The sequence below is a fragment of the Streptomyces sp. R-74717 genome, from assembly GCF_047305335.1.
Classification (GTDB): Bacteria; Actinomycetota; Actinomycetes; order Streptomycetales; family Streptomycetaceae; genus Streptomyces; species Streptomyces atratus.
The window spans coordinates 2,867,501-2,925,171 of sequence record NZ_CP102361.1 but is presented as its reverse complement, the minus strand read 5'-3'; the positions used below and the strand labels follow the sequence as shown (position 1 = coordinate 2,925,171).

The following is a 57,671-nucleotide window of genomic DNA, read 5'->3' as shown; positions in this document are numbered from 1 at the left end:
CCGACAAGATCCGCGACACCATCGGCCCCGCCACGATCACGGTCCAGCGCGACGGCCAGGAGCAGACCCTCCACGCGGTGCTGAAGAAGAACGCGGTGGCGAAGAAGGACTCCAAGGGAGAGGTGGTCCCCGGTCAGTACGTGACGGCCGGCTACCTCGGTTTCGCCGCCCAGACCGAGATCGTTCCGCTCTCCTTCGGCGACTCGGTCGTCCGCATGGGAGACATGATCGAGAACGGCGTCGACTCGATCATCGCCCTGCCCTCCAAGATCCCGGACCTGTGGAACGCAGCCTTCGGCGGCGGTGAGCGAGCAGCGGACTCCCCGGTCGGCGTGGTCGGTGCGGCCAGGATCGGCGGCGAGGTGATGACGCTCGACGTCCCGGCCACGAACCAGATCGCGATGATGCTGTTCCTGCTGGCCGGCTTCAATCTCTCGCTGTTCCTCTTCAACATGCTGCCCCTGCTGCCGCTCGACGGCGGGCACATCGCCGGAGCGCTCTGGGAGGCCCTGCGCCGCAATGTGGCACGGGTCTTCAGGCGCCCCGACCCGGGCCCCTTCGACGTGGCCAAACTGATGCCGGTCGCCTATGTCGTCGCGGGTGTGTTCATCTGCTTCACACTGCTGGTGCTGGTGGCCGACATCGTCAATCCGGTCAAGATCTCCTGATCTCCCGACCGGCCCGGTGAACCATGGGTGACGGCCCGGCACGCAGCGTGTGTACGGGCCCGTCCCATTGCGCGGCACTCACGGACGCGGTGTGCTCGTGGGTGTCGCCGGTGCCGTAACCTCGAAACCCGGAGCCCGCCGATCTCGGGACCTTGATCCACACCTTGGGGATGCTCAGCGCATGACTGCGATTTCTCTCGGAATGCCGTCCGTTCCGACCAAGCTCGCCGACCGGAGGGTCAGCCGCCAGATCCAGGTCGGGTCGGTTGCGGTGGGCGGGGATGCGCCGGTGTCGGTGCAGTCGATGACCACGACGCGTACGTCGGACATCGGTGCGACGTTGCAGCAGATCGCGGAGCTGACGGCGTCGGGCTGTCAGATCGTGCGGGTGGCGTGTCCGACGCAGGACGATGCGGACGCGTTGGCGACGATCGCGAGGAAGTCGCAGATCCCGGTGATCGCGGACATTCATTTCCAGCCGAAGTATGTGTTCGCGGCGATTGATGCGGGCTGTGCGGCGGTGCGGGTGAATCCGGGGAACATCAAGCAGTTCGACGACAAGGTGAAGGAGATCGCGCGGGCCGCGAAGGATGCGGGTACGCCGATCCGGATCGGTGTGAATGCCGGTTCGCTGGATGCGCGGCTGCTGAAGAAGTACGGGAAGGCGACTCCGGAGGCGTTGGTGGAGTCGGCGTTGTGGGAGGCGTCGCTCTTCGAGGAGCACGGTTTCCGGGACATCAAGATCTCGGTGAAGCACAACGATCCGGTGGTGATGGTCAATGCGTACCGTCAGCTGGCGGCGCAGTGCGACTATCCGCTGCATCTGGGTGTGACGGAGGCGGGGCCGGCGTTCCAGGGGACGATCAAGTCGGCGGTGGCGTTCGGTGCGCTGTTGAGCGAGGGGATCGGGGACACGATCCGGGTGTCGCTGTCGGCGCCGCCGGCCGAGGAGGTCAAGGTCGGGCTGCAGATCCTGGAGTCGCTGAATCTGAAGCAGCGGCGGCTGGAGATCGTGTCGTGTCCGTCGTGCGGTCGGGCGCAGGTGGATGTGTACAAGCTGGCGGATCAGGTCAGTGCGGGTCTCGAGGGCATGGAGGTGCCGTTGCGGGTGGCCGTGATGGGCTGCGTCGTCAACGGTCCGGGTGAGGCCCGTGAGGCGGACCTGGGTGTCGCTTCAGGGAACGGCAAGGGGCAGATCTTCGTGAGGGGCGAGGTCATCAAGACCGTGCCCGAGTCGAAGATCGTCGAGACGCTGATCGAAGAAGCCCTGAAGATCGCCGAGCAGATGGAGAAGGACGGCATCGCCTCGGGCGAGCCCCAGGTCTCCATCAGCTGAACCAGGACTCGCACCACCGCGCCCCGCCGGACGAACACCGCCCGGCGGGGCGCGGTCGTGAGCGACCTCACGGGGCCCTGCGGACGCTGTTCCCGGGCACGGGCGGCGCCGATGAGCCTCTTTGGGTACAGTGCGGAAATCAGCAGACCGCATGGTGAGGCCCCCTCGTGTTGACGCAGACCACCACCCGGGTCCTCGAACCCAGCGACCTCGGCGCCGCTCTCGCCATCCTGGAGAGCGAACCCGTCGCCAATGCCTTCGTGACGTCCCGGGTCCAGATCGCAGGTCTCGATCCCTGGCGCCTCGGCGGCGAGATGTGGGGCTGGTACGCCGATGGACGGCTGCGCTCGCTGTGCTACTCGGGCGCCAACCTCGTACCGATCTGCGCCACCCCCGAGGCCGTCAGGGCCTTCGCCGACCGGGCCCGCCGGGTCGGTCGCCGCTGCTCCTCGATCGTCGGCCCAGCAGAGCCCACCACCCAGCTGTGGCGGCTCCTCGAACCCGGCTGGGGCCCCGCCCGCGAGGTCCGGGCCCAACAGCCGCTCATGGTCGCCGAGAGCCCGTCCGCCGAGGTCGCCCCCGACCCGCTGGTCCGCCGGATCCGCAAGGACGAGATCGACGTCCTGATGCCGGCCTGCGTGGCGATGTTCACCGAGGAGGTCGGCATTTCCCCGCTCGCGGGCGACGGCGGACTCCTCTACCAGGCACGCGTCGCCGAACTCATCGGCGCCGGCCGCTCGTTCGCCCGGATCGAGGACGGTCGGGTCGTCTTCAAGGCGGAGATCGGCGCGGCCACCCCGCAGGCCTGCCAGATCCAGGGTGTCTGGGTCGCCCCCGAACACCGCGGCCGAGGACTCTCCGAGACCGGCATGGCGGCGGTCCTGCGCTACGCCCTGGCCGATGTCGCACCCGTCGTCAGCCTGTACGTGAACGACTACAACACCCCTGCGCGCAAGGCCTACGCCAGGGTCGGCTTCCGCGAGGTCGGCGCGTTCATGAGCGTGCTGTTCTGACCGGTCGGCGGCCGGTGCCACCGACCCGTACCACCCACCCCACCCGGGCCAGTAGGGTCGGCGCATGGCAGCAGTTTCCGGGGGCGGCCCCCACACTCCCAGCGTCCGGATCGGACCGATCGATCTCGCCGCGCGCGTGGACGAGGCGCTCGCGGTGCAGGCTGTCGCCTTCGGCCTGGGACCTGAAGAGATCGAGGTACGGCGCCACATCGTCCTCAGACACCTCGACCACCCCTGCGCCCGCGCGCTGGGCGCCACCACCCCGGGCGGCCGGCTCGTCGGCTTCGTCTACGGCATGCCGAACGAACGCGGCCAGTGGTGGTCCACCGTCGTCGAGCCCTACCTCCGCGCCACCGGCTCCGCGCACTGGCTCGACGACTCGTTCGTCATCACCGAGCTGCACGTCCTGCCGAAGTTCCAGAACCGCGGCATCGGCCGCGCGCTGATCACCGCCATCACGGACGCCGTCGACCAGCCCCGGTCCATCCTCTCCGCGATCGACACGGAGAGCCCGGCACGTGGTCTCTATCGCAGTCTCGGCTACCAGGACCTGGCCCGGCAGGTGCTCTTTCCCAGCGCTCCCAAGCCGTACGCGGTGATGGGAGCCATGCTTCCGCTGCGTCGCAAGGGCTAGGACGGAAGCCAATCGATTTCCGCCCACCCGTACCACCCGGCTAACCTCCTGCACATCACCCTTCCGAGCAGGAGTTCATCATGGCCCAGGTCCAGCGCATGTCCCGATTGATGATCAAGACACTGCGCGACGACCCGGCGGACGCCGAGACGCTCAACCACAAGCTGCTCGTCCGGGCCGGATACGTACGTCGCACGGCGGCCGGCATCTGGACCTGGCTGCCGCTCGGCAAGAAGGTCCTGGAGAACATCACCCGCGTCGTGCGCGAGGAGATGGACGCCATCGGCGGCCAGGAAGTGCTGCTGCCCGCGCTGCTCCCCAAGGAGTCGTACGACGCCAGCGGCCGCTACCACGAGTACGGCGACCTGCTCTTCAAGCTCAAGGACCGCAAGGGCGCCGAGTACCTCCTCGGCCCCACGCACGAAGAGATCTTCACCCAGGTCGTCAAGGATCAGATCACGTCCTACAAGGACCTGCCCGTGATCCTCTACCAGATCCAGACCAAGTACCGGGACGAGGCCCGCCCCCGCGCCGGTGTGCTGCGCGGCCGCGAGTTCCAGATGAAGGACTCGTACTCCTTCGACACCACGGACGAGGGGCTCGTCGAGGCGTACCAGCTGCACCGCGCCGCCTACATCCGGATCTTCGAGCGGCTCGGCCTCGACCACCGCATCGTCTCCGCCGTCTCCGGTGCGATGGGCGGCTCGGCCTCCGAGGAGTTCCTGGCCCCCGCCCCGGCCGGTGAGGACACCTTCGCCGACTGCCCCGCCTGCGACTACGCCGCCAACACCGAGGCCGTGACCTTCAAGGCCACCCCCGTGGACGGCTCGGCGCACGGCCCTGTCGAGGAGCTGGACACCCCCGACACCCCGACCATCGAGACGCTCGCCGCGCACCTGGGCGTCCCGGCCTCCGCGACCCTGAAGAACCTGCTGGTCAAGGTCGACGGCGAGATCGTCGCCGTGGGCGTGCCCGGCGACCGCGAGGTCGACCTCGGCAAGCTCGGCGAGCACCTCGCCCCCGCCGTCGTCGAACTGGTCACCGCGGAGGACTTCGAGGGCCGCGCCGACCTGGTACGCGGCTACGTCGGCCCGCAGGGTCTGGAGAAGGTCCGCTACATCGCCGACCCGCGCATCGCCGCCGGCACCGCCTGGATCACCGGCGCGAACAAGCCCGGCACCCACGCGAAGAACGTCGTCGCCGGCCGTGACTTCGAGGTCGACGACTACCTCGACGTCGTCGTCGTCGAGGCGGGCGACCCGTGCCCCAAGTGCGGCACCGGCCTCAAGCTGGACCGCGCCATCGAGATCGGCCACATCTTCCAGTTGGGCCGCAAGTTCGCGGACGCCTTCCAGCTCGATGTGCTCGGCCAGAACGGCAAGCCGGTCCGGGTCACCATGGGCTCCTACGGCATCGGCGTCTCCCGCGCCGTCGCCGCGCTCGCCGAACAGACCGCCGACGAGCAGGGGCTGTGCTGGCCCCGCGAGATCGCCCCGGCCGATGTCCATGTCGTCGCGGCGGGCAAGGCGCTCCAGACGGAGCTGGCCCTCGACGTCGCCGAGAAGCTCGCCGCCGCCGGTGTGCGGGTCATGGTCGACGACCGTGCCGGCGTCTCGCCCGGTGTGAAGTTCACCGACGCCGAGCTGATCGGCATCCCGAAGATCCTGGTCGCCGGCCGCCGCTCGGCAGAGGGCGTCCTGGAGCTCAAGGACCGCCGTACGGGCGAGCGCGAGGAGCTCACGGCCGACGAGGCGATCGCTCGCCTGACCGTTCAGGGCTGACACCGCAACGCAAAGCCGTAGGCCCCCGCGAACCGCGGGGGCCTACGGCTTTGCGAGGCATTTACAGCCAGCCCGCGAACTCCAGCGTCAGCTCGCCCTCCTGGCGACGGCCGACCGCCAGCGCCCGGGTTCCCGACTCCACCGCGCGGAACAGTGTCCAGCCATGCAGCCGCTCCCGGTCCACGTCCAGTGAATCGGCGAGCTTCTTGATCCGCCGACGGGCCGTCACCGGGCCGCCGGGGGAGGCGATCAGATCCTCGACGCGGTCGCGTACCAGGCGCGCCAGATCGTAGGCCCGCTCACCGACCAGCGGCTCCGGCCCGACCGTCAGCCAGGGCGCCCGCTCGCCCGCGAGCACCTTGCTCTGGCGGAAATTGCCGTGCAGCAGCAGGAGTTCGGGGGAGTGGGCGACAAGCTCCTCACGCGCCGCGAGCGCCGCGGAGACCAGCGGCTCCATGCTCGGGTCGGAGGCGGCGTAGGCGCGCATCGGCTCCGTACGGCGCCCGGTCCGCTCGGCTACCGTCTCGAATCCATGGCCGGCCGGCGGCTCGACCCAGAGCCGGCGCACCGTCCCCGCCGCCTCCAGCAGCGCCTTCGCCTCCGGCAGTGAGCGCAGCGACACCTCGGGATGCAGCCGTTCGAGCAGCAGTGCGCCGGGGCCGCCGTTGAGGAGCTGCACCGCGCCCCAGCCGTTCCAGTGAGCGAGCGCCGCTTGCTCCAGCTCCGGTGCGGCCCCGGGCGGAGCGATCTTCAGCGCGGCCGGGGTGCCGTCGGAGCAGATCACCAGCAGGACCAGACTGCTGCGCCCCCCGGGGGCGGCGACCCGTTCCACGGTCACCTTCTGCCCGGTCGAGGACAGCGCTTCCTCGGTCAGTGCGGGAAGCTGCGCGAGCCAGTCGGCGGCGGCATCCCCGTACGATTCGCCGAGCGCTCGCACCAGACGCTGCGGCGGTTCGAAACCCATACGTGCTTTGTTCCCTTTCAGAGCTTCTTCAGTGCGTCGCGCCGGTCCCGTTCGTCACATCGGTCCCGTGGATCGCGTCAGACCCGGCGCTCGCATCGGTCCCTGCCGTCGCGCCGGTCCCGGCGGCGGTCCGCTCGGCGAGCCCGGGAAAGGGTACGCCGCTGCCCCGCCAGCGGACCGCACGCACCGCGGCCTCCCGCAGCGCATCCGCGGCCTCCCGCCTGAGCGGACCCGCCGCGGCCCGTACGAGATCGGAGTACACGTCCGCGACCCGGTCCTCCAGCAGGGCGGCCAGTCGCACCGCCGCAGCCGGGTCCGGCACCGCGAACGGCAGAGCGTACGCGGCCTGAGCCGCCACAGGTTCACCGCCCAGGTCACGCACGGTCCGTGCGAGCGCATCACGCCGGGCCCGGTGCGCGTGGTAGGCCGCAGTGGCCTCGGCCCGTCGGCCGTCGGCGACCCGGCCGCCGACCACCCCGTACCCGTACACCGCCGCGTGTTCGGCGGCCAGCGCTGCCTGAGCCGCCTTCTGTGTTCCGGCGCTCATGACGAGGTCTCCTTGGCCAGTTCGGTCAGCAGATAGGCATGGGCCGCGCCCGCCGCCGCGATCGACGCCAGCAGCCGGGCCAGCTCCGGCGGGGCGTTCAGCAGCGTCGCCGTGTGGGCGTCCGCGGTGCGGCGCTCCGCCGCGGCCAGCTCCTTGAGAGCGCCCGCGGCGTCGGTCGCGCGTGTCCGCGAGAACGCGAGCGTCTCGCCGCCATCAGGCGCCAGCGCCTTGGCATGGGCCCGCACGGCGTCCCGCAGCGGCGAGAGCCCGGCGGTGGTCTCCGGATAGGCCCTGACCACCTGTTCGTACCGGCCGAGCAGTTCCCTGCTGGTACCCGCGGCACCGGCCCGGAGCGTCTTCTCCGCCCGTGCGGCGGCGGCCTGCTCGGCCGCGGTCGCCGTGTCGGCCCGAGCGGAGCTCTCCCGGGGCCCGGTCCCGTCACCGCAGCCGGCCAGCACCGCCCCCATGGCGATCGCCCCCGTCGCGGTGAACGCACCTCTGCGCGTCGTCCCCGTGCGCCGCACTTGTTCTCCTTCGGGCTTGGACCTGTCTTGACTGGATCTGTCCTGAAGTGATCACCGCAGGCGAGCGTACCCGCGGCAGCGGAGCAGGCGGACGGCAACACCCCTCGGGACCGGATACCCTTTGACCTGACACGCGAGATCCCCACAACAGCACACGCGGCCGAGGAGTCACCCGGATGAGCACCACCCAGAGCGAGAGGCTGCGCGGACTGCTCGAACCGCTCGTCAGCGCCGAGCAGCTGGACCTCGAAGAGATCGAGGTGTCCCGGGCGGGCCGCCGCCGGGTGCTGCGGATCACTGTGGACTCCGAAGAAGGCGTGGAGCTGGACGCCTGCGCCGAGCTGAGCCGCGCGATCTCCGAGAAGCTCGACGAGACCGACGCGATGGGCGAGGGCGAGTACGTCCTCGAAGTCAGTTCCCCCGGTGCCGACCGTCCGCTGACGGAGCACCGCCACTACGTACGTGCCACGGGCCGCCTGGTCAAGCTGCACCTGCGCGAGGGAGGCGAGCTGGTGGCTCGCATCCTCGCCGTGGACGAAGAAGGACTCGACCTCGAAGTGCCGGGCGTCAAGGGCCGCAAGCCCACGTCCCGCCGGGTCGCCTTCGACGAGATCACCAAGGCGCGCGTGGAGATCGAATTCAGCCGCAAGGACAAGAAGGAAGAGGAGGCGTAGCCGTGGACATCGATGTGAAGCTCTTGAAGGGCTTGGCACAGGACAAGGAGATCCCCTTCGACGTGCTCGTCGAGGCGATCGAGTCGGCCCTCCTCATCGCCTACCACCGTACGGAGGGCAGCCACCGCCGCGCGCGCGTGAAGCTCGACGAGCGCGGCCACGTGACGGTGTGGGCGAAGGAGGACCCGGCCGACCTCGAACCGGGCCAGGAGGCCAAGGAGTTCGACGACACCCCGTCCGGCTTCGGCCGGATCGCCGCGACCACCGCCAAGCAGGTCATCCTGCAGCGGCTGCGCGACGCCGAGGACGACAGGACGTTCGGCGAGTACGCGGGCCATGAGGGCGATGTCGTCACCGGCGTCGTCCAGCAGGGCAAGGACCCGAAGAACGTCCTGGTCGACATCGGCAAGCTGGAAGCGATCCTGCCGGTGCAGGAGCAGGTGCCGGGCGAGGAGTACACCCACGGCCTGCGTCTGCGTACGTATGTCGTACGGGTCGCCAAGGGCGTGCGCGGTCCGTCCGTGACGCTGTCTCGGACCCACCCCAACCTGGTGAAGAAGCTCTTCGCGCTGGAGGTCCCGGAGATCGCGGACGGTTCCGTCGAGATCTGCGCGATCGCCCGCGAGGCCGGGCACCGCACCAAGATCGCGGTTCGTTCGACCCGTTCCGGGCTGAACGCCAAGGGCGCCTGCATCGGCCCGATGGGCGGCCGGGTGCGCAATGTCATGGCCGAGCTGCACGGCGAGAAGATCGACATCGTGGACTGGTCGGACGACCCGGCCGAGATGGTCGCCAACGCCCTGTCGCCCGCGCGGGTGAGCCAGGTCGAGGTCGTGGACCTCGGCGCACGGTCCGCCCGGGTCACCGTTCCGGACTACCAGCTGTCGCTCGCGATCGGCAAGGAGGGGCAGAATGCCCGCCTCGCCGCCCGCCTCACCGGCTGGCGCATCGACATCCGTCCGGACACCGAGACCGACGCCGAGCGCGATGTCGCCGACCGGGAGCGGGCCGAGCGGGCCCGCGAGCGTTCGGAGCGCCGCTGACCAACCCGGCCCGCGCCGGACTCCCTGGCGCCGCCCCGGAAGGGGCGCCAGGGGCTCGGTCGTGCGGGCCGCAGGGAATACATCTCAGCGGCATGCCGCTGAGAACACGACAACATCCGTTCGATTTTTGCCCCAAAGGGGTGAGGTCGGTGCGGGGAGGTAGACTTAGACGTGTCTGGCCGGACGCACGCTCTCGCTTGCCCCGAGCGAACCTGTGTGGGATGCCGGGAGCGGGCGGCCAAGAGCGAGCTGCTGCGCATCGTGGCGGAGGGGGACGCGTGCGTCCCCGATCCGCGCGGTACGCTGCCCGGCCGGGGTGCATATCTACACCCTGTCTCTGTCTGTCTGGACCTGGCGGTTCGCCGCCGGGCATTCCCCCGGGCCTTCAAGGCCAAGGGGCCGTTCGACCCCGCCGCAGTGCAGCGGTTCGTCGAGCGGGCGACACCGTAAGAAATGAACGGCACGGGACCCCGTGCGGTCAGGTACCTCGCGAGTTGGAAGTAGGTCGAGATTGCGATGAGCACTCGATGAGTACGCGATGAGTACGCCCATGAAGTAGCGACGGTCCGGCGGTAACCCGGACCTAAAAGGAGCGAAGTGGCTAAGGTCCGGGTATACGAACTCGCCAAGGAGTTCGGCGTCGAGAGCAAGGTCGTCATGGCCAAGCTCCAAGAACTCGGTGAATTCGTCCGTTCGGCGTCCTCGACGATCGAGGCGCCGGTTGTACGCAAGTTGACTGACGCACTGCAGGGGCCCGGCGGCAACGCCGGCAAGTCCGCTGCAAAGCCTGGCGCGCCCCGCAAGGCGACGCCTGCAAAGCCCGCAGCGCCCTCCCCGGCCGCTGCGGCACGTCCCGCTGCCCCGAAGCCCGGCGCCCCGGCCCCCAAGCCGGCCGCAGCCGAGGCCCCCAGCAGCACCCCTTCCGCTGCCGCGCCTTCCGCGCCGTCGGCGGGCCCGCGTCCGGGTCCGAAGCCCGCGCCGAAGCCCGCTCCGGTCACCCCGGTGCCCGCAGCAGAGTTCTCCGCTCCGGCCCCGGCCCAGCCGGCCGCGCCGCAGCAGGCCCCGCGTCCCGCGGGTGCCACCCCCGGGCCCCGTCCTGCCCGTCCGGCTCCGGCCGGCGGTCAGCGTGACGGCGGCCGTGGTGGCGAGCGCGACGGTGGCCGTGGCGGCGACCGTCCGGCCCGTCCCGCAGGCCAGGGCGCCCCGCGCCCCGGCGGCGCCCGTCCGGCGGGTCCCCGTCCGGGCAACAACCCCTTCACCTCCGGTGGCTCGACGGGCATGGCCCGTCCGCAGACGCCCCGTCCCGGCGGCGCACCGCGTCCCGGTGGCGGTCAGGACCGTCCGGGCGCCCCGCGTCCCCAGGGCGGCCCCGGCGGTGCCCCGCGTCCCCAGGGCCAGGGCGGTGCCCGTCCGACCCCGGGCGGCATGCCCCGTCCGCAGGCTCCCCGTCCGGGCGGTGCCCCCGGTGGTAACCGTCCGAACCCGGGCATGATGCCGCAGCGTCCCGCTGCGGGCCCGCGTCCCGGTGGTGGCCCCGGCGGTGGCCGTGGTCCCGGCGGTGGCGGTCGTCCCGGCGGTGGCGGCGCAGGTCGTCCCGGTGGCGGCGGCTTCGCAGGCCGTCCGGCCGGTCCCGGTGGTGGTGGCGGCGGTTTCGCCGGTCGTCCCGGTGGCGGTGGCGGCGGTGGCGGCGCAGGTCGTCCCGGTGGTGGTGGCGGCGGCTTCGGCGGTCGTCCCGGCTTCGGTGGACGTCCCGGCGGCCCCGGTGGCCGTGGTGGCACACAGGGTGCGTTCGGCCGTCCCGGCGGTCCCGCGCGTCGTGGTCGCAAGTCGAAGCGGCAGAGGCGCCAGGAGTACGAGGCCATGCAGGCCCCGTCGGTGGGCGGCGTCATGCTGCCTCGCGGCAACGGACAGTCCGTCCGTCTGTCGCGCGGTGCCTCCCTCACCGACTTCGCGGAGAAGATCAACGCCAACCCGGCGTCGCTCGTCGCCGTGATGATGAACCTCGGCGAGATGGTCACTGCCACGCAGTCCGTCTCCGACGAGACTCTGAAGCTGCTCGCCGAAGAGATGAACTACGTCCTCGAGATCGTCAGCCCGGAGGAGGAGGACCGCGAGCTGCTCGAGTCCTTCGACATCGAGTTCGGCGAGGACGAGGGTGGCGAAGAGGCTCTGGTCTCCCGTCCGCCGGTCGTGACCGTCATGGGTCACGTCGACCACGGTAAGACCCGACTTCTGGACGCGATCCGCAAGACGAACGTCGTTGCGGGCGAGGCCGGCGGTATCACGCAGCACATCGGTGCGTACCAGGTCTCCTCCGAGGTCAACGGCGAGGACCGCAGGATCACCTTCATCGACACCCCGGGTCACGAGGCGTTCACCGCCATGCGTGCCCGTGGTGCGAAGTCGACCGACATCGCGATCCTCGTGGTGGCGGCGAACGACGGTGTGATGCCCCAGACGATCGAGGCGCTCAACCACGCCAAGGCGGCCGACGTGCCGATCGTGGTCGCGGTCAACAAGATCGACGTCGAGGGCGCGGACCCGACCAAGGTGCGCGGTCAGCTCACCGAGTTCGGTCTGGTGGCCGAGGAGTACGGCGGCGACACGATGTTCGTCGACATCTCCGCCAAGCAGGGCCTCAACATCGAGGCTCTTCTGGAGGCCGTCGTCCTCACCGCCGACGCCTCGCTCGACCTGCGGGCCAACCCGGAGCAGGACGCGCAGGGTATTGCGATCGAGTCCCACCTCGACCGCGGCCGCGGTGCCGTTTCGACCGTCCTGGTCCAGCGCGGCACGCTGCGCATCGGTGACACGATGGTCGTCGGCGACGCGTACGGCCGAGTCCGCGCGATGCTCGACGACAACGGCAACAACGTCGAGGAAGCGGGTCCGTCGACCCCCGTCCTCGTCCTCGGTCTCACCAACGTCCCGGGTGCCGGCGACAACTTCCTGGTGGTGGACGAGGACCGTACGGCCCGTCAGATCGCCGAGAAGCGTGCCGCCCGTGAGCGCAACGCCAACTTCGCCCGCAAGGGTGTCCGGTTCTCCCTGGAGAACCTGGACGAGGCGCTCAAGGCCGGTCTGGTCCAGGAACTCAACCTCATCATCAAGGGCGACGCGTCCGGTTCGGTGGAGGCTCTCGAGTCCTCGCTGCTCCAGCTCGACGTCGGTGACGAGGTCGACATCCGGGTCCTGCACCGCGGTGTGGGTGCGGTCACCGAGTCGGACATCGACCTGGCGACCGGCTCCGACGCCATCGTGATCGGCTTCAACGTGCGCGCCGCGGGGCGTGCGCAGCAGATGGCCGAGCGCGAAGGCGTGGACGTCCGGTACTACTCGGTCATCTACCAGGCGATCGAAGAGATCGAAGCGGCCCTCAAGGGCATGCTCAAGCCGGAGTACGAAGAGGTCGAGCTCGGTACGGCGGAGATCCGCGAGATCTTCCGCTCGTCCAAGCTGGGCAACATCGCCGGTGTGCTGGTCCGGTCCGGCGAGGTCAAGCGCAACACCAAGGCGCGCCTGCTGCGCGATGGCAAGGTCATCGCGGAGAACCTCAACATCTCCGGTCTGCGCCGCTTCAAGGACGACGTCACCGAGATCCGCGAAGGCTTCGAGGGCGGTATCAACCTCGGAAACTTCAACGACATCAAGATCGACGACGTCATCGCGACGTACGAGATGCGCGAGAAGCCGCGAGGCTGACCCGTACCTCAACAGTCGGGGCCGGTCGACGGGTCGTATTTCCGTCGATCGGCCCCGGCCGTTCCGTGTACGGTTCTTGTGTCCCTGCCAAGCGCTGGCAGGGCACGAACCCGAACCGGCGGGACATCCGGACATACATGTATGTGGGGACACTGTCCTTCGATCTGCTTCTCGGCGACGTACGGTCGTTGAAGGAGAAGCGCTCCGTCGTCCGTCCGATCGTCGCCGAGCTCCAGCGCAAATACGCGGTGAGTGCGGCGGAGGTGGGCGGTCAGGATCTCCATCGCAGGGCCGAGATCGGCCTCGCCGTGGTCTCCGGGGACACCGGACACCTCACAGACGTACTCGACCGGTGCGAGCGGCTGATCGCCGGCCGGCCCGAGGTGGAGCTGTTGTCCGTACGACGGCGGCTGCACAGCGACGAAGACGATTGAGCAAGGCAAAGAAGGAGACGGACCAGTGGCCGACAACGCGCGGGCGAAAAAGCTGGCGGACCTCATCCAGGAGGTGGTCGCCGAGAAACTGCAGCGCGGTATCAAGGACCCGCGTCTGGGTACGCACGTGACCATCACGGACACCCGGGTCACCGGTGACCTGCGGGAGGCCACGGTCTTCTACACGGTCTACGGCGACGACGAGGAGCGGGCGAGCGCGGCGGCCGGCCTGGAGAGCGCCAAGGGCATCCTGCGTTCGGCGGTCGGAGCGGCGGCGGGGACGAAGTTCACCCCCACGCTGGCCTTCGTGGCCGACGCCCTCCCGGAGAACGCCAAGGCGATCGAGGACCTCCTCGACCGGGCACGGGCCTCGGACGCACGGGTGCGCGAGGCGTCCTCTGGCGCCACGTACGCCGGTGGTGCGGACCCGTACCGCAAGGCGGAGGACGAGAACGACGAGGACACCGCCTCCGAATGACATCGCAGAACAGGACGCCGGACGGCCTTGTCATTGTCGACAAGCCGTCCGGCTTCACTTCGCACGACGTCGTCGCCAAGATGCGCGGCATTGCCCGGACCCGCCGCGTCGGCCATGCCGGCACGCTGGATCCGATGGCGACGGGCGTTCTCGTGCTCGGTGTGGAGAAGGCCACCAAGCTGCTGGGTCATCTCGCGCTGACCGAGAAGGAGTACCTCGGCACGATCCGGCTCGGCCAGAACACCGTCACGGACGACGCGGAGGGCGAGATCACCTCGTCCACCGATGCGTCCGGTGTGACGCGTGAGGGCATCGACGCCGGGGTGGCAGCCCTGACCGGACCGATCATGCAGGTGCCGTCCAAGGTCAGCGCCATCAAGATCGACGGTAAGCGGTCCTACGCGCGGGTGCGCGGCGGCGAGGAGTTCGAGATCCCGGCCCGGCCGGTGACGATCTCGTCCTTCAACGTCTACGACGTCCGCGAGGCGGTCGCCGAGGACGGGACGCCGGTCGTCGACCTGGTCATTTCCGTCGTCTGCTCCTCGGGTACGTACATCCGCGCGATCGCCCGTGACCTCGGCGCCGGGCTCGGCGTCGGCGGGCATCTGACCGCGCTGCGGCGCACCCGGGTCGGGCCGTACGGCCTCGATGTGGCGCGGACGCTCGACCAGCACCAGCAGGAGCTGACCGTGATGCCGGTGGCCGAGGCCGCCGCCTCGGCGTTCCCCCGCTGGGACGTGGACGAGAAGCGCGCCAAGCTGCTGCTGAACGGGGTGCGGCTGGACATGCCGGCCTTCCCGCCGGGACCGGTCGGGGTCTTCGGGCCCGACGGGCGGTTCCTGGTACTCGTCGAGGAACAGAAGGGCAAGGCCAAGAGCCTTGCCGTCTTCGCCTGACCGGCGACCCGGGTCCTGATGAGACCCCATCGTGGAGCGGGCAGGGCCCCTGTGCCCGCTCCACGATCCCCCAATGGTTTCTGTCCACCGGACGCCATGAATTCACCCCAACGAGCAGGCGCTCGGAGTGAATCAGGGGTGCATTCGGGGGCGCTTTTACTCCGGGTGGTATTCGCGCCTTTCACCGTCGGCCTAACGTCGGACCATGGGAAGCGGGGACCGGGCAGCGCTGGTACGTATCTGCGATTCGGCCGGCCGGCCGCGGGGGACCGGATTCGTCGCCGACGACCGGGGCACGGTGGTGACCAGCCACGAAGCGGTCGACGGTCCCGCCCGGCTCGTCCTGTACGGAACGGACGGTCGCAGCTGCCCCGTCGAGGCCGCCGATGTCACCGCGCTGCCCGAACTGGACCTTGCCCTGCTGCGTACCTCAGGGCCCTCCACGCTCGGCGTGGAGCCGATGCCGATCGCCTTACGGGACCGGATCGACGCCGGTACGTATGTGACGATCGCCGCCCACGGCTGGCGTCAGGCGCGGGTGCTCGGCACCGCTCCGGTGACGTACACCACGAACGGCCGCTCCCATCGGATCGGCGCAGCATTGGAGCTGGCGCTCGGTACGGACGGCAGAGACGCGCTGCGGCTCGGCGGTGCGGCCGTGGGCGGGCCCGTCCTCGATCCGGAGAGCGGCGCGGTCATCGCCGTGCTGGGCACCGAGCTGCGCGCCGGACGTCCTGCCGCAGGGTTCGCTGTGCCGCTCAGGGGCGCGGGCACCCACGGTCCGCTGGACGAGCTGCTGCGGAGCAACGCGACGAGCGTTCCCGGATACGGACGCGACCTGAATCTCGCGGGCGCCCTGCACCTCACCGCGACATCGCTCGGCTCGGCGGGCGGGCCGGCTGTTCCGATCCGGTCGAACGCCCGGACGTCATCGCGGAGTTCAGCGCCTTCTCGGCCCCCGGCCACCCCTCGTCCGCACCGCACGGCCCCGCCGTGATCCTCGGTCTCGTCGGAGCGCCGGGCACCGGCCGCACCACCGAACTGGCCGCACTCGCCGCCCGCCGGGCCCGCGGCGCCGTACCCGCACCCACCCTCTGGCTGCGCGGCGCCGATCTGCTGGCCGACGACGACTCGGTCGCCGACGCGATCGCCCGTACGCTCCGGCGGGCCGGGCGGATCGTCACCGCCGCCGGAGCGAGGGGCGACATGGCGAGCGTCACCCCCGAGCGGGTGGCCGGGCTGGCCGAAGAGTCCGGGAGCCCGCTGCTCGTCCTGCTGGACGGCCCCGAGGAGATGCCTCCGGTACTGGCCCACGGGCCGGCCCGGTGGACCGCGGGCACCGTCGACTGGCTGCGGGAGTGCGGGGCGCGGCTCGTGGTCGCGTGCACGCCCGAGCACTGGGAGACTGCCGGTGCGCTCTGCCCGCCCGGTGCCCTGCACCGCCCCGCCAGGCCCGCGAGGCGGCTGCCGTCCGCGGTCCGCCTCGGCGATCTCACCGCGAGTCAGGCCGAACAGGCCCGGGAGCGGTACGCCATCCCGCCCGATGCGCTCGCCCCCGGCCACGGTCGGCACCCGCTCACCCTGCGTCTTCTCGCGGAGGTGCGCGAGGCGCTGCCCGGGGACGTCGCCGGGCAGCCCGATGCGGAGGATGTCTTCGGCGCCCACCTGGACCTGATGTGCCTGCGCATCGCGGTCCGCATCGCAGCCGTATCGGGCCCGGCGCCCGGCGGCACCGCGGTCCGCCGGCTGGCCGCGCAGGTGGCGGGGCAGGTCCACGAAGCGGCGCGGCGCTGTCTGGGCCCCGGACAGGGGGAGCTGGACCGGGCGGTGTTCGAGGAGGTGTTCCCCTGGCGCACGGGCTGGGCGTCGGCGGTCCTCACCGAGGGGCTGCTCGTCCCGGCGGGAGCGGGCTACCGCTTCGCGCACGAGGAGCTGGGGGACTGGGTGCAGGGCGCCCACCTGGACCTGGACGCGGCGCTGCACGCGCTGGTCCACCGGTGGCATGCGGAGGAGGGACCGGGAGCGGGGGCGGCGGAGCTGCGCGTTCCGCAGCCGAGGAGGCCGCGTACCGGGCGCAGCCGGGCGTCCGTGCCCGAAGCGGCGATGGAGGCCGCGGTGACGACGGGGCCACGCACCCTGCCCGTACCGCGCCATCGGATCGGCCCGGTGATCCAGGCCCTGCTGCTCCTGGGCCGCCGCCAGGGCCCTGCCGCGCTGGCGCACCGGCTGGCCGGTCTGATCGAGGCCCTGGACCGGATGCCGCCGGGGCCGGGGCCGGGGGCATCCGCGGAGACCGCCCATGACGCCCGCTGGTGGGCGGTTCACCTGCTCTCGGAGACCCTGCTCCGGGTGCCCGATGCCCGGCCCCATCTCGGCGCGCTGCGGCTGCTTGCCGACCGTATCGTCCGGCGTGCGGCCACGGGCGGGCCGGGGAGCCGGGGGGCGGGGGTGTACGCCGAGTTCGGGCCGTGGTTCTGGCGGCGGCTGAGGTTGCCCGAGCCGGACCGGATCGATCTGTTCCGGCGTCTCGTCCCCGCCGACGGCCCGCGCCGTGCCGACCCCCGTGGTGACGGCGGCCGCACCTGCGACCCGTACCCCGACGGCGACAGCGGCGAGCGGTTTCTGGATGCCGTCGCGCGGCGGCTCGTCGCGCAGCCCCGGACCATGCAGCCGCTGCTCTGCGGCTGGTTCACCGACGAGCGCCCCCTCCCTGGTGATGAGGGCGTCACGATCCGCCCGACCGCGGCCGCCGCCGCTCAGGCGCTGCTCTACGCCCGTCGGGACCTGGCCGTCGACGATCTGACCGACGCACTCGTCTCGACCGCCCACCCCCGGGCCGAGGAGCTGCTCGCCGCGCTGGCCGAGGACGAGCCCTCCGCGCTCTGCCGGGCCGTCGACCGATGGGCCCGTGACGAGGACCGGCCCGCCCGCCGGACCGCCGCCGCCTCGTACGCACTGGTCACCGCGGCGCACGTCACCCTCGACGCCGACCGCGAGCTGCTGCGCCAAGCCGCCCGCGCCCTGCTGGCCCGCCCGGCCGACGCCTCCCTGTACGGGGCCGCGCTCACCCTCCTCGTACAGGATCCGCAGACCAGGGACCGCTACCTCCCGCAGGCTCTGCGGGCCTTCGTCGCGGGTGAGCCGCAGCTGCCCGTGGACGCGCTCGCCATCGCGCTGCCCTCCCATGCGGAGCAGGTGCTCACCGCGTTCCGGGAGCGGCTCACCCGGCCCGATGAGAGGGCGGGCGAGGTGCTGTGCTCGCTCGCCGGGATAGACGCCCCCGCGCTGGCCCTGCACGCCGCCGGGCTCGTGCGGGCGTACATCGACAGCCACCCGGAAGACGCCGTGCACGCCGCCGCGTACATCGACCGGAGGCTGGAGCACGGACCCGCCGCCCGCGCCCTGCTGCTGCCCCTGGTGACCGGACTGATGCGGGACCGTCCCGTGCCGCCGCCGGTGCGCGGCGCGCTTGCCGGGGTGCTCGCGGCGCCCGGCAGCCCAGCCTCCGGGCAGCTGAGGGGCGAGCTGCTGGAGGTCCTGCTGGAATTCGAGCAGGATGCCCACCGCGACCCGGCCGTGCTCGACGCCTTGCTGCGGGCTGCCGCGACCGGCTCCGGCGGACGCGCACCGGCCCGCACCCGCGCCCTGGTCCACCGCACCGGGATGCTGCTGGTCCGTACCCCCGAGGGCGCGGTCCGCTTCGACCGCCGACTGGTCGAACTCGCTCGTGACGTGCCCGGATTCGCGGCCCTGGTCACCGGGTGGCTGGCCGAGGCCCCGCAGGAGTGGGCGGCGCTCGTCGGCCCGAGCGCGCGGCGGACGGTGGAGGCGCTGGGAAGCCCGAAGACGATGCCGATGCGGGCCGCGGGGCGTGAGCATGGCAGTCTTAGACCTGCGTAACAGGCAATCTCACGTACACGGGTTCGGGCGAGGAGCGGTCACAGTGCAGCGCTGGCGTGGCTTGGAGGACATCCCCCAGGACTGGGGACGCAGCGTCGTCACCATCGGCTCCTATGACGGGGTGCACCGCGGACACCAGCTGATCATCGGGCGGGCCGTGGAGCGGGCACGCGAGCTGGGCGTGCCGTCGGTCGTGGTGACCTTCGACCCGCATCCCAGCGAGGTCGTACGGCCCGGCAGCCACCCGCCGCTGCTCGCCCCGCACCACCGGCGCGCCGAGTTGATGGCGGAGCTGGGGGTGGATGCGGTGCTGATCCTGCCGTTCACCACCGAGTTCTCGAAGCTGGCGCCGGCCGACTTCATCGTGAAGGTGCTCGTCGACAAGCTGCACGCGCAACTGGTCATCGAGGGCCCCAACTTCCGCTTCGGTCACAAGGCGGCCGGGAATGTGCAGCTGCTCACCGAGTTCGGCGAGACGTACGACTACGGAGTCGAGGTCATCGACCTGTATGTGAGCGGTGAGGCGGGCGGCGGCCGGCCGTTCTCCTCCACCCTCACCCGACGGCTGGTCGCCGAGGGCGATGTCGCTGGCGCCGCCGAGATCCTGGGCCGGCCGCACCGGGTCGAGGGCGTCGTGGTCCGCGGCGCACAGCGCGGCCGTGAGATGGGCTTCCCCACGGCCAACGTGGAGACCCTGCCGCACACCGCGATCCCCGCCGACGGCGTCTATGCGGGCTGGCTCAATGTGAACGGCGAGGCGATGCCCGCCGCGATCTCGGTCGGCACGAACCCGCAGTTCGACGGCACGGAGCGGACGGTGGAGGCGTACGCGATCGACCGCGTCGGCCTCGACCTGTACGGGCTCCACGTCTCGGTGGACTTCCTCGCGTACGTACGCGGGATGCTGAAGTTCGACTCGATCGACGACCTGCTCGTGGCGATGGCCGCCGATGTGAAGCGGTGCAGTGAGCTGATCTCCGCGTACGAGCGCGGCTGAACCTTTCCTCGTGCACGACCGGGGCCGGGACCGTGGAGAACGGTCCCGGCCCCGGTCGTGTCGGAATCAGCTGTTCAGCTCCTCCAGCGTGCGCCCCTTGGTCTCCACCGCGAACCATGCGACCACGGCGCCGGCCACCGCGACGCAGCCCAGCTGGGTGAAGACCATCGCGAGGCTGCCGCCCGAGCCGATGATCGCGCCGACCACGATGGGCCCGAGGATGACGCCGAGCCGGTTCCACACTCCGCCGAACGACGCCCCGCGCGCCCGGCTGCGGGTCGGGTACAGCTCGGGTGTGTACAGGTAGAGGCTGACATTGGTGGCGAACACGAAGAGCGTCGCCACCGAGGCCCAGACAGCGACCTGGCCGCCCGAGGTGGCGCCTGAGACCGCCAGCGAGAGCAGCGCGACCGCCGCGCCGCCGAGCCCGACGGTGAGCGAGATCCGGCGTCCCACCTTGTCGATGACCAGGGCGACGAGCAGACAGCCGATCAGCCCGGTCACATTGGACAGCAGCGAGTAGTTCAGGGCGGTCCGCAGATCCAGGCCGAACGTCTTGGTGTAGAGCGAGGGCAGCCAGGTCGCGATGCCGTGGTTGACGTAGTACGCGACGAACCACAGCGCCGAGACGACCAGCGTGCGCCGCAGGTAGCGGCCGGCGAACAGATCGCGGAGCCCGCCGCGTGCGGTCTCGACGGGCGTCGCGGGACCGGGCTCCGGCAGCTGCGAGCCGATGGACTCGGACACGTCCTTCTCGATCCGGGCGATGACCTCCTCGGCCTCCTCGACCCGGCCGCGCGAAAGCAGCCAGCGTGGCGACTCGGGGACCTGGCGGCGCAGGACGACCACCAGCAGCACGGGCAGAGCGCCGATCAGGAACATGACCCGCCAGCCGAAGCTGGGCACCACCCAGCTGGCGACGAGCGTCGCCGAGGCGAGACCGGCCGGGAAGATCAGCTCGTAGAGCAGTACGAACCGGCCGCGGTGGTCGGCCCGGGCGATCTCGTTGATGTACGTGGCGGCGACGGGCACCACACCGCCGATGCCGAGGCCCTGGACGAACCGGAAGGCGGTGAACAGGGCGAAGCCCGGGGAGAAGGCGACGGCGAGGCTGGCCAGTGCGGTCACGGCGACGCCGAGCGCGACCGTTCGGACCCGGCCGATGCGGTCGCCGAGCCAGCCGGCGACCAGTGCACCGAGCAGCATGCCGACCGAACCACTGGTGACGATCATCGTGCCCTGACCGGTGCTCAGTTTCCACTGTTCGGTCAGGACGGGCAGTGCGGAGGCGGTCAGCAGCTGATCGAACGCCTCGAAGAACGTGACGGTGCCGATGAGCGTGCGGACCTTGATGTGCCAACGGGAGCTCGGCAGGCGTTCGAGCCTGGCCGAGATGGAGCTCACGGTGGGGCCGGTGGCCACGACTGACATGGGGATCCTTCCGCGAACAGAGGAGTTGCGGTGACCCTAGAAAGAAGTGTCTTAGGGGTCAATAACTAAGCACTTAGATTTCATAACGAAGTGGAACCCCGTTCGAACAGGGGTTTTGGGGTCCGGCGCAGAGGTGTGGACATGACTCACCGGCCCGTGGCGACGCGTGCCACGGGCCGGTGGGTGAGGCGGGATCAGGGCCGGTCGGCACGCTCCCCGGTCAGCGGGTGCATTGCGTCGAAGACCCGCTCGGGGGAGAGCGGCAGAGTGGTCACCCGGGCGCCCGTGGCATCCTGCACGGCATTGGCGACGGCCGCCGCGACCGGCACCATGGCACCCTCGCCGGCCCCCATGGCACCGAACGGGCCGGGCCCGTGCCCCTGTTCCTGGGTGATCGAGACGAAACGTGCGGGCAAGTCCTCGGCCATCGGCACCCGGTACTCCAGCGCCTCGCCGTTCAGCAGCGTGCCGTTTCCGTACCGCATCTCCTCGAACATCGCCCGGTCCAGGCCCATCACGGCGGCGCCCTCGTCCTGGCCGCGACAGATCAGCTTGCTCACGGCGCGGCCGACATCGCCGCCGGCGACCAGTTGAAGCACCGTCACCTTCCCGGTGTCCGGGTCGACCTCGACCTCGGCGCCGGCCCAGCCGATCTCCCAGAACAGACAGGGCGACTCCAACGGGGCGTCGGGGGAGAGCAGCGCCTTGAAGTGGCCCTCGCCGTGGAACTCGTACCCCGTACCGCCGAAAACCGCGGCCACCAGGCCCGGCAGCGGGACGGGGGTCCTCCTCCCTGCGCCGCACCGTCCAGTCCTGCAAGGTGAGTTCGGCGGCGTCGCAGCCGAGCCGGTCGGGCAGCGAACGCGAGCACCTTCGACCGCGCGTTCTCGGCCGCACGGAGCACCGCACGGCCCATCACCGTCATCCCGGACGAGGCGTTGGTGCCCTGGTCGTAGAGGATGACATCGGTGTTGATCGGCGCGTAGCGCACCCGCTCCAGCGGTACGCCCAGCACCTCGGCGGCCACCTGGCAGAGCGTGGTGGACGCGCCCTGGCCGACCTCGACCGTGCCGGAGCAGACATGGACCGAACCGGTCGCCGTGATCTTCACCCTGGCCTGCGCGGGCTTGTTCACCCCGCCACCGTCCTTGAAACCGATGGCCGGCCCCATGCCGCGGTTCGCCGTGCGCTCGCGCCCGGCGCCGGATGCGCTGGGTGGCGATACTGCCCCAGCCCGCGGCCAGTCCCGGCAGGGCGGCCCGCACCAGGGTGTCGTGCGAGCCCGTGTGGTGGTCGACCCCGGAGCCGATCCCCAGCGTCGTGCCGTCCCACTCGATCGCGCCGAGCCCCGCAACCCGCTTCAGCGACACGAGGGTGCGGCAGCCCAGTCCCTCGCGGAACTGCGCGAACAGGTCGCTGCAGCCCTGAGCGTAGACCGCGCCGGGGATCGCCCCCGCAGCCACGGTCTCGGCCGTCGTCGCGGGGCGTTCCAGGGTGAAATCGGGAAGGGTGCGCTGGGCCGGCGCCACCAGCCCGGTGGGGAGCAGGAGCATACGGACCGAGCCTCCTGGACTCTCGGCGTCACCAAAGAGGGTTATTTAATGGCTGAAACAGCTAATGCTGAGATTTCTAGCACCTAGGGAATACCTCCCACAAGGGTTCGACGACGGGCGCCGGTTGTATCGTGGGACCCTCGACCGCACCGTCCGCGGCACTCCAGGAAGGAGATGCGAGGTCCCGGCGCCGACGCCGTCCTCCCACCGCACATGACTCGTAGAGCCGCCGGCCGACCCGACGCGGTCGACCTCATCCTGGAGCAGTGGAAGCGGGAACTGCCCGAGCTCGACGCCTCTCCGATGGCAGTGCTCGGCCGGCTCCACCGCAGTTTTCTGCGCTACCAGGGCCTGCTGTCCGACCTCTTCGACTGCTTCGACCTGAACATGGCGGCCTTCGACGTACTTGCGGCTCTGCGCAGGTCAGGGCCGCCCTACCGGCAGACGGCCGGCGAACTCGCCGACATCGCCCTGGTCACCACCGGCGGCATCACCCTGCGACTGGACCGCCTGGAGAAGGCCGGTCTGGTGACGCGCGAACGCGATCTTGATGACCGTCGGGTGGTGCACGCACGGCTCACCGAGCGGGGGATCGAGATCGCCGATGTGGTCGCCGTCGCGCACTTCGCCAACGAACAGCGGATGCTGGCCGAGCTGAGCGAAAGCGAGTGCCGCCAGCTCGGCCGGCTGCTCGGAAAGCTGGAACGTTCCCTGGAAACGGCCGAACGGACCCCGCCCGACCCCGAGGCGCTCAAAGCGGCCACACGGAAGGACCGCACCCGAAGCGCCTAGTGGTCAGTATCTGACTGCTAAAGCATCGTTTATGGTGAGGCCGCATCGAGCCGGACCGCATCCGGCCGGGAGGAGGTCCGTGCCGTGCGTGAACTGCTGTCGGAACTGCGTGCCTGGCACGACGCCGGCACCGCCTTCGCCCTGGCGACCGTCGTCTCCGTACGCGGCAGCGCCCCGCGCGCACCCGGCGCCATGATGGCCGTGACCGCCGACGGCGCGGTGGCGGGCAGCGTCTCCGGAGGCTGTGTCGAGGGCGCGGTGTACGAGGTGGCCGGCGAGGTCCTCGCCACCGGGAGGCCTCAGCTGCAGACGTACGGGATCAGCGACGACGAGGCGTTCGGCGTGGGCCTGACGTGCGGCGGCACGATCGAGGTGTTCGTCAGGTCCTTCGCGTCGGAGGCCGACCGGGCCCGGCTGCGGGAGGCCGTCGACAGTATCGGCAGGGGCGAGCCCGTCGCCGTCGCCACCGTCATCTCCGGCGAGGCGGAGCCCGGCGCCTGCCTGGTCGTCCGGGCACGGACCACGCAGGGAACGCTCGGCGACGAAGGGCTCGACTCGGCCGTCACCGACGACGCCCGGGGACTGCTCGCCCAGGGTGCGACCGGCGCCCTGCGGTACGGGGCGCACGGCGAGCGCCGGATGCAGGAGGTGTCCGTCTTCGTCCAGGCGTACGCGCCACCGCCCCGGATGCTCGTCTTCGGCGCCATCGACCATGCGGCCGCCACCGCACGCATGGGTTCCTTCCTCGGATACCGGGTCACCGTCTGCGATGCCCGCCCGGCCTTCGCGACCCGGGATCGCTTCCCCACCGCCGACGAGGTGATCTGCGCCTGGCCGCACACCTATCTGGGGGCGACGGACATCGACGAGCGGACGGTCATCTGCGTACTGACGCACGATCCGAAGTTCGACGTTCCGTTGTTGGTGGCCGCCTTGCGCACACCTGCCGCGTACATCGGGGTCATGGGCAGCCGGCGCACCCACCTGGACCGGGCCGCGCGGCTGCGGGAGGCCGGGGTCGACGCGGCCGAACTGGCGCGGCTCGCCTCGCCCGTCGGGCTGGACCTCGGTGCGCGCACACCGGAGGAGACCGCTGTCTCGATCGCCGCGGAGATCATCCAGCACCGGTGGGGCGGGACGGGCAGGCCGCTCGGCGAGCTGACCGGGGCGATCCACGGCCGGGCAACCGGCAGCCCGCCCGGCGCCTGACGGCGCGCGTCCGCCGGACAGGCCGGGGCCCGTCCGAGGGCGCTCCGCCGGACAGGCCCCAGGTCACCCCGCTACGCCCGCGCCTTCGCAGCCGCGCCCGCCCAGTGGCACGCCACCTGTGTCTGCCCGCCGCCCGCGAGCACCGGCAGGTCCTTCGTACGGCACGCGTCCGCGACACCCGCCCGCTCGGCCTCGCCCGAGGCCAGCACCTGGCAGCGGGCATGGAACCGGCACCCGGACGGCACCCTGGACGGGTCCGGCGGCTCACCGGTCAGAATCACCGGATCGCCCCCGGCCTCCGGCAGCACCGACAACAGCGCCTGGGTGTACGGGTGCTGCGGAGCTGTCAGGATCTGCTCCACCTCGCCCGTCTCCACGATCCGCCCGAGGTACATCACCGCGACCCGGTCGGCGATGTTCCACGCCAGGCCGAGGTCGTGCGTGACCACCAGAGCGGACAGACCCAGTTCGTCCCGCAGCCGCAGCAGCAGGGCCAGGATCTCGCCGCGCACCGAAGCGTCCAGCGAGGCCACCGGCTCGTCGGCCACGATGAGTTCCGGCTCCAGCACGAGCGCGCCCGCGATCACGACCCGCTGGCGCTGACCGCCCGACAGTTCGTGCGGATAGCGCAGGAAGAACCGCTCGGGAGGCCGTAGCCCCGCCCGCGACAGCGCCTCGGCCACCGCCGCCCGCTCGTCCCCCGCGTACCCGTGGATCCGCAGACCCTCGGCGACGGCGTCGTACACCGTGTGCCTCGGGTTGAGCGAACCGCTGGGGTCCTGGAGCACCAGCTGGACCCGCTTGCGGTACGCCTTCAGTGCCCGGCTCGCATAGTCGAGCGGCTGCCCCCCGAAGGTCACCTGCCCGGACGTCGGCGGGACCAGACCCAGCAGCGAACGCGCCAGCGTCGTCTTGCCGCAGCCCGACTCGCCGACCAGGGCGACGATCTCGCCGGGCCGGATGTCCAGATCGACGCTGTCCACGGCACGCGCCGGGGCAGCCCCGCGCCGGCCGGGGAAGGTGACGTTCAGCCCCTGGGCGCTGAGCAGGGGAGTGGTGGTGGTCATGATGTGCTCCTTGCTTCCTCGGCACCCGGCCGGGCCGGAGCCGCGGCCGCCCCCGGCTCCAGCAGCACACAGGCGGCCCGCCGCTGTGGCCCCGCGTCCCGCAGCTCCTGGTCCTGCGTCGTGCAGGAGTCCAGGGCCACCGGGCAGCGCGGGTGGAAGGTGCAGCCGCCGGGCAGCGCCGACGGGTCCGGCGGATCGCCGGGCAGTCCGCGGGGCGCGAACCGGGAGGCCGGGTCGCCGATGCGCGGAAAGGCGCCGGACAGGGCTTTGCCGTACGGGTGGTGCGCGTTCTCGTAGACCTCGGACGCCGGGCCCTCCTCCACGACCCGGCCCGCGTACATCACCGCGAGCCGGTCGCAGGTGTCCGAGAGCACCGCGAGGTCATGGCTGATCATGATCAGGCCGAGGTCCTGCTCGGACACGAACTGCTCGATCAGCCGCAGGATCTGGGCCTGGATCATCACATCGAGAGCCGTGGTGGGCTCGTCCGCGATGATCAGGCCCGGATCGCAGGCCAGCGCCATCGCGATCATCACGCGCTGCCGCTGCCCGCCGGAGAGCTCGTGCGGATAGGCGTTCGCGCGGGCGGCCGGCAGCCCCACCTGTTCCAGGAGTTCACCGGCCTTCTTCGCCGCCCCGGCCTGCGTCGCCTTCTTGTGCAGCAGGATCGGCTCGGCGATCTGCTCCCCGATGCGGTGCACCGCGTTGAGCGAGTGCATCGCACCCTGGAACACGATCGATGCCCCCGCCCAGCGCACCGCCCTGACCTGGCCCCACTTCATGGTGAGGACGTCCTCGCCGTTCAGCAGGATCTGGCCGGAGACCTTCGTCCCGGCGGGCAGCAGCCGCAGCAGCGCGAGCGCCAGCGTCGACTTCCCGCATCCGGACTCACCGGCGATGCCGAGCTTCTGCCCCGCGTCGACGGTGAGGTTCACGCCACGGACGGCCTGCGCTCCACCGGTGTACGTCACCGTGAGGTCCCGTACGTCGAGAAGCGGCGTCTTCTGGATGCTCGTCGTACTCAACGGGCCACCCCCAGCTTGGGATTGAGGACGGACTCGATGGCGCGGCCGCACAGCGTGAACGACAGGGCCACCACGGCGATGGCGATCCCGGGCGGTGCCAGGTACCACCAGTCGCCCGCGCTCACCGCGCCCGCCTCGCGGGCGTCCTGGAGCATGCCGCCCCAGGAGGTGGTGGTCGGGTCGCTCAGGCCGAGGAAGGCCAGCGTGGCCTCGGTGAGGATCGCGCTGGAGATCACCAGCGTGGTCTGCGCCAGCACCAGCGGCATCACGTTCGGCAGCACGTGCCGGACCATGATGTGCCCGTGGCCGCCGCCCAGGGCGCGGGCGCGCTCGATGTACGGGCGGGACTCCACGGCAAGGGTCTGGGCACGGACCAGCCGGGCCGTGGTCGGCCAGGTCGTGACGCCGATCGCGATGACGACCGTCCACATCGAGCGGTCCATCACGGTGGCGAGCGCGATCGCGAGGACCAGGGTCGGCATCACCAGGAACCAGTCGGTGACCCGCATCAGGACCGTCGAGTACCAGCCGTGGAAGTGCCCCGCGACGATACCGACGACCGTACCGATGGCGACGCACAGGAACGCCGCGAGCAGGCCGACCGTCAGCGAGACCCTGGTGCCCCACACCAGCAGCGCCAGCACACTGCGGCCGAACTGGTCGGTGCCGAGCGGGAATTTGCCGCTCGGCGACTCCAGCGCGCCACCGGGGGCGCTGGTGACGCTCTGCGAGTCGGCCCCGACGAGCTGCGGCGCGAACACGGCGACGAGCGCGATCAGGACGAGCGCGCCCAGACCCCACAGTCCGCTCCGGTGGCCGCGGTACTCCCGCCAGAAGCGGGCGGCGGACCGGCGCTTGCGCGCGCGGGCCAGAGCGCGCGGATTCTGCGCGGGCTCCGCCTTCGTGGGCGTGGGCATGGATTCGGTCGTCATCGGCCCACCCGGGGATCGAGCAGCGGATAGAGCACATCGGCAAGGGTGTTCGCCAGGATCACCGCGGTGGCGAAGACGAAGAACAGCCCTTGCACGAGCGGGAGATCGGGCACGCTGAGCGCCTCGTAGAAGAGGCCGCCGAGGCCCGGCCAGGAGAACACCGTCTCGACCAGGATCTGTCCGGCGACCACATGCCCGAGGTTCACGAACATCAGGGTGAAGGTCGGCAGCATCGCGTTCGGCACGGCGTGCTTGCGGCGCACGACGTCGTCCCGCAGCCCCTTCGCGCGGGCAGTCGTCAGATAGTCGCTGCCCATCTCGTCGAGCAGCGAGGAGCGCATCACCAGGAGCGTCTGCGCGTATCCGACGGCGACCAGTGTGACCACCGGCAGGACCAGGTGGTGCGCCACGTCGAGGACGTAGGCGAAACCGGTCTCGTTGCCCGACTCCAGACCGCCCGTCGGGAACATCCCCGGGATCGGGCCGATGCCCACCGAGAAGACGATGATCAGCAGCAGGCCCAGCCAGAACGCCGGCACCGAGTAGAGCGTCAGCGCGAACGCGGTGTTGAATCGGTCGCTCTTGGAGCCGTTGCGCCAGGCGGTACGGGTGCCGAGCCAGATGCCGAGCGCGGTGTACAGGACGTACGACGTGCCGGTCAGGAGCAGGGTCGCCGGGAGCGCCTCGGTGATCTTGTCGATGACCGGCGCGTGGAACTGGAACGAGGTGCCGAAGTCGCCCGTGAGGGCGTCGCCGACGTAGCTCGTGAACTGCTGCCACATCGGCTGGTCGAGGCCGAACTGGCGCCGCAGCGACTGGAGTTGTTCCGCGGAAACGGGCCGGCCGCCCGTCATCTGCTTCACCGGGTCGCTGGGAATGAGCCGGAAGAGGAAGAAGCTGGTGACCAGGACCGCGAACAGCGAGACCGCTGCTCCCGCGATCTTGGCCGCCACGTATTGGAGGTAGGCCTTGGTGTTGCGCGCCCGTGGACCGCGGGCGGCCGACGGGCCGGCCGGAGCCGGGCCGTCGGTGTCCGCGTCCGCGATCTGCACGAGCGCCGGAGTGCTGTCAGCTGTCATGGGGAACTCTCGTTACTCGTGCTGCACGTGGAGGGGCCGGCCGGCGATGTGAATGTTCCCCGGCCGGTCCCTCTCGACCCGTCCGGGTGACTACTCGCGGTCGTCAGCCGTGTTGCGGCGGCGCCTCGCGATGAACAGCCCGCCACCGGCGAGCACCACGACCACCACGATGATGCCGATGACGACGCCGGTGGAGCTCGACCCGCCGGAGCTGTCCGAACTGCCGCCGGAAGCGGGAGCCGCCGACCACCAGCTCCAGTAACCGTCCTGGCCGTAGATGTTGCCGGCCGCCTCGGGCATGGTCTTGATCGACTTGATCTGGTCGGTGCGGTACGCCTCGACCGCGTTCGGGTACGCGATGACGCTCATGTACCCGGAGTCGTACAGCCACGACTGCATCTGGTTGACGATGCCGGCCCGCTTGGCCGGGTCGTACTCGGCGAGCTGCTTCTTGTAGAGCTCGTCGTACTGCTTGTCGCAGATGAAGTTGTCGGTGGCGGCGCTGTCCTTGGCCTTGGTCGGCAGCGCGGCACAGGTGTGGATGCCGAGGACGAAGTCGGGGTCCGGGTTGACGGACCAGCCGTCGAAGGCGAGGTCGTACTCACCGGCGTACCAGGGCACCGAGACGTTGTCGAGGCAGTCGACCTTCAGGCCGATGCCGAGCTTGCCCCACCACTCCTTGAGGTACTTGCCGGTCGCCTTGTCGTTCGGGTCCGTCGCGTGGCAGAGGATGCGCAGGTCGAGCGGCTTGCCGTCCTTGCCGACCCGCTGGTCGCCCTTGAGCTCGTAGCCCGCCTCGTCGAGCAGCTTGGCCGCCTTGGCCGGGTCGTACGCCAGGCTCTGTTCGGCGGTCGGCTGCCAGTGGTACGCGGAGAAGCGCGGCGGGATGTAGCCCTGGCCCTCGACCGCGTGGCCCTGGAAGACCTTGTCGATGATGGTCTTGCGGTCGATGGACAGGAAGAGGGCCTGGCGCACCTTCTGGTCGAGAAGGGCCTTGTTGCCGTTGCCGAACTTCTTGCCGTCCTTGGTCTGCGCGCCCGGGTTGGTGGCCAGCGCGAAGAAGCGGCGGCCCGGACCCTCGTTGACCTTGATGTTCTTGTCGCCCTTGAGGGACGCGGCCTGAGCGGGCGTCAGCGCGGGGGAGCCGGCGACGAAGGAGACCTCGCCCTTGCGCAGCGCGGCGACCGCGGTGTCCTGGTCCTTGTACGTCTTGAAGACCAGCTCGTCGAACTTCGGCTTGCCGCGCCAGAAGTCCTTGTTGGCCTTGAGCTTCACGTACTGGTCGACCTTGTAGTCGGTCACGACGAACGGCCCGTTGCCGACGATCGGGAACGTCTTGTCGTTGTTGAACTTGGAGAAGTCACCGACCTTCTCCCAGACGTGCTTCGGCACTATCGGCACATCGAGTGCCGCCATGGTGGCCTGCGGCTCCTTGAGCTCGATGACCAGCTGCGTGGGGCTGGGAGCCGTCACCTTCTTGAAGTTCGCGACGAAGTTGCCGTTGGCCTGCGCGGCGGCCTCGTCGGTCATCATCTTGTTGAAGGTCCAGGCCGCGTCCTCGGCGGTGGCCTGCTGCCCGTCCGACCACTTGGAGTCGGACCGGATGGTGTACGTCCAGGTCAACTTGTCCGCGGACGGCTCCCACTTGGTGGCGAGGCCGGGGATCGCGTGATTGTCCTTGGGGTCGTAGTTGGTGAGGAAGTCGTACATGAGCCGGGAGATGCTGGTGCTCATGAGCCGCTGAGCGAGGAACGGGCTCAGCGAGTCGACACTCTGTGCGACGGCGACGGTCAGCGTCGACTTTCCGCTGTCGGCGGCCTGCGCCTGCTGGGGCGCGGCACCGAGCGGCACACCCGGGACGATGGAACCGGCGGCCAGCGCCAGTGCGGCGGCACCGGAGGCCAGGAGAACACGCAGACGTGAGCGTGGCTGGGCGGAGCGTGGTGGAACTCTTTCGACCATGGTCAGGGACCTCGCGTCATGACTCGCACGGAGAAGGCGGGTTGATCTGTGGTTCGCCAGCTGGTGAAGCGAAGGTTTATCAGCGGGGGTCGAGCCGCGTCAACGGTCACCGAAACGGCGTGTGGGCTGCGGTAATACGCAGAGGGCCCGCACCGTGGAGACGGTGCGGGCCCTCATTGGTTTAGACCTCTGTTGCCTTACTGCTGAGGCGCTGGCGGCGGCTGCTGCGGCCAACCCACGGACGGTACGGGACCCTGCAGTTCGGGCGGAATCGGCTGTCCGGGTTGACCCGGCTGACCTGGCTGCTGCTGGTGAGGCGGCGGCGGTCCGGCCGGGCTCGCCGCGGACTGCGCCTGGGAGGGCAACGACTGCTGCCAGCCGTTCTGTTGCACTCCGGGACCGGGCTGAGGGGGGTACGGCTGCGGGGGCTGCTGCCCACCGTACGGCTGTTGCTGCGGCGGGTACGGCTGCTGCGGGGAGTACTGCTGCTGGCCGGGCATCGGCGGGGCGTACTGCGGGGGCGGGTTGGAGCCGTTCGACGTCCAGAGCCCCTGCTGCTGCTGGGCGCGCGCGAAGTCCTCCGCGACCATCGCGGAGAGGTTGAAGTACGCCTCGCGGGTCTTGGGTCGCATCATGTCGAGGTCGACCTCCGCACCGGCCGACAGGTGCTCGTCGAACGGTACGACGACCACGCCGCGGCAGCGCGTCTCGAAGTGCTGCACGATGTCATCGACCTTGATCATCTTGCCGGTCTCGCGGACACCCGAGATGACGGTGATGGAGCGCTGTACGAGCTCCGCGTACCCGTGCGCCGACAGCCAGTCCAGTGTGGTGGACGCGCTTGACGCACCGTCGACCGACGGCGTCGAGATGATGATCAGCTGGTCGGCGAGGTCCAGCACTCCGCGCATCGCGCTGTAGAGCAGACCGGTGCCCGAGTCGGTCAGGATGATCGGGTACTGCTTGCCCAGCACATCGATCGCGCGCCGGTAGTCCTCGTCGTTGAACGTCGTGGAGACCGCCGGGTCCACGTCGTTGGCGATGATCTCCAGACCGGAGGGCGCCTGCGAGGTGAAGCGGCGGATGTCCATGTACGAGTTGAGGTACGGGATCGCCTGGACCAGGTCACGGATGGTGGCCCCGGTCTCCCGGCGCACCCGGCGGCCGAGCGTGCCCGCGTCCGGGTTGGCGTCGATGGCGAGGATCTTGTCCTGCCGCTCGGTGGCCAGGGTCGAGCCGAGGGCGGTGGTCGTCGTGGTCTTGCCGACGCCGCCCTTGAGGCTGATGACCGCGATCCGGTAGCAGGACAGCACGGGCGTACGGATCAGATCGAGCTTGCGCTGCCGCTCGGCCTCCTCCTTCTTGCCGCCCAGCTTGAAACGGGCCGCGCTGGACGGCGTACGGCTGCTCTTCGCCTTCTGCTTGCCCCGGACGAGCCGGTCGGAGGAGAGTTCCACGGCCGCCGTGTACCCGAGCGGGGCGCCGGGCACGGAGCGCTCGCGCTGGTCGTGGGTGACCGGGGTCGGCCAGGCGGCGCCGGTCCGCGGGTCGACGGGCTGTCCCTGCTGTTGCTGCTGTGGCGGATGCTGGTGCGCGGGCGGCTGCGGGGCCACCTGCGCGGGCAGATTGGGTGCGCCCTGGACCGGCTGCTGGGGCGTCTGGGGGACCTGCGGCGGCAGCGGCATGCCCTGCTGCGCGGGCCACTGGGGTGTCTGGGGTGCCTGCGGCGGATGCGGCGCCTGGGGCGGATGGGGCGCTTGAGGAGGCTGCGGGAAGCCGTAACCGTCCTGCGGCGGCTGCGGTGCCTGCGGTGGCTGGGGCGCCTGGGAAGGCTGCGGGAATCCGTAACCGCCCTGCTCCGGTGCCTGCTGCGCGGGGGCGGCGGGCTGCTGCGGGAAGCCGTAACCGTCCTGCGGCGGCTGCGGTGCCTGCGGTGGCTGGGGCGCCTGGGAAGGCTGCGGGAATCCGTAACCGCCCTGCTCCGGTGCCTGCTGCGCGGGGGCGGCGGGCTGCTGTGGGAAGCCGTAACCGTCCTGCGGCGGCTGCGGTGCCTGCGGTGGCTGAGGCGCTCCGGCATGCGGGAATCCGTAGCCGCCGGGCGTCTGGTCGGCCGGAGTCCGGGCGGGCCACTGCGGCGCCGACTGGGGCGCGGAGGGCTGCGGCGCGGCGGGCTGGAAGGCGGGCGGCAGCGGCGGCAGACCGCCCTGCGGCGGCGCCGGCGTCCAGGGGGTCGGCATGGCGGGCGCCGGGGCGTCCTGCGGTGCGTTGGGAGGCGGTACGTCCTGGGGCGCCGCGTCCGTGACGGCGCCCGAGGGCGCGGCGCCCTCCGGTCCGTCGGCAGTACCGCTCGTGATGTCGCCCGGAGTCTCGGCAGGCGCCTTTGCGGCGGCACCGGAATCCGCGGCGGCAGCGCCGTCCGGCTCATCGGCGGAGTCCGCCGCCTGCGCGGAACCGGAACTGGGGGCTTCGCCCTCGTCCGCACCGTCAGCACCGGCTCCTGCGGAACCGGATCCCGAACTCGAGCCGTCCCCGTCCGCGTTCCTCGATGCCTCCTCGCGCTCCGCGATCTCCCGCTTCAGCGCGGCCGGTGAGAACCGCATGGTCGCGCCGCTCTCCACATCACCGCCCCCGAACGGGTCCGTCATCCCGTCGGGAGCCCCCGCCCCTGCCCCCTCCGCAGGAGCAGGAGCAGGAGCAGGAGCAGGAGCAGGAGCAGGAGCAGGAGCGGAGTCACCCGTTGCGGAATGAACGGGAGCCGGGGCCGGAGCCGGGGCCGGAGCCGGAGCCGGGGCCGGAATCGGAGCTGGTGCCGGAGCCGGTGCGGGCGGCGCCGGGGCCCAGTTGGGGTCGAAACCGCCCCCGGCCGGCGGCGCGGGCACGGACAACGGCGCCCCGCTGGGCGGCGGAGGCGGCGCCAGGTGCGATCCGGCACCGCCCGACGAGTCCCCCGGCGCGTTCTGCGTGTACCAGGCGGGCGGGGTGTAGTCGATGGTGAACTCACCCGTCATCTCGGCGGGCTCCGCGTCGGACGACTCGTCGACGGGCTTGTTCCAGCCCCCGCGGATCTCGTCCCGATCGCCGTTCACTTTGCCTCCTGGTGTGGTCGAGCACCCTTGTGCCTTGGTGGGTGGGGGCGACCGTTTCCGTCTTCCTAACCGCCCGGCTCTCCCCCCGGGACGCGCATCGCCTGCCCGCAGGTTCTTCTGCCGCGCCCGGACCCACCCTAATCGTCTCGGGGCTCGCTCCGGCAGGCCGTACGGCACCGCAAGAGCTGTCCCGTACATCACGCACTGCCCCCAAGTGAACCGAGTACGGCACAGCGTGAAGGGCGAAGCGGTCAAACTCGCACATCTATGTGCGGAATACCGAACGTTCCGTACAGGCCGCAAGTAAGCCGGCCCCCGTCAGTCCATCCGGCGCGCGCCACCCAGCAGCCCGGTCTCGGCGTCGGTCGCCTGGGTCATCACGAACTCCCGGTCGCGCCCCGAGCACCAGAGGGTGACCCCGTCCGCCAGCGTGGACAGTGCCTGAGTCTCGGCGGCCGGAAGATGCAGTATGCGACCGATCTGTGTGGCTTCGTCAGGAGATACCCGTTGGATGCCGACCAGGGCCGACTTCTCGATCAGCCTCGGCGCCACCGGACTCAGATACGGCAGCAGCGTCAGCACCGACTGCCAAGGCCCGGCCACGACCCGCCCGCGCGGTGGCCGCATGCCGCAGTCCCGCACCACGACCACCGGCGAACCCGCCGAGGGCCCCTGTGGTGGTACCCGCCCCACATCGTGCAGTGTGATGCACGGCTGACCGCCGCCCGCGGCGTGCGCGAGCCCCGTCCACGTCTGGGCCCGCCCGGTCTCCACGACGATCCGCGCACCGGTCGCGGCCGCCCGCAGTGCAAGCACCTGCGCCGTCCACAGCCCGCCGATCAGCGTGACGTCGTACGGAGCCGGCCGGTTGATCCCGAGCACGGCGGGGCGGCCATGGGCGTCCACGCCGATGACCATGCCGTCGTCACCGACGGGCAGGGCCAGCGACGCCAACTGGTCGAGCGAGACCGACTGCCGCTCGCGACGCGGACCGATCAGCCCGAAGCCGAGCCGGGCACGGGCGCTCGTGGGCACGGACATCAGCGGGTACCCCCGAGCGGCAGAGTGGCGAGCACACCGGGCAGCTGCTCGCGGTCGAGCCGTACCAGCGAGGTCCTGACCCCGCGGGCGGTGCGCTCCAACTCATGGCGGGCGCCCACCAGTTCCTCGTCGCTGCGCCCCGTGATCCGGATGTGCCCGGCGATCGAGACGCCCTGCCGCTCGCCGTGCCCCAGCGTGAGGCTGAAGGTGGTGGCGAGCGCCGGGATCGAGGTGAGCAGGGCGACGAGCTGCGGCATCGACGCACCGGCGCCACCACCGCTGCCGCCGAACTGCGGCCAGCGGCCCACCCAGTAGGTGGTGTGCCACCGGTCGTCGCAGCGCCAGGTCCGCGAGGTCTCCCCGGTGCGGCGTACCGGCGTCCCGCTCCGGCCGGCCTGCGCCATGGCCGGTGCACTGGCACAGACCGAGGTCGCGATCGCGGACGTCAACTCCTGCTCGGTCAGCACCGTCGCACGGAAGCCGGCTCCGGTCAGCCTGCTGGACAGCTGGTCGGCCGCGCGTACCACGCACTTCTGCGCCCCCGTGATGCCGCCGCCGCGCGCCTGTACGGCCTCCGGGCAGAGTTCCGGGTCCAGCTTGAGTGCGATCCAGGTGATCCGGACGGCGGGCGAACCCGTCTGGGCCTGCAGCGGCGCGTAGTTGCGTGCGGCGACGGACTGCTGGGGCAGATGCGGGGCGGGTGCGGGCTGGGTGTGCTGCACGATCTGCGCCGACTCCAGCCGGATGCCGTCGACTTCCAGAACATCCTGTACGAGCGCCAGCGGCAGCGGCTGCACGGACCGGTCCGGCCTGAGCGCCGAGGCGTCCGACTCCACCTGGAGGACGGCCGTGACGAACGTACCGTCACCGATCATCCCGACCGGCCGCCGGTCGCGGTCGCTGAACGAGTAGGTCCGCAACGCCGGATCGCACTCGACGACGGGTGCTATCCCCGGCTCCGTTCCCGCGGGCAGCTCCAGCGAACCGGCCCTGCGTGAACGTGCGCGCAGCGAGAGGACGGTGCCCAGCCACTCCGGAAGTGAACGGCGGTGTCTGCGCACGACGGCCAGCAGCACCAGCAGTGCGGCGACCACGACGGCCGGGGCCAGCAGCAGGGGTTCGATCACCCACGCCGCGAGCAGCAGCGCGGCCGCGGTCTCCAGCAGTACGAGTTGTTGCAATCGGAACGAACCGAGCTGCCCGGGGCGTCCGTTGAGCCGTGCGGAGGCCGACCCTCGGGTGCCCCGCGAAGAGCCGCGGGAGGCCGGTGGGCCACCGGCCGGAGGAGCTGTGGAGACCGTTGTGTTCCCGGCCGGACGTGTCCGTGTCGCGGAAGCCGTCATTCCGGCATTCCCCCGTTCATTAGGCCCCAACTCCACCCGTATTCCGCCTGCCCGCACGGAGCTTCGGCGGCTGGATCACCCTACCCGCCCCACCACCGCTCGCGGTCAGCAGGCATAGTAGGGGGCCGGTCCGGCACCCAGGTCCGGCATCGCGGGCCCGGCACAGGGGCCAGGGATGCGACCGCCCCCGGTGCCGCGCGGGGAGACACGGGAGAAAAGCGACTCATGGCATCACGGCGGGATGAGCTCAACGCATACACCTTTGCGAAGAAACGCACGGTGGCGGCATTCCTCCAACCCTCGCCCACCGGCACCGAGGAGGGCGCCCCGCGGCCGTTGCGAGCGGTCCTGCCGAGCGTGGTCGTCGGTGCGCTGATCCTCGCGGGCTTCGGCGCCTTCGGCATGTTCAAGCCCACTGCGCCCAAGGGCTGGGACAAGCCCGGCACCAACGTGATCGTCGGCAAGAAGTCCACCACCCGCTATGTCGTGCTCACCACCGGCAAGGGCAAGAAGAAAAAGACCCTGCTGCACCCCGTGCTCAACCTCGCCTCGGCCCGACTGCTCCTCAACCCGCAGAACTACGACGTCATCCAGGTCGCCGACGAGGTCCTGGACGCGGGCAAGCCCCCGCGCGGGCCGATCCTCGGCATTCCGTACGCCCCCGACCGGCTGCCCGAGGCGAAGGACGCCGGGACGGCCAAGCGATGGGCCGTCTGCGTACAGCCCGGCGGCAAGGGCAACACCGTGCAGAAGGCCGCCTTCGTCTTCGGCGAACGCGACAACAAGCTGACCGAGGGCAGCAAGAAGCTCAGCGGCGGCCAGGTGCTCTACGTCCAGGGCCAGGACCGGGCCCGCTATCTCGTCGATGCGAACGGCACCAAGTACCGCATCGCCGAGACCGCCGCCGACAGCGGCCATCTGACCAACGCGCTGGTCGGCAGCAGGCAGCCGCAGTCCGTCACCGACGACTGGCTGGCCACCCTGCACGACGGCAGCCCGATCGTCTTCCCGCAGATCCCTGGGACCATCGGCGCCCCGGCACATGTCGAAGGACAGCTCTCCACCGAGGAGAACAAGGTCGGCATGGTCCTCAGGACCAGGACCGGCGAAGGCACCAGTTACTACGTCGTGCTCGACAAAAAGGTCCAGCCCGTCTCCGAGTTCACCGCCTGGCTGCTGATCAACTCCCCGCAGACGGCCGAGCTGAACCTGGACAGCGAGGCACACGCCGTCGGCCTGCAGGACTTCGTACCCGACGCCGCGACCTTCACCGGCCAGGCCGCACACTGGCCGGCCCACAAGACCGACCCCCCGGTGAATGCCGCCGAGGGCGGCAGCGCCAGCCGCGACACCGTCTGCAGCGTGCTGCGCAAGGTCGACAGCTCGGGCCGGACCACCCTGAGCACCTGGGCGAGTACCGCGTATCCCGCCTCCATCGCCGCCGGTGGCACCAGCACCTACGTCACCCCCGGCAGCGGTCTGCTCTACACCCAGGTCCGCGGCGAACAGACCAGCCCCGACGGATCGCTCTTCCTGGTGACCGACACCGGACTGCGGTACGCGGTCCAGGCGAACGGCGACAGCGATGCCGGCCGCTCCGACATCGGCACCGGTGACGAGCAGAAGCAGTCGGATGGCCGCCCCGAGCCCAGCCAGGCGCAGAGCAGGCTCGGATACGAGAAGGTGACGCCCGCCCTGGTACCGATCGCCTGGTCGGACTTCCTGTCCAAGGGCCCCCGGCTCGACACCAACAGCGCCCGCCAGCCCCAGGGTTCATGACGTTCCGGCGCACCGCAGGCAGAGCAGGGTACGGGGGAGAGGAACAGATGTTGTACCGGAAGACGGTCCTCGCGGCGGCGGTCGTCGCCGCGCTGGCCGCACTGGCGGGGCCGGGGGCCGCGTACGCCGCCGAGAGCGCGCAGGGCACCGGCGATGTGGGCATAGACGGCAGCGGCGAATGCACCTTCCCGATGAAGCAGCAGTACGAGGGCCGCCCCTGGTCGCTGCAGCGCGTCCTGCTGGACGAACTGTGGCAGGACACCAAGGGCAAGGGGGTACGCGTCGCGGTCATCGACACCGGCGTGGACAACGTCAACCCGCAGCTCAAGACGGCCGTCGACACATCGGCGGGCGCCGACTACCTCAAGGGCGGCAAGAGCGACGGCACCGTCGACGAGGTCGGCCACGGCACCAAGGTCGCGGGCATCATCGCCGCCCGCCCCCGCAAGGGCACCGGATTCGTGGGACTGGCCCCCGAGGCCACGATCATCCCGATCCGCCAGAACGACGAGAAGAACAGCGGCAAGGACACCACGATGGCGACCGCGATCGACCATGCGATCGCCAAGGGCGCCGACGTCATCAACATTTCGCAGGACACGACGAAACCCCTGAATGAGACGTCCGCGCTGGGCAGAGCGGTGGCCAGGGCGCTCGCCAAGGACATCGTCGTGGTCGCCTCCGCGGGCAACGACGGCATGGACGGCAAACGGAAGCGCACCTACCCCGCGGCTTTCGACGGCGTCCTCGCCGTCGCCTCGTCCGACCGCAACAACGAACGCGCCCCCTTCTCCCAGGCCGGTGAGTTCGTCGGCGTCGCCGCACCGGGCGTCGACATCGTCTCCACCGTCCCGGGCAACGGCCAGTGCACCGACAACGGCACCAGCTTCTCCGCCCCGTACATCGCCGGGGTCGCCGCCCTGATGCGCGCCAAATACCCGAAGTGGACGGCGGCCCAGATCGTCGCCCGGATCGAGCAGACCGCCGAACGCTCTGTCACCGGCCATGACGACTTCGTCGGCTGGGGCGTCGTCGACCCGGTCCGCGCCCTGTCCGGCGACGACATCCCTCAGGACGCCCCGCATCCCGACCCGGCACCGCCCAGGGCGCCGGCCCCCGAGCCCGCGCACCTTTCCCTGACGGAGACTTCGCAGGAGCGCAGCGAGCGGTACGCCACCTACGCGCTGGCCGTGGCGGCCGTACTGGTCAGTGTGATTGCCGGAACTGCGACGGTCATCCGGGATGTCCGACGTCGGCGCGCTTCGCGGTGACACACCCGCCCGGTGGCGTGACTCTCTCCCCATGAACCACAGTTGGGGAGAGCTGACGAAGTGACTAGGGTGGTAACAGACTTCACGTGTGTGACGGGGGAACGAGAAGTGGCTGAATCCGATTTCGGATCGCGGGAATGCCGACGACGCGCTTTCCGGTCCCGCACTTTCCCCACTCCTTTGCCGGAGCACACGGGGGCAGGAAGAAGCCTGGCCGCACCATGCGGACAGGCCCGGGAACTGAGAGATAGGACCTCCGGATGACCAACCCCGCAGGCGGGTACGGGCTTGCCGACGATCGGATCGTCCAGGCGAAGAACCAGATCACCAAGACGGCCGGCGAGGTGTCCCGTGAGTCCAGGGAGCTCGCCGACATCCTCGCGACGGTCGGCGCCGGATGGACGGGCGTCGGTGCCTCGGGATTCACCTCCGCACAGATCATGATCAATGAGGACCACGACCAGATCCGCCGGCTTCTCAACGTCCTCCTCAACGCGGTGGTCAGCACGAAGGAACTCAGCAACGCCAACGACGAGGAGGTCCGTGCGGCCTTCAGCGCGGTCAAGGATCAGGCGCCGTCGGCCAACACCTCCGGGCTGAACAACGTCTGAGTCGCGCCGCACCCCCCTTCCGTACACGCTGAGCACCGAGGAGAAGACACATGGGGCATGACCCGAACACCAAGGTCAAGTACGAGAGCGTCCAGGAGATCGCGAACCGTATCCGTTCGGTGTCGCAGAAGATCGTCAACGACCTCGCGGAGATGGACAGCGCAATCAAGGTCGTCACCGACACCTGGGACGGTGAGGCCCACCAGGAATACCTGAACCTCCAGCGCAAGTACAAGGAGAGGGCGGACCACATGAAGAACCGCCTGGAGCAGGTCGCGAAGATCATCGAATCCGGCAAGGACAGCTACCGCGCCACGGACCTCAAGGCTTCGCGCGCGTTCACCGAGGCGTACTGACCGCCCGCAAGAGCACCGAAAGAGGGGCACGCTCCGACGAGCGTGCCCCTCTTTCGGTGTGCCACAACGACTACTTCAGGTCGAACTCGCCGTCCCGCGCCCCCAGGACGAAGGCCCGCCACTCGGCCTCGGTATAGCGCAGCACGGTCTCGGGATCCAGCGAGGACCGCATCGCCACCGCGCCGCCCGGCAGATGCGCGATCTCGACGCGCTCCTCGGCCTCTTCGGTACCGGGCGCACTCAGCCACTCCACCCCCGAGATGTCGAGTGCGTACAGCTCGTCCTTCTCCGCTTGCGTGCCCATCAGGTGCCTTTCCTCTCCTGCGGCGGAACGTGTTCGTCGCCCGCGAGCACACTATCCCCGCTCGCGCGCCCCGCAGTCCCGGTGTTTACAGCTTCCGTACCACGGTGGTAGAGACCGCCCACCCCGCATCCGGACGCACTGCTGGACCGGTACGCTCCGCCGAGCACCCGCTTCGTCAGCCCGTCGCGGCCCGCCCGGTCTCCTGCTCTGGTCCTGACCGGCGAACACCATGGTGTCCGTGACCGCGGTCCGGGTACGGAACGACTCCCGGCCCCGGCGGCTCAGTTCTGCTCCGGCAACCGCCCGATCTGCACCAGCGGGTTCCCCCGGCGCCGCGAGGCGAAGTACCCCCGGCCAGGCGGCATCGCATGCCCGCGCACCGAACCGATCAGATCGCCCTCGGACGGGTCGCCGGACAGCACCACACCCTGCGCCCCCAGCTCCTTGATGCGCTGCATGAACGCCTCGTACATCGACCGCGAGGCCCCGGCGGAGTTGCGCGCGATGACGAAGCGGACCCCGGTGTCCCGGGCGAACGGAAGATACTCCGCCAGCGGGGCCAGCGGGTTGCCCGCGTTGGTCGCCACCAGGTCGTAGTCGTCGACGATGATGAAGATCTGCGGACCGGTCCACCAACTGCGGTCGCGCAACTGCTGCGGCGTGACATCCGTCGGCGGCTGCCGTCGTGCGAACACCCCGGCCAGCGCCTCCATGTGCATCTGCATCGAGCTCGCCATCGGCGCGTACTCCAGCAGATGCCCCTCCGGCAGCGCACCCAGCAGCCCCCGCCGATAGTCACCGACGACGAGCTTCGCCTCGTCGGGGGAGTAGCGCTCCGCGATCTGCTTCGCGATCAGCCGCAGCAGATTGGTCTTGCCCGATTCGCTCTCCCCGAAGACCAGGAAGAACGGATCGGTCTCGAAGTCGACGAACACCGGCTCCAGATCGGTCTCGTCGATACCGATCGCGATGCCTCGCTGCGGGAACTCGAAGCCCTTCGGCAGATGATCGGCCGGCAGCTTGCGCGGCAGCAGCCGTACGGCCGGCGCCGCGGGACCCGCCCAGTTCGCCTTCACCGACCCGACGAACGCGGCCGTACCGTCGGAGAGATCCGCGGCGCTGCTGGAGGAGTCGATACGCGGCAGCGCCGCCATGAAGTGCAGCTTCTGCGGCACCTGACCCCGGCCCGGGACACCCGCGGGAACATTGGCCGCGACCTTGCGGTCGAACTCGGAGTCCATGACGTCACCGAGCCGCAGTTCCAGCCGGCCGAGGACCTGGTCCTTCAGTGCGGCCCGCACCTCCATGTAGCGGGCGGCCGTGATGACTACATGGATGCCGTAGCCGAGCCCGCGCGCGGCGATGTCGGTGACGACCTGCTCCAGCATCTCGTACTCGGAACGGAAGCCGCCCCAGCCGTCCACCACCAGGAAGACATCGCCCCACGCCTCGCCGGGCAGTTCACCCAGGGCACGCTTGCGCCGGTAGGTGGCGATGGAGTCGATGGAGTGGGCGCGGAAGAACTCCTCACGCCGGTTCAGCACACCGGCGACCTCGGCGACCGTACGCCGCACCCGTTCCGGGTCCAGCCGGGAGGCCATCCCGCCGACATGCGGCAGTTCCGCCAGCGAGACCAGACCGCCACCACCGAAGTCCAGTCCGTAGAACTGCACTTCGTGCGGGGTGTGGGTGAGGGCGAACGACGAGATGAGCGTCCGTACCAGCGTCGATTTGCCGGACTGCGGCCCGCCGACGACCATCATGTGGCCCGCCGCACCCGAGAAGTCCTGGTAAAGCACCTCGCGCCGCTGCTCGAAGGGCTTGTCGATCAGCCCGAGCGGCACCGTCAGCCCGCCCGGACGGGTGTACTCCGTCGCCGTGAACCCGCGCTCGGCGGTCGGCGCGAGCCCCGGCAGCAGCTGGTCCAGCGTCGGCGCCCGGTCCAGCGGCGGCAGCCACACCTGATGGGCGGGCACCCCCTGCCCCTCCAGGCGACGCACGATCACATCGAGCACCGTGTCGGCGAGCGCATCGTCCTCCGCGCTCGTCCGCGACGCCACCAGATGCGCCGGATCGGGCGCCGCGTACACCACCGGCACCGGAAGCGCGCTGAACACCGCGGGCCGCCGGTCGATCGGCAGCGCCCCCACCGACAGATCGGGACCGCCGGTGCGGTACGTCCCCGACACATACGCCGCCTTGAACCGCGTCATCTCGTCCGTACCGAACTTCAGATAGCCGGAACCGGGCACCGACGGCAGGTGGTACGCATCGGGCACACCCAGCGCCGTACGCGATTCGGCGGCGGAGAAGGTCCGCAGCCCGATCCGGTACGAGAGATATGTGTCGAGCCCGCGCAGCTTGCCCTCCTCCAGGCGCTGCGAGGCGAGCAGCAGATGCACACCCAGCGAACGCCCGATCCGGCCGATCTGGATGAACATGTCGATGAAGTCGGGCTTGGCGGTGAGGAGTTCGGAGAACTCGTCGATGACCAGGACGAGCGAGGCAAGCGGCTCCAGCGCCGCACCCGCCGCCCGCGCCTTCTCGTAGTCGTGGATGTTGGCGTAATTGCCGGCCGACCGCAGCAGCTCCTGCCGGCGCTGCAGCTCACCGCGGATCGCGTCCCCCATGCGGTCGACCAGCGTCAGGTCGTCCGCGAGGTTCGTGATGACGGCCGCCACATGCGGCATGTGCGACATCCCGGCGAACGTCGCACCACCCTTGAAGTCCGCGAGTACGAAGTTCAGCGTCTCCGAGGAGTGCGTGACCGCGAGCCCCAGCACCAGCGTCCGCAGCAGCTCCGACTTGCCGGAACCCGTGGCGCCGACACACAGCCCGTGTGGACCCATGCCCTCCTGCGCGGCCTCCTTCAGGTCCAGCATCACCGGCTGGCCGTCCTCGCCGACCCCGATCGGCACCCGGAGCCGTTCGGAGACCGACCGCGGCCGCCAGGTGCGCGCCACATCGACCGAACCCGCATCGCCCAGATTCAGCAGATCCGTGAAGTCCAGGTTGGCCAGCAGCGGTTCGTCGCCGTCGCCCCCGCCCATCCTGAGCGGCGCCAGCTGCCGGGCCAGCGCCTCGGCCGCGGGCAGCGACATCCCGTCCGGCACACCCTCGTACGCCAGCCCCGCACCCGACTCCAGCCGCAGCAGCCCCGGCCGCACCACCACGGAGAGACCGCCGCGCGGCTCGTCGAGCTCACCCGGCACCACCTCGACGATCGTCACACCCTGCAGGCCCTCGGCCGCCGCGAACAGCGAGTCCGGCGGCACCATCCCACCATCGAGAACCACCACGATGTGCGGCTGGTCCAGCAGCGGCTGACTCTCCCGGCCGAACCGCGGCCGCCCGTCGAGCCGGCTCGCCAGCAGCTGCTCCAGCTCGCCCAGATCATCACCGAACAGCCGCTTCGTACCGGCCCCGTCGACCTGCCCCGGCACCTGCAGATGCGGAAGCCACTTCGCCCACTCCCAGCGCGGCACCGCACCCCGCGCCGCGACGACAGCGACCATCAGATCCTCGGGGGAGTGCAGTGTCACCAACTGCGCGACCAGCGCCCGCGCCGCCGACTGTGCCGCCTCCGGCTGACCGGAGACCGTCACGTGGTAGAACGCCCGCATCGACACGGCCATCGGCAGCCCGTCCAACGACCCGTGCACGGCGAGGAACCGCTGCATCGCACCTGCGCACATCGGCTCCAGCTCATCCACCGGAGCGGTGTCGGGGGCGATCAGCGGGGTGGCCAGCTGCTGCGCCCCCAGACCGACCCGCACCTGCCCGAAGTCCTTGTCGCCGACGCGCCGTTCCCACACCCGGCTGCCCTCGGCGACCACCGACCACAACTGCTCGGGGGCAGGCTGCAGATACAGCTGTACGTCCCGCTGCTTGCGCGCCGTCCGGCGCACCGTACGCCGCGTCTGCGCCAGGTATTTGAGGTAGTCACGCCGGACATCTGCCATTTGCCCCTGCGTACCGCGGCGATGGCGGACAAGCTGCGCGACCACCATTCCGACGGTCGAGACAAGCATCAGAACACCCATGATCCGCATGAACGGATGGGCCTGGGGAGAGAAGAAGAAGACCACCGACGAACCCATGCCGAGCACCGGCAGGATCTGCATCAGCATGCCCTCCTGCTGCCCGCGGGGCAGTTCGGGAGGGGACTCCAACGTCAACTCGTCCATGGGGACTTCCGGCGGCAGGGCCCGCGGAGGTCGTTTCACGACGATCTGGCTCACCGAAACATCAATCCCTCGGTACGGACGGGCGGAAGACCGGCCGAACGTGCACCGAAGCCCCCGTGGCTGCCTTTGCTTGCGGACGTCCCTCCGCGCGATGGCGATCCTACTTGCAGATGACCTGCCCCCCTCCCGGTAGGGTGGCGCGCGCACCGTGCGCAACCGCGAATCAGGGGGACCAGACACGTGAGTTCGACTGCAGCGACGGGCTTCTGCCGCGTCACCGTCGTGGCGCCCGACAGCCGGATCGATGTGGCCCTGCCGGAGGACATCGCCGTCGCCGACGTCTACCCGGAGATCCTGCGCCTCACCGGCCAGACCCAGGCGGCCGGAACTCCCACCGGGTACCACCTCGTACGCCGCGACGGCACGGTCCTCGACGGCGCGCGCACCCTCGCCGCCCAGCAGGTCCTCGACGGTGAACTCCTCAGCCTGCGCCCCTTCGCCCAGTCGCTGCCGCCCGCCGTCTTCGACGACGTCTCGGACGCCGTCGCCTCGGCCGTCACCCGTGACCGCCATCTGTGGAGCGACGAACTACTGCGCGGCGCGGGCCTGGTCGGCGGCGTACTGCTGCTCGTCCTGATGGGCTTCGTGCTCTGGTTCGCCGACCCGGTACGGCACGACATGCACAGCCTGCCCGGCGTCATCGCCGGTTCGGCCGGACTTCTGCTGACCGCGTTCGCGGGGGTACGCGCCCGGGTCTACGCGGACCGGGCCACCGCCGTCGCCCTCGGCCTCGGCGCACTGCCCCTCGTACTCATCGCGGGCTCCGGCATCATCGGCCCGGACACCGGCCAGGGCCCCGGCCGGCTGCAGTTCCTGCTCGGCTGCGTCGCCGTACTGGTCTCCTCGGTCGCGCTGGTCGCCCTCACCCCGAGCGGCGACGCCCCGTTCGTCGCCGCGACCTTCCTCGCCACCGTCGGCACCCTGGCGACCTTCGTCGCGATCCTCACCGAGGCATCCGCCACCGAGACCGCCGCCGTCTGCGCCCCGGTCGCCCTCGGCCTCGTCGCCTTCCTGCCCGGCCTCTCCGCCCGTTTCGCCCGGCTGCCCATCGGCTACGCCTCGCCGCGCACCGCCCCCGGCGGCTACGACGACAATTTCGCCGAGCCGAACGCGGAGCCCCAGACCCAGGGCACCCCCGTCGACGCCGACCGCATCGCGGCCCAGGCCCGCCGGGGCCACGAGATGCTGCTCGGCCTGGTCGGGGGCTGTGCGGCCGTCGTCGTCGGCTGCGCTGCCGTCCTCGGCTTCTCGGACAACATCTGGGGCCAGTTCCTGGCGCTGGCCGCAGGACTCGCGATGCTGCTGCGCGCCCGCCTCTTCCGCTACACCTCGCAGGTCGCCTGCGTACTGGTGGCGGGCATCGGTGCGGTCGCCCTGCTGATCCTCGGCCTCTCCCTGAATCCGCCGACCGACCTGCTGTTCGATCTGATCCGGTACGGCGACCGCAGCTCCCTGGACATCCGTACGATCTGGCTCTCCGCAGCAGTCGCCGCCGGGGCCGCCCTGCTCACCGCGATCGGCCTGATCATCCCCCGCAAGGGCCTCTCCCCGTTCTGGGGCCGGCTCCTCGACCTGGCCGAGAGCACCGTCCTCCTGTCCCTGGTACCGCTCTGCCTGGCAGTACTGGACGTTTTCGCGAGGGCCAGGGCTTTGACCAGCTGACACCGATCGGGCCCAGCCGGGCGGAACCAAGCCCAGCCGGGCAGAATCAGGCCCGTCCGGCGAATGAGGACAGAGCGGCTCCCCGGCCGCTCCCGGGCCACCGCACCCCCGACCGAACCGGCTCCGCCGGACTGGTACGCTGTGTGACGGCCGTTTGTGTACGCCCTTCCGGATCATGCTGGGAGCTGCGCTCATCGGACCTTCGCCTCCGAGTCACGGAAGCTCCCCTGCGATCAAGACCAGGGGCACTCGTGGGCGCATCGAACATCAAGAGGAGTACGCGTGCCGCTCGACGCCGCTACGAAGAAGCAGATCATGTCCGAGTTCGCCCAGAAGGAGGGTGACACCGGATCCCCCGAGGTCCAGGTCGCGATGCTCTCCCGCCGGATCTCGGACCTGACGGAGCACCTCAAGACGCACAAGCACGACCACCACTCCCGTCGTGGTCTGCTGATCCTGGTCGGCCAGCGCCGCCGCCTTCTGCAGTACCTGGCCAAGAAGGACATCCAGCGCTTCCGTGCCCTGGTCGACCGCCTCGGCATCCGCCGCGGTGCGGCCGGCGGCGCCAAGTAATACGCCGTGAAGGGAGCGGTTCCCACGACTGAGGGGGCCGCTCCCTTTGTTGTACGTACGGTTGTGTGTACGTATGCATGTACGGGATGTGACGGGCCCGCCCGCACGACCGGAATGCCAAGCTGAGCCGAATCTCAGTAACCTGGTCGCAGAACGTCCCACAGACGAGCGAGAAGGAGACTCCCCGCCGCCGGTCCTCGGTAGTGGCCCCCGGACACAGCAACCCGGGTGCTTCGATCGAAGACCGGCCCGCCGATGGAGGGCTTCTCCGCAACCGTCCCCCGCCACACGGGCGTGGGGGCGAGAAGACGATATGTATCGGAGAAAACGCTAGTGGAGAACGAGACCCACTACGCCGAGGCCGTTATCGACAACGGAACCTTCGGCACCCGCACCATCCGCTTCGAGACGGGCCGCCTGGCCAAGCAGGCCGCCGGCTCCGCCGTTGCGTACCTGGACGACGACACCATGGTGCTGTCGGCCACCACGGCTTCCAAGAAGCCCAAGGACCAGCTCGACTTCTTCCCCCTCACGGTGGACGTCGAGGAGCGGCAGTACGCCGCGGGCAAGATCCCCGGCTCCTTCTTCCGTCGTGAGGGCCGCCCCTCCGAGGACGCGATCCTCACCTGCCGCCTGATCGACCGCCCGCTGCGCCCCTCCTTCAAGAAGGGCCTGCGCAACGAGATCCAGATCGTCGAGACGATCATGGCGCTCAACCCCGACCACCTGTACGACGTGGTCGCGATCAATGCCGCCTCCTGCTCCACGCAGCTGGCCGGCCTGCCCTTCTCCGGCCCGGTCGGCGGCACCCGTGTCGCCCTGATCAAGGGCCAGTGGGTCGCCTTCCCGACGCACACCGAGCTCGAGGACGCCGTCTTCGACATGGTCGTCGCCGGTCGCGTCCTGGAGGACGGCGACGTCGCGATCATGATGGTCGAGGCCGAGGCCACCGAGAAGACCATCCAGCTCGTCAAGGACGGCGCCGAGGCCCCGACCGAAGAGGTCGTTGCCGCCGGTCTCGAGGCTGCGAAGCCCTTCATCAAGGTCCTCTGCAAGGCCCAGTCGGACCTCGCCGCCAAGGCTGCCAAGCCCACCGGCGACTTCCCGGTCTTCCTGGACTACCAGGACGACGTCTTCGAGGCTCTCGCTGCCGCCGTCACGTCCGAGCTGGCCCAGGCGCTCACCATCGCTGGCAAGCAGGACCGCGAGGCCGAGCTGGACCGCGTCAAGGAGATCGCCGCCGAGAAGCTTCTCCCGGCCTTCGAAGGCCGCGAGAAGGAGATCTCCGCCGCGTACCGTTCGCTGACCAAGAAGCTGGTCCGCGAGCGAGTCATCAAGGACAAGGTCCGCATCGACGGCCGTGGCGTCACGGACATCCGTACGCTCGCCGCTGAGGTCGAGGCCATCCCGCGCGTGCACGGCTCGGCGCTGTTCGAGCGTGGCGAGACCCAGATCCTGGGCGTCACCACCCTCAACATGCTCCGCATGGAGCAGCAGCTGGACACCCTCTCCCCGGTGACCCGCAAGCGCTACATGCACAACTACAACTTCCCGCCGTACTCCGTCGGTGAGACCGGCCGCGTGGGCTCGCCCAAGCGCCGCGAGATCGGCCACGGCGCGCTCGCCGAGCGCGCCATCGTGCCGGTGCTGCCGACGCGCGAGGAGTTCCCCTACGCGATCCGCCAGGTCTCCGAGGCGCTGGGCTCCAACGGCTCGACGTCCATGGGCTCGGTCTGCGCCTCCACCATGTCGCTGCTGAACGCCGGTGTGCCGCTCAAGGCCGCTGTCGCCGGTATCGCCATGGGCCTGATCTCCCAGGAGATCGACGGCAAGACCCACTACGTCGCCCTCACCGACATCCTCGGTGCGGAGGACGCCTTCGGCGACATGGACTTCAAGGTCGCCGGTACGAAGCAGTTCGTCACCGCGCTCCAGCTCGACACCAAGCTCGACGGCATCCCCGCCTCGGTCCTGGCCGCCGCGCTGAAGCAGGCCCGCGACGCCCGCCTCCACATCCTCGATGTGATGAACGAGGCCATCGACGTCCCGGACGAGATGTCCCCGAATGCCCCGCGGATCATCACCGTCAAGATCCCGGTGGACAAGATCGGTGAGGTCATCGGCCCCAAGGGCAAGATGATCAACCAGATCCAGGAGGACACCGGCGCCGACATCACGATCGAGGACGACGGCACCATCTACATCGGTGCCGCCGACGGACCGGCCGCCGAGGCCGCCCGTGCCACGATCAACTCGATCGCCAACCCGACCATGCCGGAGGTCGGCGAGCGCTACCTGGGTACGGTCGTCAAGACCACCACCTTCGGTGCGTTCGTGTCCCTCATGCCGGGCAAGGACGGCCTGCTGCACATCTCGCAGATCCGCAAGCTCGCCGGTGGCAAGCGCGTGGAGAACGTCGAGGACGTGGTCGGCGTCGGAGCCAAGGTCCAGGTCGAGATCGCCGAGATCGACTCCCGGGGCAAGCTCTCCCTGATCCCCGTCATCGAGGGTGAAGAGGACGAGACGAAGGACGACGCCGCCAAGTGACGTCCCGTAGTTCCGTGACGACGGCCCGCGCCTCCTCGAAGGCGCGGGCCGTCGCCCGTACCCAAACGCTTCTCAAGGGCACCAACGGCATCGGTACGGTCCGCCGCACCGTCCTTCCCGGCGGTCTCCGGGTCGTCACCGAGACGCTGCCCTCCGTCCGCTCCGCCACCTTCGGGATCTGGGCCAACGTCGGATCACGCGACGAGACCCCCACCCTGAACGGTGCGACGCACTACCTCGAACACCTCCTCTTCAAGGGCACCGCCAAGCGCAGTGCCCTCGACATCTCAGCCGCCATCGATGCGGTCGGCGGCGAGATGAACGCCTTCACGGCGAAGGAGTACACCTGCTACTACGCGCGGGTCCTCGACACCGACCTGCCGCTGGCCATCGACGTCGTCTGCGACATGCTGACCGGCTCGCTGATCACCGCCGAGGACGTCGACGCCGAGCGCGGCGTCATCCTCGAAGAGATCGCGATGACCGAGGACGACCCGGGCGACTGTGTGCACGACCTGTTCGCGCACACGCTGCTCGGCGACACCCCCCTCGGCCGCCCGGTCCTCGGCACCGTCGACACCATCAACGCGCTCGACCGCGGCCGGATCGCCCGCTTCTACAAGAAGCACTACGACCCCACGCACCTGGTCGTCGCCGCCGCCGGCAACATCGACCATGCCACGGTCGTACGCCAGGTCCGCAAGGCCTTCGAGCGCGCGGGCGCCCTGTCCCGCACAGAAGCCGTCCCGGTCGCCCCGCGCCAGGGCTCCCGCACTCTGCGCACCGCGGGCCGCGTCGAGCTGCTGAACCGCAGGACCGAGCAGGCCCATGTCGTTCTCGGCGTGCCCGGCCTGGCCCGCACCGACGACCGCCGCTGGGCGCTCGGCGTACTCAACACCGCCCTCGGCGGCGGCATGAGCTCACGCCTTTTCCAGGAGGTACGGGAGAAGCGCGGCCTCGCCTACAGCGTCTACTCGTACACCTCGGGCTTCGCCGACTGCGGACTCTTCGGCGTGTACGCGGGCTGTCGGCCCAGCCAGGTCCACGACGTCCTCAAGATCTGCCGGGACGAACTCGACCGGGTAGCGTCCGAAGGGCTGAGCGACGAGGAGATCGGCCGCGCCATCGGGCAGCTCTCCGGTTCCACGGTCCTCGGCCTGGAGGACACCGGCGCGCTGATGAACCGTATCGGCAAGAGCGAACTGTGCTGGGGCGACCAGATGTCGGTCGACGACATGCTGGCCCGGATAGCGCAGGTCACCCCCGATGACGTCCGCGCGGTGGCGGGCGAGGTCCTCGGACACCGTCCCTCGCTCTCCGTCATCGGCCCGCTCAAGGACAAGCAGGCCGACCGTCTCGACGAAGCGGTCTCCTAACTCCACCCGTAAGGAAGCAGAGCAATGAGCAAGCTGCGCGTGGCCGTTCTCGGCGCCAAAGGCCGTATCGGATCCGAGGCGGTACGAGCCGTCGAGGCCGCCGACGACATGGAGCTGGTGGCCGCCCTGGGGCGTGGCGACAAGCTGGAGACCCTCGCGGAATCCGGCGCCCAGGTCGTCGTCGAGCTCACCACCCCCGCGTCGGTGATGGGCAACCTCGACTTCTGCATCCGGCACGGCATCCACGCCGTCGTCGGTACGACGGGCTGGTCCGACGAACGGCTCGCGCAGCTGAACACCTGGCTCTCCGGCTCCCCGGAGACCGGTGTGCTCATCGCGCCGAACTTCTCCATCGGCGCCGTCCTCACCATGAAGTTCGCGGAGCAGGCCGCCCGCTACTTCGAGTCCGTCGAGGTCGTCGAACTGCACCACCCCAACAAGGCCGATGCCCCCTCGGGCACCGCCACCCGCACTGCCCAGCTGATCGCAGAGGCCCGGAGGAAGGCCGGCTGCGCCCCGCAGCCGGACGCCACCATCACAGCCCTGGACGGCGCCCGCGGCGCGGACGTGGACGGAGTCCCAGTCCACGCGATCCGTCTCCGAGGTCTCCTGGCCCACCAGGAAGTGCTGCTCGGCGGCGAGGGCGAGACGCTCACCATCCGCCACGATTCCCTGCACCACAGCAGCTTCATGCCGGGCATCCTGCTCGGCACACGCCGCGTGGTGACCACTCCCGGCCTCACGTTCGGCCTGGAACACTTCCTCGACCTGAACTGACTGAGCCCTGCCATGCGCGCAAAGATCACTTACTTCGTCACCGCTGCCGTCCTGGTCTTCTACTTCGCCCTGGTCGGCAGCCGTGGCGTCCTGCTCATCCAGCACGGCACGCTGCTGACGGTCACCTTCGGGGTCGCGGTGCTGATCCTGCCGGTGATCGGTATCTGGTTCCTCTGGAAGAACACCCAGTTCGTTGCGCGGGCCAACGCGCTGGCCGCGGAACTGGACGCGGAGGGCGGCCTGCCGGTCGACGAACTGGTCCGCACCCCGTCCGGCCGCATCGACCGCGCCTCGGCCGACGCCGTGTTCGCACGCCGCCGCGAGGAGACCGAGGACTCGCCGGACGACTGGCGCTGCTGGTTCCGCCTGGCCGTCGCCTACCAGGACGCCAGGGACACCCCCCGCGCCCGAAAGGCCATGCAGCGCGCCATCGCCCTGCATACGAAGCCCACCCAGCCCAGCACGCCCTGACCCGGGCCGACGGGCCGTCCGACCGAATCATCGAGCCCGTCCGGCCAGATCAAGCCCGTGCGGCACCTTGGACCGACCGGCAAATGGGGGGCGGCGTCGCGGGGCTGGGCACGCACTCCCCCAATGCCTTAAGTGCCAGGGGGGACCCCCTCCGGCGTTGTCGTCAATCACCAACTTCCCCAAGCTCTCGGCTTCGCTCGAGCAGGGGAGACCCCATCGCGTTGGCTCAATCCTCCGCCTTGCAGCTGCACGCACCCAGCCCCGCTCCTTCTCCCACCCCCCATTTGCCGGTCGGTCCAAGGACAAAACGGCTACCGGGCGGCCCCGGTAGCCGGACGCCTCAGTCCCGCCGATACTCGTCCCCCCACGCCTCGACCGTGTCGGCCGCACGGTCGAACGCCTCACCCCGCGCCAGAAAATCCGCATTGCTGTCGGTGAGCAGGGGCAGAATCGCCTCGCCCCCCTGGGGTACGACGATCAACGCCTGCCCCTGCACCGTGCGCGGAAACCCGAGCCACTTCACCGGCTGCTGCACCGTACGGACGCCCGCGACGCGGTTCCACGGCACGGTCGTCGTCGTGAAGAAGCGAACCCGGCGCACGCCGTGACGGCTCACCCAGGCGCCGACCCGCAGCAGCCGCAGGGCGCAGCCGATGACCACGACGGCGAGCACCAGACATGCGGCGGCACCCGGCACCGCCCCGGCGAACGCGGTGACCATCCCCGCGATCAGGATGAACGACGCGAGCAGCAGCAGGGAGGCCGCAGCCGCGACCCGCCAGGGTCCTGGGCGGTACGGACGCCGCCAGCTGTCGTGGTCGTCGAACGGCAGCGCGATGTCCTCAGCGCTCGCGTCAAACGCGCGGTCGGCCGTCAGAAAGGGCAGGGGCACGACTGATCCTCACTCACAAGCACGCTCGATTGCTGTGCCCGGTGAGGCTACCGAGGAGGCCGCCGACCAGACCACCCCAGGGGGCCCGTAGGAGTCAGCGCCCGTGGGCAGCCTCGGTCTGCTGGGTCTGCGACGGCCCCTGGGCGGGGCTCAGGGCGGGCAGGCCGAGGATCAGTGACCCGATGAGACCTGCGACGGCCGTCAGCCCGACAAGGGAACGGCCGGCCAGCTGGGAGACGGTGGTGCGCTCCCGCGGGGGCGGGGTGACGTTACTGCGGAATCGGTCGGCCTCGGCTACGAACGAGAACGGGACGGATTCACGCCGGCGGAACATGAGGAAGCTCTCCTTGAACTCTGTTACGGATGCTGCTATCGAGTCAGACGTACGGCAGACCCGTTCGGTGCCCCGAATCGCCGAATTCGTCGAAGAAATCCCTGCACGACCCTTCCGGCCCTCGTTGTCAGTGGCGGCCCGTAGAGTGGGCGCCGCCCGAGCGACGCAATTGGAAGGACCCCGCCGGTGACCGAGACCCCCGAGCCCGCAAAGCCCAGCTTCCGCAGTGATGTCACCGTTGACCTGGTGAAACACTCCGCAGGTGACTCCGACGTCCTGTTCGCGGCCCGTGTCTCCACGGCCGGTGAGCAGTCCCTGGAGGAGGTCACCAAGGACCCTGAGCGCTCCAAGGGGCTCATCAACTTCCTGATGCGTGACCGGCACGGCAGCCCGTTCGAGCACAACTCGATGACCTTCTTCATCAGCGCCCCGATCTTCGTGTTCCGCGAGTTCATGCGCCACCGCGTCGGCTGGTCGTACAACGAGGAATCGGGCCGCTACAGGGAGCTGGAACCGGTCTTCTACGTTCCAGGGGAGTCCCGCAAACTTGTCCAGCAGGGCCGCCCCGGCAAGTACGAATTCGTCGAGGGCACGCAGGCCCAGCAGGAGCTCACCGGCCGCATCATGGAGGACTCCTACCGCCAGGCGTACGAGGCGTACCAGGAGATGCTCGCCGCAGGAGTGGCCCGTGAGGTCGCTCGCGCGGTACTCCCCGTCGGCCTGTTCTCCTCGATGTACGCCACATGCAATGCTCGCTCGCTGATGCACTTCCTCGGCCTGCGCACCCAGCACGAGCTGGCGAAGGTGCCGTCCTTCCCGCAGCGGGAAATCGAAATGGTGGGCCAGCAGATGGAGGAGCACTGGGCCCGGCTCATGCCGCTCACCCATGCAGCCTTCAACAAGAACGGACGCGTAGCCCCGTAAGCGGTGTCCGTATTGCGGCGTTTCGTGAAGTTCATCTAGGCTGATCAAACGGACCCGGCACTGCTTGAACCCCCGAGCAGGCAGTGCCGGGCTCCTACTGGGTGTCCCCCCGAGGGGGCATTGGGCGCTGAGCAACGAGTAGCGTGTTACCCATGGCTCCGATCTCCACTCCGCAGACCCCCTTCGGGCGGGTCCTCACCGCTATGGTCACGCCCTTCACGGCGGACGGTGCACTCGACCTCGACGGCGCCCAGCGGCTCGCCGCCCACCTGGTGGACGCAGGCAATGACGGCCTGATCATCAACGGCACCACCGGCGAGTCCCCGACCACCAGCGACGCGGAGAAAGACCAGCTCGTAAGGGTCGTACTGGAAGCGGTGGGAGACAGGGCCCACGTCGTCGCCGGTATCGGCACCAACGACACCCGCCACAGCATCGAGCTCGCCCGGACGGCCGAGCGCTCCGGTGCCCACGGCCTCCTCGCGGTGACGCCGTACTACAACAAGCCGCCGCAGGAAGGCATCTTCCGCCACTTCACGGCCATCGCCGACGCCACCGGTCTCCCGGTGATGCTCTACGACATTCCGGGCCGCAGCGGTGTGCCGATCGACACAGAGACGCTGGTACGGCTCGCCGAGCACCCGCGCATCGTCGCCAACAAGGACGCCAAGGGCGACCTCGGCCGGGCCAGCTGGGCCATCGCCCGGTCCGGCCTCGCCTGGTACTCCGGCGACGACATGCTGAACCTGCCGCTCCTCTCGGTCGGGGCCGTCGGATTCGTCTCCGTCGTCGGCCATGTCGTCACCCCCGACCTGCGCGCCCTCATCGAGGCGTACCTCGGTGGCGACGTCCAGAAGGCCACGGAGATCCACCAGAAGCTCCTGCCGGTCTTCACCGGCATGTTCCGTACCCAGGGCGTCATCACCACCAAGGCCGCGCTGGCCCTCCAGGGCCTCCCCGCAGGCCCCCTGCGCCTTCCCCTGGTGGAACTCACCGCACAGGAAACGGCGCAGCTCAAGATCGATCTTGCCGCCGGTGGGGTAGAGCTGTAACCACAGACTTCACAACTGAATAAGCGAAGAACACTCGCAAGAGCGAAAACACAGACAACAGCAAGTGCACGAATGACATGCGCGCCACGTGCCCAAGCGGTACGTGGCGCGCGTGGTAAGGAGAGTCTTTTGAGTCATCCGCATCCCGAACTCGGCACCCCGCCGAAGCTCCCGAAGGGCGGCCTCCGGGTCACCCCGCTCGGCGGCCTCGGCGAAATCGGCCGCAACATGACGGTCTTCGAGTACGGCGGCCGCCTGCTCATCGTCGACTGCGGAGTTCTCTTCCCGGAGGAAGAGCAGCCCGGAATCGACCTGATCCTGCCGGACTTCACCACGATCCGGGACCGTCTCGACGACATCGAGGGCATCGTCCTCACGCACGGCCACGAGGACCACATCGGTGGTGTCCCGTACCTGCTGCGACTGAAGCCGGACATCCCCCTCATCGGCTCCAAGCTGACCCTCGCGCTGATCGAGGCGAAGCTTCAGGAGCACCGCATCCGTCCGTACACCCTCGAAGTCGCGGAAGGCCAGCGCGAGCGCATCGGCGTCTTCGACTGCGAGTTCATCGCGGTCAACCACTCCATCCCGGACGCTCTCGCGGTCGCCATCCGCACACCTGCGGGCATGGCCGTCGCGACCGGCGACTTCAAGATGGACCAGCTCCCGCTGGACGGCCGGCTCACCGACCTGCACGCGTTCGCCCGGCTGAGCGAGGAAGGCATCGACCTTCTCCTCTCCGACTCGACCAACGCGGAGGTCCCCGGCTTCGTACCGCCCGAGCGGGACATCTCCAGCGTTCTGCGCACGGTCTTCGCCAACGCCCAGAAACGCATCATCGTGGCGAGCTTCGCCAGCCATGTGCACCGCATCCAGCAGATCCTCGATGCGGCACACGAATACGGCCGCCGGGTCGCCTTCGTCGGGCGCTCGATGGTCCGCAATATGGGCATCGCCCGCGATCTCGGCTATCTGAAGGTGCCCGCGGGCCTGGTGGTCGACGTCAAGACCCTCGACGACCTTCCGGACGACGAGGTCGTGCTGGTTTGCACGGGATCCCAGGGCGAGCCGATGGCCGCACTGTCCCGTATGGCCAACCGCGACCACCAGATCCGCATCGTCCAGGGCGACACGGTGATCCTGGCGTCGTCCCTGATCCCGGGCAACGAGAACGCGGTGTACCGCGTGATCAACGGCCTGACCCGCTGGGGCGCCAATGTCGTCCACAAGGGCAACGCCAAGGTCCACGTCTCGGGCCATGCCTCGGCCGGCGAGCTGCTGTACTTCTACAACATCTGCAGGCCGAAGAACCTGATGCCGGTCCACGGCGAATGGCGCCACCTCAGGGCCAACGCCGAACTGGGCGCCCTCACCGGTGTACCCAAGGACCACATCGTCATCGCCGAGGACGGCGTCGTCGTCGACCTCATCGACGGCAAGGCCAAGATCGTCGGCAAGGTCCAGGCGGGTTACGTATACGTCGACGGTCTCTCGGTCGGGGACGTCACCGAGACCTCCCTCAAGGACCGCCGCATCCTCGGTGAGGAGGGCATCATCTCCGTCTTCATCGTGGTCGACAGCTCCTCCGGCAAGATCACGGGCGGGCCGGACATCCATGCCCGCGGCTCCGGCATCGACGACTCGGCATTCAGCGCCGTAGTGCCGAAGATCGAGGAAGCGATCAACCGGTCCGCCCAGGACGGCGTGCTGGAGCCCCACCAGCTCCAGCAGCTGGTCCGCCGCACGGTGGGCAAGTGGGTCTCCGACACCTACCGCCGGCGACCGATGATCCTTCCCGTCGTCGTCGAGGTCTGACCCCGACAGACGCGAACTCCGGAGCGGAGCCCCCGATTTGCATCGGGGCGCTCCGCTCCAGTAGGTTTACGGCTCCGCCTGACCGGGAAGCACCGCGCACGCTCATGTGCAGTGGGCACCCCGAACGGGGCGGGAATTCCGACTCAGAAGTTCTGATAAAGTCGGATCCGCCGAAAGGCGAGGTCACTCCAAAGGCCACCGGAATTCAAATTCGGACCGGGAACGGAACGAAAAAGAATCTGGTAAGGTTGGAACCGCCGGAAAGGGAAACGCGAAAGCGAAGAACTGGAAAGCGGCCCCGCTTCGACCGGGAATCGGACACGAAAGAGTCTGATAGAGTCGGAGACGCAAGACCGAAGGGAAAAGCCCGGAGGAAAGCCCGAGAGGGTGAGTACAAAGGAAGCGTCCGTTCCTTGAGAACTCAACAGCGTGCCAAAAGTCAACGCCAGATATGTTGATACCCCGGCCTGCTTCGGCAGGTTGGTGGTTCCTTTGAAAGTCCTGCCGGGCCTCACGGTTCCGGTGGGCAATTTACACAGCGAGGACGCTGTGAACGATCGGTCTTATTC

Annotated in this window: 45 protein-coding genes and 3 pseudogenes (1 of these 48 cut by a window edge); 29 read left to right on the top strand and 19 right to left on the bottom strand. The window is 70.0% G+C overall.

Annotated elements, in window-relative coordinates:
- From NRF20_RS12980 to NRF20_RS12960, 5 genes are all read left to right on the top strand, one after another.
- Positions 1-668: the 3' portion of a M50 family metallopeptidase gene (locus tag NRF20_RS12980; protein WP_398635021.1), read on the top strand. 643 nt of this gene lie to the left of the window's left edge; only the last 668 of its 1,311 coding nucleotides appear in the window; the start codon falls outside the window, past its left edge; the stop codon is at positions 666-668.
- A gap of 181 nt (positions 669-849) precedes the next feature.
- Positions 850-2,004, top strand: coding sequence for a flavodoxin-dependent (E)-4-hydroxy-3-methylbut-2-enyl-diphosphate synthase (ispG, locus tag NRF20_RS12975; protein WP_114246969.1), 1,155 nt, complete (start codon positions 850-852; stop codon positions 2,002-2,004).
- Between the two features lie 167 nt (positions 2,005-2,171).
- A complete protein-coding gene (locus tag NRF20_RS12970) occupies positions 2,172-3,017 on the top strand; it encodes a GNAT family N-acetyltransferase (RefSeq protein ID WP_398633979.1) in 846 nt (281 codons plus the stop codon).
- Positions 3,018-3,081: 64 nt separating this feature from the next.
- Complete coding sequence (locus NRF20_RS12965; protein ID WP_398633978.1) at positions 3,082-3,651, top strand: GNAT family N-acetyltransferase; 570 nt, start codon at positions 3,082-3,084, stop codon at positions 3,649-3,651.
- Positions 3,652-3,731: 80 nt separating this feature from the next.
- Positions 3,732-5,432, top strand: a complete 1,701-nt coding sequence (locus NRF20_RS12960) for a proline--tRNA ligase (protein WP_398633977.1) — start codon at positions 3,732-3,734, stop codon at positions 5,430-5,432.
- Between the two features lie 61 nt (positions 5,433-5,493).
- Here NRF20_RS12960 and NRF20_RS12955 read toward each other — a convergent pair whose 3' ends face one another.
- Genes NRF20_RS12955 through NRF20_RS12945 form a run of 3 tightly spaced genes read right to left on the bottom strand, consistent with a single transcriptional unit; the run spans position 5,494 to position 7,467 of the window.
- Positions 5,494-6,396 (bottom strand): aminoglycoside phosphotransferase family protein, encoded by a 903-nt coding sequence (locus NRF20_RS12955; RefSeq protein ID WP_398633976.1) that lies wholly within the window; start codon positions 6,394-6,396, stop codon positions 5,494-5,496.
- A gap of 28 nt (positions 6,397-6,424) precedes the next feature.
- Positions 6,425-6,943 carry a ferritin-like domain-containing protein gene (locus tag NRF20_RS12950; RefSeq protein WP_398633975.1) on the bottom strand — a complete coding sequence of 173 codons (519 nt, stop codon included), beginning with the start codon at positions 6,941-6,943 and terminating at the stop codon, positions 6,425-6,427.
- A complete protein-coding gene (locus tag NRF20_RS12945; protein WP_398633974.1) occupies positions 6,940-7,467 on the bottom strand; it encodes a hypothetical protein in 528 nt (175 codons plus the stop codon). The genes NRF20_RS12950 and NRF20_RS12945 overlap by 4 nt, the downstream gene beginning before the upstream one ends.
- A 176-nt stretch (positions 7,468-7,643) precedes the next feature.
- Here NRF20_RS12945 and rimP point away from each other — a divergent pair, with 176 nt between their 5' ends.
- From rimP to NRF20_RS12900, 9 genes and pseudogenes are all read left to right on the top strand, one after another.
- Positions 7,644-8,141, top strand: a complete 498-nt coding sequence (rimP, locus tag NRF20_RS12940; protein ID WP_266357407.1) for a ribosome maturation factor RimP — start codon at positions 7,644-7,646, stop codon at positions 8,139-8,141.
- 2 nt (positions 8,142-8,143) lie between these two features.
- Positions 8,144-9,184, top strand: coding sequence for a transcription termination factor NusA (nusA, locus tag NRF20_RS12935; protein WP_266357406.1), 1,041 nt, complete (start codon positions 8,144-8,146; stop codon positions 9,182-9,184).
- A gap of 171 nt (positions 9,185-9,355) precedes the next feature.
- Positions 9,356-9,634, top strand: coding sequence for a YlxR family protein (locus tag NRF20_RS12930; protein WP_398633973.1), 279 nt, complete (start codon positions 9,356-9,358; stop codon positions 9,632-9,634).
- Between the two features lie 147 nt (positions 9,635-9,781).
- Positions 9,782-12,886, top strand: a complete 3,105-nt coding sequence (gene infB / locus NRF20_RS12925; RefSeq protein ID WP_398633972.1) for a translation initiation factor IF-2 — start codon at positions 9,782-9,784, stop codon at positions 12,884-12,886.
- 137 nt (positions 12,887-13,023) lie between these two features.
- A complete protein-coding gene (locus tag NRF20_RS12920) occupies positions 13,024-13,320 on the top strand; it encodes a DUF503 domain-containing protein (protein WP_327370171.1) in 297 nt (98 codons plus the stop codon).
- 25 nt (positions 13,321-13,345) lie between these two features.
- Positions 13,346-13,798 carry a 30S ribosome-binding factor RbfA gene (rbfA, locus tag NRF20_RS12915; RefSeq protein ID WP_093894187.1) on the top strand — a complete coding sequence of 151 codons (453 nt, stop codon included), beginning with the start codon at positions 13,346-13,348 and terminating at the stop codon, positions 13,796-13,798.
- Entirely contained in the window at positions 13,795-14,694 is a 900-nt protein-coding gene (truB, locus tag NRF20_RS12910; protein WP_398633971.1) for a tRNA pseudouridine(55) synthase TruB, read from the top strand. Before rbfA ends, truB begins: the two co-directional genes overlap by 4 nt.
- Before the next feature lie 205 nt (positions 14,695-14,899).
- Positions 14,900-18,594: pseudogene (locus tag NRF20_RS12905) on the top strand (trypsin-like peptidase domain-containing protein).
- A gap of 43 nt (positions 18,595-18,637) precedes the next feature.
- Positions 18,638-19,591, top strand: a complete 954-nt coding sequence (locus NRF20_RS12900) for a bifunctional riboflavin kinase/FAD synthetase (protein WP_114246982.1) — start codon at positions 18,638-18,640, stop codon at positions 19,589-19,591.
- A 66-nt stretch (positions 19,592-19,657) separates the two neighbouring features.
- On the opposite strand, the gene NRF20_RS12895 is transcribed toward NRF20_RS12900, so the two are convergent.
- From NRF20_RS12895 to NRF20_RS12880, 4 genes and pseudogenes are all read right to left on the bottom strand, one after another.
- A complete protein-coding gene (locus NRF20_RS12895) occupies positions 19,658-21,022 on the bottom strand; it encodes an MFS transporter (RefSeq protein WP_266357395.1) in 1,365 nt (454 codons plus the stop codon).
- Positions 21,023-21,216: 194 nt separating this feature from the next.
- Positions 21,217-21,783 carry a molybdopterin cofactor-binding domain-containing protein gene (locus NRF20_RS12890; protein WP_398633981.1) on the bottom strand — a complete coding sequence of 189 codons (567 nt, stop codon included), beginning with the start codon at positions 21,781-21,783 and terminating at the stop codon, positions 21,217-21,219.
- A 143-nt stretch (positions 21,784-21,926) separates the two neighbouring features.
- Positions 21,927-22,193 (bottom strand): annotated as a pseudogene (locus NRF20_RS12885) (molybdopterin cofactor-binding domain-containing protein); the annotation flags it as partial.
- A gap of 34 nt (positions 22,194-22,227) precedes the next feature.
- Positions 22,228-22,575, bottom strand: a pseudogene (locus NRF20_RS12880) (FAD binding domain-containing protein); the annotation flags it as partial.
- Between the two features lie 213 nt (positions 22,576-22,788).
- On the opposite strand from NRF20_RS12880, the gene NRF20_RS12875 reads away from it, so the two are divergent.
- Positions 22,789-23,367: a MarR family winged helix-turn-helix transcriptional regulator gene (locus tag NRF20_RS12875; protein WP_398633969.1), complete on the top strand. Its 579-nt coding sequence runs from the start codon at positions 22,789-22,791 to the stop codon at positions 23,365-23,367.
- 84 nt (positions 23,368-23,451) lie between these two features.
- On the top strand, positions 23,452-24,576 hold the full coding sequence (locus NRF20_RS12870) for an XdhC family protein (protein WP_398633968.1): 1,125 nt from the start codon (positions 23,452-23,454) through the stop codon (positions 24,574-24,576).
- A 71-nt stretch (positions 24,577-24,647) separates the two neighbouring features.
- Here the strand turns inward: NRF20_RS12870 and NRF20_RS12865 are convergent, their stop codons facing one another.
- From NRF20_RS12865 to eccE, 8 genes are all read right to left on the bottom strand, one after another.
- On the bottom strand, positions 24,648-25,643 hold the full coding sequence (locus NRF20_RS12865) for an oligopeptide/dipeptide ABC transporter ATP-binding protein (protein ID WP_398633967.1): 996 nt from the start codon (positions 25,641-25,643) through the stop codon (positions 24,648-24,650).
- Entirely contained in the window at positions 25,640-26,668 is a 1,029-nt protein-coding gene (locus tag NRF20_RS12860) for an ABC transporter ATP-binding protein (protein WP_398633966.1), read from the bottom strand. Before NRF20_RS12860 ends, NRF20_RS12865 begins: the two co-directional genes overlap by 4 nt.
- On the bottom strand, positions 26,665-27,585 hold the full coding sequence (locus NRF20_RS12855) for an ABC transporter permease (RefSeq protein WP_398633965.1): 921 nt from the start codon (positions 27,583-27,585) through the stop codon (positions 26,665-26,667). The genes NRF20_RS12860 and NRF20_RS12855 overlap by 4 nt, the downstream gene beginning before the upstream one ends.
- 11 nt (positions 27,586-27,596) lie before the next feature.
- Positions 27,597-28,679, bottom strand: coding sequence for an ABC transporter permease (locus NRF20_RS12850; RefSeq protein WP_398633964.1), 1,083 nt, complete (start codon positions 28,677-28,679; stop codon positions 27,597-27,599).
- A gap of 90 nt (positions 28,680-28,769) precedes the next feature.
- Complete coding sequence (locus tag NRF20_RS12845; RefSeq protein ID WP_398633963.1) at positions 28,770-30,641, bottom strand: ABC transporter substrate-binding protein; 1,872 nt, start codon at positions 30,639-30,641, stop codon at positions 28,770-28,772.
- Between the two features lie 197 nt (positions 30,642-30,838).
- Complete coding sequence (locus NRF20_RS12840; protein ID WP_413752597.1) at positions 30,839-33,727, bottom strand: SCO5717 family growth-regulating ATPase; 2,889 nt, start codon at positions 33,725-33,727, stop codon at positions 30,839-30,841.
- A gap of 318 nt (positions 33,728-34,045) precedes the next feature.
- The gene (locus NRF20_RS12835; protein WP_266357381.1) at positions 34,046-34,768 is read right to left on the bottom strand and encodes a hypothetical protein; all 723 of its coding nucleotides are present in this window, start codon (positions 34,766-34,768) and stop codon (positions 34,046-34,048) included.
- A complete protein-coding gene (gene eccE / locus NRF20_RS12830; protein ID WP_398633961.1) occupies positions 34,768-36,111 on the bottom strand; it encodes a type VII secretion protein EccE in 1,344 nt (447 codons plus the stop codon). Before eccE ends, NRF20_RS12835 begins: the two co-directional genes overlap by 1 nt.
- A 225-nt stretch (positions 36,112-36,336) precedes the next feature.
- Here eccE and eccB point away from each other — a divergent pair, with 225 nt between their 5' ends.
- The 4 genes from eccB to NRF20_RS12810 all read left to right on the top strand — a co-directional run bounded on the left by eccB (position 36,337) and on the right by NRF20_RS12810 (position 40,128).
- Entirely contained in the window at positions 36,337-37,890 is a 1,554-nt protein-coding gene (eccB, locus tag NRF20_RS12825; RefSeq protein WP_398633960.1) for a type VII secretion protein EccB, read from the top strand.
- Positions 37,891-37,937: 47 nt separating this feature from the next.
- Positions 37,938-39,161, top strand: coding sequence for a type VII secretion-associated serine protease mycosin (gene mycP, locus NRF20_RS12820; RefSeq protein WP_398633959.1), 1,224 nt, complete (start codon positions 37,938-37,940; stop codon positions 39,159-39,161).
- A 260-nt stretch (positions 39,162-39,421) separates the two neighbouring features.
- The gene (locus tag NRF20_RS12815) at positions 39,422-39,772 is read left to right on the top strand and encodes a WXG100 family type VII secretion target (protein WP_398633958.1); all 351 of its coding nucleotides are present in this window, start codon (positions 39,422-39,424) and stop codon (positions 39,770-39,772) included.
- A gap of 50 nt (positions 39,773-39,822) precedes the next feature.
- Positions 39,823-40,128 carry a WXG100 family type VII secretion target gene (locus NRF20_RS12810; protein ID WP_398633957.1) on the top strand — a complete coding sequence of 102 codons (306 nt, stop codon included), beginning with the start codon at positions 39,823-39,825 and terminating at the stop codon, positions 40,126-40,128.
- Positions 40,129-40,198: 70 nt separating this feature from the next.
- Here the strand turns inward: NRF20_RS12810 and NRF20_RS12805 are convergent, their stop codons facing one another.
- Both NRF20_RS12805 and eccCa read right to left on the bottom strand, forming a co-directional pair.
- Entirely contained in the window at positions 40,199-40,432 is a 234-nt protein-coding gene (locus NRF20_RS12805) for a DUF397 domain-containing protein (RefSeq protein WP_093898771.1), read from the bottom strand.
- Positions 40,433-40,713: 281 nt separating this feature from the next.
- Entirely contained in the window at positions 40,714-44,673 is a 3,960-nt protein-coding gene (eccCa, locus tag NRF20_RS12800) for a type VII secretion protein EccCa (RefSeq protein ID WP_398633956.1), read from the bottom strand.
- Positions 44,674-44,859: 186 nt separating this feature from the next.
- Between eccCa and eccD the strand changes: the two genes are divergently transcribed.
- From eccD to NRF20_RS12770, 6 genes are all read left to right on the top strand, one after another.
- On the top strand, positions 44,860-46,341 hold the full coding sequence (gene eccD / locus NRF20_RS12795; RefSeq protein ID WP_413752596.1) for a type VII secretion integral membrane protein EccD: 1,482 nt from the start codon (positions 44,860-44,862) through the stop codon (positions 46,339-46,341).
- Positions 46,342-46,623: 282 nt separating this feature from the next.
- Positions 46,624-46,914, top strand: a complete 291-nt coding sequence (rpsO, locus tag NRF20_RS12790) for a 30S ribosomal protein S15 (RefSeq protein WP_003965855.1) — start codon at positions 46,624-46,626, stop codon at positions 46,912-46,914.
- Positions 46,915-47,247: 333 nt separating this feature from the next.
- The gene (locus NRF20_RS12785; protein ID WP_398633954.1) at positions 47,248-49,461 is read left to right on the top strand and encodes a polyribonucleotide nucleotidyltransferase; all 2,214 of its coding nucleotides are present in this window, start codon (positions 47,248-47,250) and stop codon (positions 49,459-49,461) included.
- Positions 49,458-50,837 (top strand): M16 family metallopeptidase, encoded by a 1,380-nt coding sequence (locus NRF20_RS12780; protein WP_114246999.1) that lies wholly within the window; start codon positions 49,458-49,460, stop codon positions 50,835-50,837. Before NRF20_RS12785 ends, NRF20_RS12780 begins: the two co-directional genes overlap by 4 nt.
- Before the next feature lie 24 nt (positions 50,838-50,861).
- Positions 50,862-51,614, top strand: coding sequence for a 4-hydroxy-tetrahydrodipicolinate reductase (gene dapB, locus NRF20_RS12775; protein WP_398633953.1), 753 nt, complete (start codon positions 50,862-50,864; stop codon positions 51,612-51,614).
- A 12-nt stretch (positions 51,615-51,626) separates the two neighbouring features.
- A complete protein-coding gene (locus NRF20_RS12770) occupies positions 51,627-52,085 on the top strand; it encodes a tetratricopeptide repeat protein (protein WP_114247001.1) in 459 nt (152 codons plus the stop codon).
- Between the two features lie 340 nt (positions 52,086-52,425).
- Here NRF20_RS12770 and NRF20_RS12765 read toward each other — a convergent pair whose 3' ends face one another.
- Both NRF20_RS12765 and NRF20_RS12760 read right to left on the bottom strand, forming a co-directional pair.
- Positions 52,426-52,977, bottom strand: a complete 552-nt coding sequence (locus tag NRF20_RS12765; protein WP_398633951.1) for a hypothetical protein — start codon at positions 52,975-52,977, stop codon at positions 52,426-52,428.
- A gap of 94 nt (positions 52,978-53,071) precedes the next feature.
- Complete coding sequence (locus tag NRF20_RS12760; protein ID WP_398633950.1) at positions 53,072-53,311, bottom strand: hypothetical protein; 240 nt, start codon at positions 53,309-53,311, stop codon at positions 53,072-53,074.
- A gap of 186 nt (positions 53,312-53,497) precedes the next feature.
- On the opposite strand from NRF20_RS12760, the gene thyX reads away from it, so the two are divergent.
- The 3 genes from thyX to NRF20_RS12745 all read left to right on the top strand — a co-directional run bounded on the left by thyX (position 53,498) and on the right by NRF20_RS12745 (position 57,102).
- Positions 53,498-54,235 (top strand): FAD-dependent thymidylate synthase, encoded by a 738-nt coding sequence (thyX, locus tag NRF20_RS12755; RefSeq protein ID WP_093898763.1) that lies wholly within the window; start codon positions 53,498-53,500, stop codon positions 54,233-54,235.
- A 152-nt stretch (positions 54,236-54,387) separates the two neighbouring features.
- Positions 54,388-55,287: a 4-hydroxy-tetrahydrodipicolinate synthase gene (gene dapA, locus NRF20_RS12750; RefSeq protein WP_398633949.1), complete on the top strand. Its 900-nt coding sequence runs from the start codon at positions 54,388-54,390 to the stop codon at positions 55,285-55,287.
- A 129-nt stretch (positions 55,288-55,416) separates the two neighbouring features.
- Positions 55,417-57,102 carry a ribonuclease J gene (locus tag NRF20_RS12745; RefSeq protein ID WP_398633948.1) on the top strand — a complete coding sequence of 562 codons (1,686 nt, stop codon included), beginning with the start codon at positions 55,417-55,419 and terminating at the stop codon, positions 57,100-57,102.
- Positions 57,103-57,671 lie beyond the last annotated feature (569 nt).

Bases quoted from the DNA above. Each gene is read 5' to 3' on its own strand.
- NRF20_RS12835 (WP_266357381.1), bottom strand. From the start codon at position 34,768: ATGTCCGTGCCCACGAGCGCCCGTGCCCGGCTCGGCTTCGGGCTGATC.
- eccE (WP_398633961.1), bottom strand. From the start codon at position 36,111: ATGACGGCTTCCGCGACACGGACACGTCCGGCCGGGAACACAACGGTC.
- NRF20_RS12760 (WP_398633950.1), bottom strand. From the start codon at position 53,311: ATGTTCCGCCGGCGTGAATCCGTCCCGTTCTCGTTCGTAGCCGAGGCC.
- NRF20_RS12920 (WP_327370171.1), top strand. From the start codon at position 13,024: ATGTATGTGGGGACACTGTCCTTCGATCTGCTTCTCGGCGACGTACGG.
- mycP (WP_398633959.1), top strand. From the start codon at position 37,938: ATGTTGTACCGGAAGACGGTCCTCGCGGCGGCGGTCGTCGCCGCGCTG.
- dapA (WP_398633949.1), top strand. From the start codon at position 54,388: ATGGCTCCGATCTCCACTCCGCAGACCCCCTTCGGGCGGGTCCTCACC.
- NRF20_RS12850 (WP_398633964.1), bottom strand. From the start codon at position 28,679: ATGACAGCTGACAGCACTCCGGCGCTCGTGCAGATCGCGGACGCGGAC.
- ispG (WP_114246969.1), top strand. From the start codon at position 850: ATGACTGCGATTTCTCTCGGAATGCCGTCCGTTCCGACCAAGCTCGCC.
- NRF20_RS12845 (WP_398633963.1), bottom strand. From the start codon at position 30,641: ATGGTCGAAAGAGTTCCACCACGCTCCGCCCAGCCACGCTCACGTCTG.
- NRF20_RS12955 (WP_398633976.1), bottom strand. From the start codon at position 6,396: ATGGGTTTCGAACCGCCGCAGCGTCTGGTGCGAGCGCTCGGCGAATCG.
- NRF20_RS12965 (WP_398633978.1), top strand. From the start codon at position 3,082: ATGGCAGCAGTTTCCGGGGGCGGCCCCCACACTCCCAGCGTCCGGATC.
- NRF20_RS12865 (WP_398633967.1), bottom strand. From the start codon at position 25,643: ATGACCACCACCACTCCCCTGCTCAGCGCCCAGGGGCTGAACGTCACC.
- NRF20_RS12875 (WP_398633969.1), top strand. From the start codon at position 22,789: ATGACTCGTAGAGCCGCCGGCCGACCCGACGCGGTCGACCTCATCCTG.
- NRF20_RS12805 (WP_093898771.1), bottom strand. From the start codon at position 40,432: ATGGGCACGCAAGCGGAGAAGGACGAGCTGTACGCACTCGACATCTCG.
- NRF20_RS12895 (WP_266357395.1), bottom strand. From the start codon at position 21,022: ATGTCAGTCGTGGCCACCGGCCCCACCGTGAGCTCCATCTCGGCCAGG.
- truB (WP_398633971.1), top strand. From the start codon at position 13,795: ATGACATCGCAGAACAGGACGCCGGACGGCCTTGTCATTGTCGACAAG.
- eccB (WP_398633960.1), top strand. From the start codon at position 36,337: ATGGCATCACGGCGGGATGAGCTCAACGCATACACCTTTGCGAAGAAA.
- rimP (WP_266357407.1), top strand. From the start codon at position 7,644: ATGAGCACCACCCAGAGCGAGAGGCTGCGCGGACTGCTCGAACCGCTC.
- NRF20_RS12855 (WP_398633965.1), bottom strand. From the start codon at position 27,585: ATGCCCACGCCCACGAAGGCGGAGCCCGCGCAGAATCCGCGCGCTCTG.
- NRF20_RS12950 (WP_398633975.1), bottom strand. From the start codon at position 6,943: ATGAGCGCCGGAACACAGAAGGCGGCTCAGGCAGCGCTGGCCGCCGAA.
- NRF20_RS12960 (WP_398633977.1), top strand. From the start codon at position 3,732: ATGGCCCAGGTCCAGCGCATGTCCCGATTGATGATCAAGACACTGCGC.
- NRF20_RS12815 (WP_398633958.1), top strand. From the start codon at position 39,422: ATGACCAACCCCGCAGGCGGGTACGGGCTTGCCGACGATCGGATCGTC.
- dapB (WP_398633953.1), top strand. From the start codon at position 50,862: ATGAGCAAGCTGCGCGTGGCCGTTCTCGGCGCCAAAGGCCGTATCGGA.
- NRF20_RS12810 (WP_398633957.1), top strand. From the start codon at position 39,823: ATGGGGCATGACCCGAACACCAAGGTCAAGTACGAGAGCGTCCAGGAG.
- NRF20_RS12770 (WP_114247001.1), top strand. From the start codon at position 51,627: ATGCGCGCAAAGATCACTTACTTCGTCACCGCTGCCGTCCTGGTCTTC.